This is a genomic window from Streptomyces sp. NPDC056452, assembly GCF_042796085.1.
Taxonomy (GTDB): Bacteria; Actinomycetota; Actinomycetes; order Streptomycetales; family Streptomycetaceae; genus Streptomyces.
The window spans coordinates 1-56285 of record NZ_JBHTRI010000043.1 but is presented as its reverse complement, the minus strand read 5'-3'; the positions used below and the strand labels follow the sequence as shown (position 1 = coordinate 56285).

The following is a 56285-nucleotide window of genomic DNA, read 5'->3' as shown; positions in this document are numbered from 1 at the left end:
GGGCGAGCTTGGCGTAGTCGTCCCAGATCGCGCCGATGAACACGCCCGCGGCGCTGTCACGCAGGTTCGAGGGCAGGATCCCCGCGTTCTCGAGGGACTCCCAGGCCAGCTCCAGCACCAGGCGCTGCTGCGGGTCCATCGCGGCGGCCTCGCGCGGGGAGATGCCGAAGAACTCCGGGTCGAACGTGTCGATCCGGCCGAGGAACCCGGCCGGCTTCACGTCGCCGGCGGCCGGCAGTCCCGGACGCCCCTGGGGAACGGGACCCACGGCGCTCTCACCGTTCGACAGCAGGTTCCAGAACGCGTCGGGGTCGGGCGCGCCGGGGAAGCGGCAGGAAAGTCCGACGACGGCGATGGAATCGTCCGGCGCATATCCTTCCGGAACACCGGACCCGGGACGGATAGCCATGTTCTTTGCTCTCCCTATCGGCGAAGCCGCGTGCGGGCATGACGGTGCCCCGCATGCGGTGAAAGGTGATCTGAGGTACGAGTGCGGGGGAGCGGTCGTGGCGCTCCCGCAGGGCTACGTGTAGGTGTAGAAACCGCGGCCGGACTTCTTGCCCAGCAGCCCGCCCTCGACCATGCGCAGCAGCAGCGCGGGCGGCGCGTACAGGGGCTCCTTGAACTCCTCGTACATCGCTTCGGCGATCGAGACCGTGGTGTCCAGGCCGATCAGATCGGCGAGCTGGAGCGGGCCGAGGGGGTGCGAGCAGCCCAGGGTCATGCCCTGGTCGATGACTTCGGCGGTGGCCAGGCCGGAGTCGACCATGCGGATGGCGGACAGCAAGTACGGGAACAGCAGCGCGTTCACCACGAAGCCGGCCCGGTCGGGAGACCTGATCACCGACTTGCCGAGTGTGCCTCCCACGAAATCGACGGCCGTGGACCCGGTCAGAGGGCTCGTCAGGACGGAGTCGACCACCTCGACGAGCGGGAGGACCGGCACGGGGTTGAAGAAGTGGATCCCCACGACCTGGGCCGGCCGGCTGGTGGCCCGGGCGAGTCGGGCGATCGAGAGGGACGAGGTGTTGGAGGCGAAGATCGCGTCGGGCGCCTCGACGATCTTGTCGAGGGACGCGAAGACGTCGAGCTTGAGCGCCTCGTCCTCCTTCACCGCCTCGATGACCAGCTGCCGGTCGTGCAGGTCACCCAGATCGCGGGTGAAGGTGACCCGGCCGAGTGCGTCGTCGCGCAGCTCCTGCGTGATCTTCCCCTTGCTCAGGGCCCGGTCGAGCGAACGCGTCACTCGTGCCGGCCCGGCGTCCATCGAGCGTTCCGAGGAGACCGCGACCAGGACGTCCAGGCCGGCCTTCGCGCACAGTTCCGCGATGCCGGCGCCCATGATGCCGCTGCCGACGACTCCGATCCTGCTGATGTCCGTCACGGTGGCGGTGTCCCTCGTGCTCACGCGGCCACCCCCCAGCGCAGGAGCGACGCACCGATGGACATGCCACCGCCGAAGCCGGCGAGCAGGACCAGGTCGCCCGGAGCGAGGGCGCCTGACCGGTTCGCCTCGTCGAGCGCGACCGGCACGGACGCACTGCCCACGTTGCCGTACTTCTGCAGCGTGCGGTGCGTTGTCGCGTGGGTCAGCCCCGCCCGCTCGACCACCTCGCTGAGCATCACCCCGTTGGCCTGGTGCGGGACGAAGTGGTCCACCTGGTCCAGGCTGAGACCCGAACGTTCCGCGAGCGCGACGAGGGCCGGCGGTACGTGCTCGGCGACGAAGTCCCGCACCCCGCGGCCGTTCATCCTGAAGTAGTGGCCGCCCTCGGCGACGCTGCGGGCCGAGGCCGGGTTCCGGCTGCCTCCCGCCTCGACGCGGATGAGGTGGTGGGCGTCGCCGCGGCTCACGAGGTCGATGCCGACGATTCCGTACGGCTCGGAGACCGGGCCGACAACGGCAGCGCCCGCACCGTCGGCGAACAGCACGGCGGTCCTGTGGTCGCCGAAGTCCAGGATCCGGGAGTAGAGATCCGCACCGATCACCAGGACATGGCAGTCGGGACGCTGTCCGGCGAGGCTGCGGGCCAGTTCCAGCGCGTATACGAAACCGCTGCACACGACGTTGATGTCGAAGCACGCGGCGCCGTAGGCCCCGAGGGCGTCCTGCACCAGATAGGAGGTGGGCGGCTGCGGGAAGTCGCCGGTCGAGGTGGACACGATCAGGTAGTCGATGCGGTCGGCGGTCAGTCCCGCCTGCTCCAGTGCCTGCTCCGCGGCACGCACCGCCAGATCGGACGTGGCCTCATCGGGCGCCGCATAGCGGCGCGACTCTATCTGCGTCTTGCGTTCGATCCACTCGGCGGTGACACCTGCCCGCGCCGCGACTTCCTCGTTGCCCACCTCGTCCTTCGGCAGGTAGGAGCCGGTGGAAATGATTCCGATGCGTGTACCCGTCATGTCAGGCAGCCCTTTCCTGGGACTTCGCACTCTCGGAAGGAATGGCCGCGCCCATGGAACGGAGCGGATTCAACCGCTCGGCACCGATAGACGCGCGCCTCTCGGGGTCGGTGACACCCAGGCCCTCCTGCGGGGCCTGACAGAGCACGCCGACCTTTCCGATGTGCTTGTTCTGCTGGACGAGCCTGGCGGCCTCGGCAGTCTCGGCCAGCGGATATACATCCGAGAGAACGGGGTGCAGACTGCCCAGTCGGAACAGCCTGTTGCATTCCCACTGCTCCTGGAGATTCGCGGCGTGGCTTCCCACGATGCGCTTGAGGTTCATCCAGAGATAGCGGTTGTCGAACTGGTGCTGGTAACCGGTGCTCGAACCGCAGGTGACGACGACCCCGCCGCGCCGTACGACGAACACGGAAATTCCGAAAGTGGCCTGGCCGATGAAGTCGAAGACCACGTGGGGGTCTTCGCCGACCGCGGCCCTGATGGCCCGGCCGAGTCTCTTACCCATGTCCACGGTGAGTTCGGGCGTCGGTGCGTCATCGCCGCCGAGTCCTATCTCGTTGCGGTTGATCACCACGTCGCAGCCGAGCGCGCGCAGAATCTCCGCCTTGCGCTCCGAACTGACCACGCCGACCGCGATGCCACCGGCGTTCTTGACCATCTGCACGGCGTACGCGCCGAGGCCACCTGTCGCGCCCCAGATCAGTACGACATCGCCCTGCTTGATGCGGGCTCCCTTGTCGCCGACGAGCATGCGGTAGGAGGTGGCCGCCGTCAGCAGCACCGACGCCGACTCCTCCCAGGTCAGATGGGCGGGCTTGGCCAGCAGCTGGCTGGCCCGCACGACGCTGTAGTGCGCCAGCCCGCCGAAGTTGGTCTCGTAACCCCAGATCCGCTGACCGGAGCCGAGCATCCCGTCGGCGTGGGTCGCCGGCTCCTGGTCGTCCACCTGGACGCAACTGACCACGACGTGATCCCCCGGCCGCCAACGGCGCACACCGGCACCCACACGCACGACGACACCCGAGGCATCCGAACCCAGCACGTGGTAGGGCAGGTTGTGGCGCGAGGCGTACCCGCCCTCCCGGGCGAATCGGTTCAGGAAATCGAAGGTCGGCACCGGCTCGAATGTCGCGGACCACACCGTGTTGTAGTTGATGGAGCTGGCCATCACGGCCACCACCACCTCGTCCGGCGCTATTTCGGGCATCGGGACGTTGCCGACATGGAGGGATTTACGTACGTCCTTGTCGGAGACCCCGTCGAACATGCCGAGATCCTCGGCGCGGAGGTGCGCCGCCAGATACTCCCCCGGGAGCTCCGTATTCTCGATTTCCTCCGGGCCTGCCCCTCGCAAGATGGCCTCGGTCATTGCATCCATTCCAGCCTCTCCTCTTCGATATGGCCAAGTCGTTCAAGGAAGTGGTACGGAGCTCGGCGCATCCATCGACGTTGAAAAGGCTATGCAATTACTGCGGTACGCCATACCCTTAGGGGCCCCCTACAAGAACCCCAGGAGGGGGGATACCCCACCCCGACGGCAGTGAGCACACCCCTTATGGGCCCGGGGTTCCGTACCCCTGGACGCACGGCGCTCCCAAGGCCCCAGGGACCGCCCGCGCACAGCCGGTCAGCGACATGGCCGAGTCGGGCAACGCCCGCCCGCCGCGCCAACCCGCTCTTCGGGCCGGGCCGTGCAGGCTGCCGGCGCGCGCCTCGCTTGCGGTCGGCGGGTCGGGGCGGCAGGGTTCCTGGGTGTGGCCACTCTGCTGATCGTGCATCACACGCCCTCGCCCAACTGCCAGGCGCTGTTCGAAGCCGTCGTCTCCGGTGCGACGACGGAGGAGATCGAAGGAGTCAGGGTCGAACGGCGCGCGGCGCTCACCGCCACCGCTTCCGACGTGCTCGCCGCCGATGGCTATCTCCTGGGGACCCCGGCGAACCTCGGCTACATGTCCGGCGCCCTCAAGCACTTCTTCGACCAGGTCTACTACCCGTGCCTGGACTCCACGCGCGGCCGCCCCTTCGGCTACTACGTGCACGGCGGCAGCGACGTCACCGGCGCGCTGCGGGCCATGGAGTCGATCACGACCGGCCTGGGCTGGCGCCGTACGGCCGACGCCGTGACGGTGACGGGCGAGCCGGCCAAGGCCGACATCGAGGCGTGCTGGGAACTGGGAGCGACGGTCGCCGCCGGGCTGATGGGCTGAGGCGGCGCGCCCTCCAGGGCGCTGCTCGGCCCGGCTGCGAGCTCCGGATCACGCCATGCCGGGCCGGGCCTACCGTCCGCCGCTCAGTGCGGCCGCCAGGTGAGCTTGCCGCCGCCCACCCATCGCACCGTGGCGGGGTCGTCGAGGTCATGGACGGTGATTCCGGCCGCGGTGGCGATGAAGAGCACGTCCGTCATCGCCGTCGCCCTGCCGACGATCTCTCCGTTGATCTCCACGATGCGGAACGGCGGATCTCCCGGCTGAACGGCCAGGACGGTGATCGGCGGGTTCGAGGGGCGAGGGCTCGCGCTTTCGGTCATGCGTGGATCGGTTCCACACGGACGGCTGCGGTATGCCCAGGAGCGGCATCAATGAGCTGTATGCCTGATTTGGTCGTTTTTAGGGATTAATCCCGTCATTCATAAGGCCCATATCGTGCGGCCCGTGATCTTTCGCCACAGCGCAAATCGCCCTTAACGGACTCCGTGACCAGCGTCACCTGTCGCGCCGACGACGTCGTGAGCCGCCGGCCGGTTCCCTTGTGCGCCAAGAAAGTTGGCTTCGCGGTGTGGGCTCGATTACATGAATTTCCATCATTCGATCTTGCGAATGAATTGTGATCACCAATTCAGGGCTTGTTCCTTTCGCTATTTCTCGCCTACGGTCACCCTCACTCCGGATGGAACGCCGAATCCTGCCGCCGTCCGGTAACCCGACCACTCACGTACGGCAGGAGCGGGGGACCCAGGTAAGCGCCGATCCGGTTTCCGGAGCGGCTCGGGGTGAAGTCGCATTCGCGTGCGACCGGGCATCTCCAGCCCGAACCCGACAGCTCACTTCGCAGGCGACGGAGAGGAATTCACCATGCCCGCAAAGGGTAAGCACCGTCGTTCCAGGACCAGTTCGCTGACCCGCGGCATCATCGCCGTGAGCACGGGCGGAGCCGCTCTGGCCCTCCCCGTGATCGGTGCGACCGGCGCCTTCGCAGCACCGGCCCAGCCGGTCGCCATCGAAAAGGCGTCGACGTCGACTGCCGTTTCCGCAAAGGGAATTGCGGCCAAGAAGTCCGCGCCCGTCACCTATTCCGTGATCTTGGGCGACTCCCTCGCCAAGATCGCACGCGGACATTCCGTGAGCGGTGGCTGGCAGGAGCTGTACAAGGACAATCGCGCGGCTGTCGGCGACAACCCCGACCTGATTCGCCCCGGTCTGAAGCTGACCATCGGCGCCAAGGCCGAGAACAAGGCCGCGAAGGCGGGCAAGGCCGAATCCAAGGCCTCCGACGCTGCGGACCGCGCCGAGAAGAGCGCCGACCGCGCCGACCGTTCCGAGCGCACGAGCACGAAGCTCGCCGCCCAGGGCGCGCCTGCCGCCGCTCCCGCGGCCCAGCCGGCCGCGTACACGAACGACCTCGACGGCTGGATCAAGGAGTCGCTGGCGGTCATGGCCGAGCACGGCATCCCCGGCAGCTACGACGGCATCCACCGCAACATCATGCGTGAGTCCTCGGGCAACCCGCTCGCCATCAACAACTGGGACTCGAACGCCGCCGCGGGCATCCCGTCCAAGGGTCTCCTGCAGGTCATCGACCCGACCTTCGAGGCCTACCACGTGCCCGGTACGTCGACCGACAGCTACGACCCGGTCGCCAACATCACCGCCGCGTGCAACTACGCCGCAGACCGGTACGGCTCGATCGACAACGTCTTCGGAGCCTACTGACACACGGCCGTGTGACGGCTGAGCACGATCGACGGGTGGTGCGGGTTCGGACGAACCCGCACCACCCGTCCGCGTGTCCCGGCCTCCTGCGCCGGTCCTACGACTTCAGGTAGTGCAGCACCGCGAGGACCCGGCGGCTGTACTCCGTGGTGCTCGGCAGCTCCAGCTTGTCGAAGACGGAGCCGAGGTGCTTCTCGACCGAGCTCAGCGACAGGTGCAGCCGCTGCGCGATGGCGGCGTTGGTGCGGCCCTGCGCCAGTTCCTGGAGGACCGTGCGTTCCCGGGGCGTCAGCCCGGCCAGCGGATCGCTGTGGGTACTGCGGAGCACCAGCTGCCGTACGACCTCCGGGTCGAGCACCACACCTCCCGCCCGGATCCGCTCCAGCGCGTCGAGGAACTCGTCGACCTGCGCGACCCGGTCCTTCAGGAGGTACCCCACTCGCTCGGCGCCCCCCGACAGCAACCGGGCCGCATAGGCGCGCTCGACATGCTGGGACAGCACCAGCACGCCGACCGCCGGCCACCGCTCGCGGATGTCCAGGGCGGCCCGCAGCCCCTCGTCGGTATGGGTGGGAGGCATCCGGATGTCGACGACGACGAGGTCAGGTGTCCGAGCCTCGGCTTCCCGGATGAGGGATGTTCCGTCGCCCACCGCGGCGAGGACGTCGTGCCCCTCCTCCGCCAGCAGCCGGACGAGGCCCTCCCGGAGCAGCGTCGAGTCCTCGGCGAGCATTACGCGCACAGCAGCTCCGCGGTGATGGTGGTCGGTCCCTTCGGGGGGCTCTCGATGTGCAGCAGGCCGTCGAGCGCGTCGACCCGGCTCCGCAGCCCGGTCAGCCCGCTGCCGGCGGGATCCGCACCACCGGTGCCGTTGTCCCGGACCCGCACCGAGACCCGGTTCCCGTCGCCCCGGACGGTGACGGAGATATGCGTGGCACCGGAGTGCTTGGCAGCGTTGGTGACGGCCTCCGAGACCACGAAGTACGCGGCGGTCTCCACCGGCCTGGGCAGCGGCACCGCGAGATCGAACTCCATGCGCAGCGGAATCACGCACCGCTCGGCCACGCCGCCGAGCGCCTCCTCGAGACCCAGGCTGTCCAGCGCCGACGGATAGACGCGCCAGGCCACCTCCCGCAGCTCCGTGAGGACGTCCCTCGACTCCTTGTGCGCCTGCCGCAGCAGCGCTTCGGCCTGTTCCGGCGTCCGGTTGCGGCGGGCGCGGCCCAGGAGCATGGCCAGGGCGACGAGCCGCTGCTGTACGCCGTCGTGCAGATCGCGTTCGATGCGCCGGCGCTCCGTGTCGACCGCTTCGAGGACCCCGGCACGACTGGCGGCGAGTTCATCGATCCGCTGTTCCAGCAACTCCCGCGCGGAGGGGCCGAAGTGCTCACGCGCCAGCCGGGCGTCGAGGGCGTCCAGGGAGACGAGCCCCTGCAGGTCGAGGAAGAGCAGGACACCGCCGAGGGCGGCCTGGGGCAGCAACTCCTGCCAGCTCGTGGTCGACCGGACCACCCCGGCCGCCAGGAGAGCGGCCAGTACGGCCCCGAACACGAGCAGCCCGGTCACGAAGGCGAACAGGAGGCCGGTCCAGGTGCGCGCGGCCACGTAACGCAGGACGGCCCGCCCGGAAGCACGGTGTACGGGGAACACGTCACCGAAGAAGACACCGCGGCGCCACCGCTCCAGTTCCGCGAGCCTGCGGGCCCCACCGGTGAGCAGGGCCAGGGCGCGGCGGTGCGTACGGGGCCACAGGAGGAACGGTCCCAGCGCCGCGCCCGGAACCGCGAAGTACAGCAGGCCCAGGAGCGCGGTGCAGCAGCCGAGCAGAGCGCCGGCGGCCCGGTGGGGGAGCGGGAACGGCTGCGCCGCGGGGGCGATCCCGGCGCCCACGGAATCCCGGAGCGGGCGTGCCGCGTCGTCCATGACGTCCTCCTGCAGGGATACCGGGACAGGCGCGGGCCACACGATACCGGCGGAACATGATCGTCCCGCGGGCGGCCGGAGGCTCACGGGGTACGGCGGTGCTGCCCCCGGTCGCGGGAGCGCAGCCGCACCCCCACGTACCCGGCGACGGCCACGAGGACGAGCACGACGACGGCCTTGGACAGCACCCCGACGTAGGCCTCCACGGTGTCCCACCGGTCGCCGAGCCAGTAACCGGACATCACCAGAACCGAGTTCCACATCAGGCTCCCCAGGGCCGTCAGGACGACGAAGAGGGCGAACGGCATGCGCTCCACTCCGGCCGGTACGGAGATGAGGCTCCGGAACACCGGCACCATGCGGCCGAGCAGCACCGCCTTGGTGCCGTGCCGGGCGAACCACCGCTCCGTACGCTCGAGATCGGCGGGCTGGACCAGCGGCAGCCTCGCCCAGACCGCGTGGACCCGCTCGCGGCCGAAGAGCATCCCGATTCCGTACAGGACCACCGCGCCCACGACCGAACCGAGCGTCGTCCAGAACAGGGCGGACGTCAGGCTGATGACGCCCTGCCCGGCCGCGAATCCGGTCAGCGGGAGGATGACCTCGCTCGGCAGCGGCGGGAAGAGGTTCTCCAGGGCGACGGCGAGGCCTGCCCCGGGAGCACCCAGGGCGTCCACGAGATCGGCCGCCCAGCCGGCGATACCGTCCGCGGGTTCCTGCGGAAGGGCAAGCGGTGCGTGGTCCATGAGCGGTCTCCTGGTCGGCGGCACGAGACGCGCGGGGTCCGCCACGCCTCTCCAGGAACGCTAGGGAGCGCGGCGCGGCGCCGGTACGAGGTTCGCCGTCAGGGCCGTTGGGGTTCGCCGCACGGGGCACCCTGCGGGTTCCCGCAGGGTGGCGGACGAGAGCCGGGCAGCGGATCGGCCCCGGCATCGGGCAGGTCCTCGGCGTGCGCCCCGTTGCTCCGCCGACCGGGACGGGCGCCTTCCGGCAGGGCCGTCCGCGCCGTCCGGACCGCTGTGACTGGTCTCGTACAGGTTCGTCGTCCATACTGCCCGCCGTGGAGCAGCGCATAGATTCGAACACCAAGCCCGAGTTCGCCGCGGGAACAGACCCGGCGTACATCCCCGGCCTGACGGCCCCTGCCCCCGCGCGGACGGAGGGGGATGCGGAGAAGGCGCCGGAGGAGTCCGACGTGCTCGAGGAGGGCGCCGGCGAGGACGATTCGACGGCTGTCGCCGACGGGACAAAGACGCCGCAGGACGCGAAGTCGAAGCCTGACGACCCGGAAGCGGAGGAGCCCGCGGAGTCCTCGGACAAGGCGGAGTCCTCGGACAAGGCGGATTCGTCCGACGAGGCGGAGTCGTCCGACGAGGCGGACGGTCCGGTCTTCGAGGTCAGCGACCGGCGCGGATCCATCAGGGTGGCCCGCGAAGGTGTCCGGTTCCGGCTGGACGACCAGGAGGCGGAGTTCGACTGGGCGGAGATCGGCGCGGTCGAGGTCAAGACCGGCCGCTTCGGGCGCCGGTTCACCGTCACGGTCCACCTGTCCAGCCGCCGGTGGTTCAACGCCGAGGTCGAGGCCGGAGCGAGGAGCAGCCTCAAGGAGTGGACGGCGGAACTCGACGCCGCCCTGGACGCCTACTTCGAAGAGGCCTGACCGCGTCCTCCGGCCGTGCGCCGGACCCGTGCGCCGGGTGGAACACCCGCCCGACGCACGGTCCGTCGGCGTGCCCGTCAGGCCCCGGCGGCCGCGTCGAGGACCACCGACCGGGTCAGGTGGCGGGGAAGGTCGGGGTCGAGGCCGCCGGCCACCGCGCGGGCGATCGCCAGGCGCTGGACACGGACGAGCTCGGCCAGCGGGTCCAGGCCGCTCTCGATCCAGCGGGCGCCGGTGGCCAGCACCTGCTCCGCAAGGCCCTCGGGCGCGGAGCCGAACATCCAGGTCGCCGTCCCGGTGGTGGCGATGCTGATGGGACCGTGGCGGTACTCCATCGCCGGATAGGACTCGGTCCAGGACAGCGATGCTTCCTTCATCTTGAGCGCCGCCTCGTTGGCGAGACCGACCGTCCAGCCCCGGCCCAGGAAGCTGAACTGGGTGCAGTCCAGCAGTCCTTCGGGCAACGGTTCGGCCAGGGCGGTCTCCGCGTCCCGCACCGCCTCATCGGTGTGCAGCCCGAGGTGGGCACGGAACAGGGTGAGCGCGGTGGTGGCGAAGCGCGTCTGCACGACGGACTTCTCGTCGGCGAAGTCGAGCACGACCACCTCGTCCGCGGCCGTCATCACGGGGGTGTGCGGATCGGCGGTCACGGCGACGGTGGGAGTGGCGCCGCTCAGCCGGGTCAGCAGGTCGAGCACCTCGGTCGTGGTCCCCGAACGGGTCAGGGCGACGACCCGGTCGTAGCTGCGGCCCGTGGGGAACTCCGAGGCGGCGAAGGCGTCGGACTCGCCCTGGCCGGATTCCTCGCGGAGCGCGGCGTAGGCCTGCGCCATGTAGAACGACGTTCCGCAGCCGACGACGGCGATGCGCTCACCGGTGGCGGGCAGGACCGCCGCACGGTCGGCTGCGACCTCCGCGGCGCGACGCCAGCACTCCGGCTGGCCGGCTGTCTCGGTCTCGACATGGGACACGTCTGGGCTCCGCTTCCGCTTCCGCTGTTCGCTCGTGCCTGGGCCGCCCCGGACCGGTCCGGCCCAGGGTGCAAGAAATCTTCGCGTGCATGTTCAATTTTGCATATTACATGGGGCAATCGAGCAAGAACAAGCATGAGGGAGATGGATCAAGGGCCAATGGTCCAGCTGTTTTCAGCCATGCTCAGCGGGTAGTCGGCTCAATCCGGTTCCGTCGCAACAGGCTGGGTATCTGCCGCGTGCTACGAGGCTCAAGGGTGAAATTCCGGGGAAAGAGCGGAAAGTCCGCCACGTCTCAGGGGATGGGTGACCCCGGACGGTCACCGAGGCGCGACATGCTGCCGGGCCAAGGGGCGGTTTTGCGTCATTGAGCTCTCCAGTTGGCCGAGTTCGAACACGCGCCCGGATGGCTGTCGGCATAATCGCCCCATGTCGATCACGGGTGGAGACGTCGCTGACCTCGGCAGGGGCCTGTATGCCTGGCTGCCGCCGAAGCGGGGCTGGGGGCTGGCCAACTGCGGTCTTCTCGTGTCACCGCGCGGGGCGCTCTGGATCGACACCCCGTACGACCCCGTGCTGGGCGGACAGTTCCTGGCGGAGAGCGAGAAGCGGCTGCCCGACGGGGTGACCATCGACCGCGTGATCGTCACGCACGCCAACGGGGACCACTTCTGGGGCGCCGGCGTGCTCCCGGACGCCGAGATCATCGCGACGCGCGAGGCGCGGGAGCACATCCACTACGAGCCCACCCCGAAGCAGCAGCACGCACTCGTGTCCGGCAGCGATCCGGCCACGCCCCTCGGCGCGTACCTCGGCCGCCACTTCGGCGACTTCGACTGGTCGGCCACCGAACCGGTGCAGCCGACCACGTACTTCACCGGGGAGCTCGAACTGACCCTGGGGGAGTACGCGGTCCAGCTGTCAGCCCTTCCGCCCGCCCACACCACGGGCGACCTGATCGTCCATCTGCCCGCGCAACGCGCCGTGTTCAGCGGCGACATCATCTTCTCCTCCACCGCGGAGCAGCCGGGCGACCACCCGATCCACTGGGCCGGCCCCCTGAGCAATGTGATCGCGGCCTGCGAACAGGTACTGGCCACGGGCGCCGAGGTGATCGTGCCCGGCCACGGACCGGTGCTCGATCCGGCCGGCGTACGGGAGCACATCGGCTACCTCTCCTACGTACGCGAACGCGCCCACGCCCTCCACGCGTCCGGAGCGCCCGCGATCGAGGCCGCACGCCGGGTGATCGGCGAAGGCCGCTACCCCGCACTCGGTCTGGCCGAGCGGCTGGTGGTGACCATCGGAAGCGAGTACCGGCACCTGGACGGCTCCGAACTGCCCGGCGTGCTGCAGGTGATGTCCGATGTGGCGGCGCTCGCGCACGAGACCGAGCGGGGACCGTCCGGCGGCGAGCCGGAGTGACCGCGGGCCGGAGCGACAGCCTGGAGTCCCGAGGCCCCACGGGGTGCGGCCTCCGTCCGACAAGAGAGACACGGTGACGCTGTGGTGGCATGGATCGTGGCGCTGATCGCCGTCATCACGGCGTTGGCGGCCGTCGTACGGGCCCATCAGGCCCGCCTCGACGCATACGGGGCCTCCGCGCGCGCCGAACTGACCGACCGTCAGGCAAGGGCTGCCGAGGCCCGCACGCTGGCCCTCACCGAGGAGATACGTCAGCTGGCCGAGAAGCGGATACCCGCCGCGGCGACCGCCCTCTCCCACCCGACCGCACCGGTTCCCGGACTGCGGGAGGCCGCCGGGATCGAGGGCGACGCCGCGCGGCTGCTCACCGAGGCCGTACAGGCCGCGCGCAACGCGGTCATGGAGGAGCGGGGGCGTGTCGACGCCGCGGCCCGGTCGGCCATGCGCGGTACGTCCGCCAAGATCCAGTCACTGCTCAACCAGTCGCAGCACCTGCTGCAGGAGCTCCAGCACGAGTACGACGATCCGCGGATCCTGCAGCTCGACTTCCGGAACGAACTGGCGCTGCGCCGCACGCAGGCCACCGCGGTGCTCTGCGATGCCTGGCCGGGGCTCGCCCGGGAGAACTCCTCGCTCGTGGAAGTCGTGCTCGGCGCCCAGTCCCGGGTCCCGGGATACGAGCGGATCAAGGTCGCCAACCATCTGCGCCAGGAGCGGCTCGCACTGGTCGCCCGGGCCGCCGAGCCCTTCGCGATCGCCCTCGCCGAACTGCTGGCCAATGCGACGGCGTACTCGCACCCGGACACCGAAGTACCCGTGACGGTCCAGCAGACGGCGGGGCGCGGCGCCCTGGTCCTCGTCGACGACGCCGGGATCGGCATGGACGAGGACGCACTGAAACGGGCCCGCGCGCTGCTGGCCGGGCCCTCGGAGGTACTGCTGACCGAGCTGGGGGATCCGCCGCAGACCGGGTTCGCCGTGGTGGGGCGGCTCGTCGCACGCTACGGCTTCAGCTGCCACATCGAGTCGTCGCCCTACGGGGGCATGCGCACGATGCTGCGCATTCCCGCCCATCTGCTGACCGTGATCGACGACGACCGCACCCTGTCCGTGCTCGCGCCGAAGCCGGTGCTGACGCGTGGGATCGCCGCCGGTGCGGGTGCGGGTGCCGGCAGTGCGGATCCGGGCCCCGTCGGCGAGGAGGCCGGCGCGGAGGACGGTTCCGCCGCCCCCGCCACCCCCGTCGTCCCTGCGGCCTCTCCGGACGAGCGCCCCTCCGCGCTGCCCAGCCGGCGCCGCAGGAACCGCCGGACGGCCGCCCCGGACGCCGCAACGGCAGCACCGGCCGCGGAGGTGGACGAGCCCGTTCTCCGTACGCCCGAACAGGCAGGAGCCTCCTGGACCGCGCTCCAGCAGGGCACGGTCAGCGGCAGGAACGCTCCGGCCGCCGCCGCGGAGCCGCCCGCGGACCCGGAGCCCTCAGCGGGTCCGGCAGCATCCGCAGACCCGGTGCCCTCGGCCGCCCCGGCCGCCACAGCACTCTCAGCATCCTCATCGGACGACCAAGGAGACGACGAGACGTGAGCACCACTCCCACCACCGGTGATCTCGCCTGGGTGCTGACCCCGCTGCTGGAACTGCCCGGTGTGCAGCACGCCGTGGTCGCCACCGGCGACGGGCTCGTCGAGGGCGCGTCGCCCGGCCTGGACCGCGCGTCCGCCGAGCGGGTCGCCGCGATGACCGCCACCCTGCACGCCGCGGCCCGTGCCTTCACCACCGCCTTCACGGAGGCGGAGTCCCCCCGGCTTGCACAGACGGTCGTGGAGTCCGAACTGGGCTTCGCCATCGTCGTACCCGCGGGCAGGAACACCACCCTCGCGCTGTTCGCGGCCCCCGACGCGCACCTGGGCAACATCGCGTACCAGATGCAGGTCCAGGTAACCGCGCTGACCCGGGCGATGCACGCCCCCACCCGCCTGCCGGACGCTGCCACCCGGCCATGACCCCCGGCCCAGGACGCCGCCTGATTCCCGCATATCTGGTCACCGGTGGCCGCTCCGCGCCCACCGGCCCCGCGCTCGACCGGCTCGCCGTGCTCGTCCGTACGGACGAGGAGCTGCCGCCGGGCTCCGGTTCCGAGCAGCGCAGGCTGTGTGAACTCCTGGAGCCGGGAGCCCTCACCGTCGTCGAGTGCGCCGCACACCTGGAACTTCCGGTCAGCGCCACGGTCTTCCTGGCCACGGATCTCGTGGCCGCCGGACATCTGCACGCTCGACCACCGATCCCCAGTGCCGGTGAGATCGACCGGTCGCTCGTCGAGAGGCTGCTCGTTGGACTCCGTTCCCTCCACTGACCGGGGCGGCATCGGCTATCTGCCGAGTGCCGCCGAGACCCTGATGAAGCTCGTCGTCACGGGTCCCTTCGGCGTGGGCAAGACGACCCTGATCCGTACCCTGTCGGAGATTCCGACCCTGCACACGGAAGAGGTGATGACGCAGTCCAGCACCGGACTCGACGACACCGCCGGGCTTCCGGACAAGACCACGACCACCGTCGCCATCGACTTCGGCCGGCTGACCGTCCAGGACGATCTGGTGCTCTACATGTTCGGCACCCCGGGCCAGGAGCGCTTCTTCCCGCTCTGGGAGGACATCGCGCGCGGCGCCCTCGGCGCCCTCGTGATGGTCGACACCCGCCGTCTCAAGGACTCCTTCGCCGTCATGGACATGGTGGAGGAGCAGGGGCTGCCGTACGCCGTGGCCGTGAACCGCTTCCCCGACGCCCCCGCCCACACCGACGAAGTCCTGCGCAAGCATCTCGACCTCGCCCCGGGCACCCCGCTCGTCCAGTGCGACGCCCGTGAACGACGCGGCAGCATCAACGCCCTGATCGCCCTCGCCGAGCATGCGCTGACGTGCCTGCCCAAGTCCCAGGACCCGTCATGACCGCGCACACCCCGGGCACCGTGCCCGCAGCCCGCACCTCTCCCTACGAGCCGCTCGAGCTGTACGGACCGGGTTTCGCGGCCGATCCGCACGGCCACTACCGTGAACTGCGCGCCCAGGGGCCGCTGGCCCGGGTCCGTATCGCTCCCGGTATCGACGCGCTGCTGGTCACGGACTACCAGGCCGCCGTCGACCTGCTGCGCGACACCGACACCTTCACCAAGGATCCGCGCACCTGGCAGGCGGGCGTGCCGGCCGACTCGCCGGTCCTGCCCGTGCTCGGCTACCGGCCCACCGCGCTCTTCACCGACGGCGCCGTCCACGCCCGGTACCGCGACGCCATCAACGACACCCTCGCGCTGATCGAGCCGCATCTGCTCCGGACGGAGGTGGCCCGGGTCGCGCAGCAGCTCATCGGCGCCTTCTCGGCCACCGGCAGCGGTGATCTCATCGCCCAGTACGCCAGGCTCCTCCCCCTGCACGTCTTCACCGCGGCCTTCGGAGTGCCGCCGCAGGACAGCGAGCGGATCGTCCGCGGCATAGCCGGAATGATGAACTCCGCCGAGGGCGCGGCAGCTGCGTACGCCGATCTGGTCGGCGTCGTGACCGACCTCGTCGCCGACCGGCGTGCGCGGCCGGGGCGCGATCTGACCACGTATCTGCTCGCGCATCCGGCGGCACTGGACGACGACGAGGCCGTGCGGCAGATCACATTGATCATGAGCGCCGGGCATGACCCGACGACCAATCTGATCGGCAACGCGCTGCTCCACATGCTCAGCGGCACCGGGCACACCGGATCCCTGCACGGCGGTGCGACGACCGCGCACGAAGCGATCGACGAAGTGCTGTGGCGGGATCCGCCGATGGCCAACCTCGGAGCCCACTACCCCCGGCACGACACGGAGTTCCACGGCGTCCCGCTCCGAGCGGGGCAACTGCTCCTGGTCTCCTTCGCTGCCGCCAACACGCAGTCCCTGCCCGGCCTTTCGGACCCCGCGGTGCGTTCCGGGACGGGTGCCCATCTCGCCTGGTCGGCGGGTCCGCACCGGTGCCCGGCGAAGCAGCCCGCGCTGCTGATGGCGATGACCGCGATCGAGCAGCTCACGAGTCAGCTCTGCGACCTCGAACTGGCCGTCGACGCCACGGAGCTGATCTGGCGACCGGGCCCCTTCCACCGCGCACCGGCTCGTCTTCCGGTCCGTTTCACCCCCCTCGACACCCTCCCCGCAGCGGACACCCGTTCGACCCAGGACGGTGTCGATCACGCCGCGACCCGTGTCGGTGGTACGCCGAACGGGTGAGGGGCGAGAGAATTGCCCGATGAACAGCGAGCGCAGCCGGCGCACAGCCAACCGGCTTACGGACGGGGTGGTTCTGTGAGCAGGTACGACAGGTACGACAGATACGACGCCACCGACGAACAGTGGGAGGGGCTCGCCCAGGTCGTACCGCTGAGGGGGCGCAACGAATGGCCCTCCCGCGTCGATCACCGCACGGTCCCCGACGAACGCGATTCGGCCGAACAGCGCCGGCTGGTCGTGCTGAGGGTCCAGGTGTTCGCGGACGCGCGCGAGGTGGCCGAATACCTGGTGGCACAGATTCCGGTGCTGCTCGATCTGACGGGCGCCGAGACCGACGTGGCCAAGCGGATCCTGGACTTCAGCAGCGGCGTGGTCTTCGGACTGGGCAGCGGGATGCACCGCGTCGACCGCAATGTCTTTCTGCTCGCGCCGGTCGGCATGGAGGTCGAGGGGGTCACCGCGGCGGGCGTACCCCAATCGTAGGAAGGTCCTGCGGGCGGAACGGTTCGGCGGTCGGCGGCGTGCGTACGGTCCGCTCATGACTGTGATCACCACGAGGACCGCCCCGACGCGCACCGGTGTCCCGGCCCGTCCCGCCCGCCCCTTCGTCAGCGAACTGAGGCTTTCCGCCTTCGCCTCGTACCGCCGTGCGGCGATTCCCCTCGGCCCGTTCACCCTCCTGACCGGGGCGAGCGGCAGCGGGAAGACCACCGCCCTTCGCGCGTACGAGGCGCTGGCGCGGCTCGCTTCCGGCGATCCGCTGGAGGAGGTCTTCCCGGATCCCGGGGCCTGGGTGCCCGAACGGACCGGGGCCGATGCGCAGGGGCGGCGGGGATTCAGGCTCGGCTGCACCGTGGAGGGCCCCGTCGGTCCGGTGGGACTGGATCTCGCCGTCCAGGCAGAGCCCACCCTCCGCATCGTCGGCGAACGGCTCGTGGACGGCGGCGAGACGCTGCTGACCACGGCTCTGCGGGATCCGAGGCGCTCCGCCGTCCAGGCGGCCTGGCACACTGCGGGAGCGGTCCCGGTGACACGGGCCCCCTTCCCCGACGACCGGCTCGGTACGGCGCTGTTGCCGCTGCGGGTCGCGGGAACCACCCAGGGGCAGTTACGGGTGCTGGCCGCCGCCGAGCAGGTGGTGGTGGCGTTGCGGTCGGCCTTCGCCTGCGATCCGCAGCCGCGGCGGATGCGTGCACCGGTTCCGGTCGGGGAAGGGCGGCTGAGGCCCGCGTGCGACAACCTCGCCGACGTACTCCGCCGCACACACACCCGGTGCCCCCAACGGCACGCCCGGCTGGTCGCCACCGCGGACGCCGGGTGCGCCGGACCCGTGACGGGACTGACCGTCGAACACCTCGCCGGCGGGGCCGTGCAGGCCGGAGCGGGGCGCGGGGCCGGGCACAGCACGCCCTTGAGCCGTCTCGGAGACGGTGAGCTCAGGTACCTGGCGTTCGCCCTCGTGCTGCTGACCGGGCCTCATGTCCTCGTGGTGGACCCGGCCGCGGAGGTGCCGTCGGCGATGCAGGCGCTCACGGTGCTGGCCGACGGGCTCGACCGGAGCCTGGACGCGCGGCAGACACGTGAGCTGCTGGCGCTGGCGGCCTCGATCTGCGCGGACGGCCACATCCGGCTGCTGGGCACGGTCACCGAGGCGACCGCGGCTGCTGCCCGCGGGACGGCGGGAGTGACAGTGGTAGACCTGGCACCGTGACGGATTTCGATGTAGCTGAACTGCAGCGGCGGCTGGCCGACTTCGCGGCGGCACGGGACTGGGAGCAGTACCACACCCCGAAGAACCTGGCGGTCGCGCTGAGCGTCGAGGCCTCCGAACTCCTGGAGATCTTCCAGTGGCTGACACCGGAGCAGTCGGCCAGGGTGATGGAGGATCCCGGTACGGCGCACCGGGTCGCGGACGAGGTGGCCGACGTTCTGGCCTATCTGCTGCAGTTCTGCGAAGTGCTCGATGTCGACGTGCTGGCGGCGCTGGCGGCCAAGATCGACCGGAACGAGGTGCGCTTCCCGGTTCCGAAACCCACTGAACTCGACGGTCGTCACTCTTCGGAGTGATCGACTTCTCCACAGTCGACTTCCTGTCCACAGATTTCCGATTTCCTCTGGCTTTCCGGTGCCGCTCACCTCACTGTGGGTAATGGAAGAGGTGAGCGGGTTTTCGCAGCGACGGGGGAATCACATGGAAGCGGAGCGGCTTATCGAGGCCGGACGGCGAGCCCTTGCGGCCAGCCGGGGGGCCCCGGCCATCATGGCGGAGGCCTGGCAGGCGCAGGCGCTCGCCAGGACGGTCGGCGGGCAGCTGGTGCGCTGCGGACCGGCGGAGTTACGGACCGACGCGCGCGGGCTCAGCGAGATCGGTGGACGGGGTGCCGCCGTGCTCGACCACCCGATGGTGCCGGCCGGTGCTGCGCGGGCCGCACAGCTCTCCGAAGTCGCCGATGTGCCACGAACGTTGGGTGCCCTCGGGCTGCTCCTCGGCGATGTGGGCATCGCGCTGGTCGGCGTCGCCTGCGACACGGAGGAGGACGGGCTCTACTGGCAGTGCATCGAAGCGATAGATGCCGTCGACGAGTCGATCGACAGGGTGTACGGGATGCTCAGACGGCTCGCCGAACAGGAACAGGAGCGCGAACAGGCGCAGGGCCGGGAGCGTGACGGCCCGTACGGGGTGATCCGCGGGCCGGCCGGCTTCGTGGCCGGGCAGCCGTGAGCCAGGCCCGAAGGTGCAGGATGGAGGCATGGATCTTCGAATCTTCACCGAGCCCCAGCAAGGGGCCGACTACGACACGCTGCTCACTGTCGCCAAGGCCGCCGAGGATCTCGGCTTCGATGCCTTCTACCGTTCGGACCACTATCTCCGCATGGGCTCCGGGGACGGGCTGCCCGGACCGACCGACGCGTGGATCACCCTGGCCGGTCTGGCCCGCGAAACCAAGCGGATCCGGCTCGGCACGCTGATGACGGCAGGCACCTTCCGGCTGCCCGGAGTGCTGGCCATCCAGGTGGCGCAGGTCGACCGGATGTCCGGCGGCCGGGTCGAGCTTGGCCTGGGCGCGGGCTGGTTCGAGGCCGAGCACAAGGCCTACGGCATTCCGTTCCCGAAGGAGAAGTTCGGCCGCCTGGAGGAGCAGCTGGCGATCATCACGGGTCTGTGGGAGACCGAGGTCGGCAAGACCTTCACCTACGACGGCACGTACTACCAGCTCACCGACTCACCCGCGCTTCCCAAGCCGGCCCAGGCCAAGGTGCCTGTCCTGATCGGCGGGCACGGTGCGGTCCGCACTCCGCGGCTGGCAGCGCAGTACGCGGACGAGTTCAACATCCCCTTCGCGTCGCTCGAGGACAGTGAGAAGCAGTTCGGCCGTGTCAGGGAGGCGGCGAAGGCGGCGGGCCGTGCCCCGGACGACCTGGTGTACTCCAACGCCCTGGTGGTCTGCGCCGGGAAGAACGACGCGGAGGTGGCCCGGCGGGCTGCCGCTGTCGGCAGGGACGTCGAGGACCTCAAGGCGAACGGCCTGGCGGGCTCGCCAGACGAGGTGGTCGACAAGATCGGCCAGTACGCGGCGATCGGAGCGTCCCGGATCTATCTGCAGATCCTCGACCTGCACGACCTGGAACACCTGGAGCTGATCTCGTCGCAGGTCCAGGCCCAGCTGAGCTGACGGGAAGTAGCAGCTGTGCAATCTGCTCGGACTCCGCACGGGCCGACCGGCCGTACCCTCGGCGACGCGCTCGCCGAAGGCACCGTTCTGCTGGACGGAGGTCTCTCCAACCAGCTGGGGGCGCAGGGGTGCGACCTGTCCGACGCGCTGTGGTCGGCCCGGCTCCTGGCCGACGCGCCCCAGCAGATCGAGGCGGCCCACGCGGCCTATGCGCGGGCGGGCGCGCAGGTGCTCATCACCGCCAGCTACCAGGCGACGTTCGAAGGGTTCGGGCGGCGCGGGATCGGGCGGGACCGGGCCGCCGAGCTGATGGCCGGCAGCGTGGAACTGGCACGCAGGGCCGGGGCGGGGACCGGGCGGGAGCTCTGGGTCGCAGCATCCGTCGGACCGTACGGGGCGATGCTCGCGGACGGCAGCGAGTACCGCGGCCGCTACGGGCTGAGCGTCCGCGAGCTGGAGCGCTTCCACCGCCCCAGGGTGGAGACACTGGCTGCGGCGGGCCCCGATGTGCTGGCCCTGGAGACGGTGCCGGACCTCGACGAGGCCGAGGCGCTGCTGCGGGCGGTCCAGGACTGCGCCGTCCCGGTCTGGCTCTCGTACAGCGTGACGGGTGACCGGACCAGGGCGGGCCAGCCGCTCGAGGAGGCCTTCGGGATCGCCGCGGGCAACGACCAGGTGATGGCCGTAGGGGTCAACTGCTGCGACCCGGCGGACGCGGAGCATGCGGTGGAGGTGGCGGCGGCCACGACCGGCAAGCCCGTCGTCGTCTACCCGAACAGCGGCGAGGTGTGGGATGCCGTGGGCCGGAGGTGGACCGGGAAAGGCACCTTCGACCCGGGGCGGGTGCGGGACTGGCAGCGGGCCGGCGCCCGGCTCATCGGGGGATGCTGCCGGGTCGGCCCGTCCGAGATCGCCGAGCTGGCGGCTCTGCCGGGACGGACCGGACCCGAAAATGCCTGGTAGGGGGTGGGGTGCAGGGCCATACTCGGACGGGTGTTCCTGACTATCAGCACGACCGGCACCCCGGAGCGTCCCGCCACCGATCTCGGCTTTCTGCTGCACAAGCATCCCGAGAAGGCGCAGACGTTCTCCACCTCGCACGGCACCGCGCATGTCTTCTACCCCGAGGCATCCGTGGAGCGCTGCACGGCCTCGCTCCTGCTGGAGGTGGATCCGGTGGCGCTGGTGCGGCGCGGCAAGGGCAAGGGCCGGGGCGGCGCCCCCGATGCGGCGCTCGCGCAGTACGTCAACGACCGGCCGTACGCCGCCTCGTCCCTCCTCTCGGTCGCGATGACGACGGTCTTCAAGTCCGCGCTGAACGGGGTGTGCCGCGCCATGCCCGAGCGGGTCCAGGAGCCCCTCCCGCTGCGCATCGAAGTGCCCGCACTGCCGGCCCGCGGCGGCGTCGAACTGGTGGAGAAGCTCTTCGGGCCGCTCGGCTGGAGGAGCGTGGACGCCGTAGCCGTACCGCTGGACGAGAAGTTCCCCGAGTGGGGCGACTCGCGCTACGTACGGCTCGTGCTGGAGGGGGAGTTGCGTCTCGCCGACGCGCTGCGCCAGCTCTATGTGCTGTTGCCGGTGCTCGACGACGCCAAGCACTACTGGGTCGCGCCCGACGAGGTGGACAAGCTGCTGCGGGCGGGCGAGGGCTGGCTGGCCGAGCACCCCGAGCAGCGGCTGATCACCAGCCGCTATCTGTCCCGCCGTTGGGGTCTGACCCGGCAGGCGATGGAACGGCTCGAACTGGTGAGGCTCGCCGAGTCCGACGACCTGGAGGTGGAAAGCGTCGACAACGCCGTGGACGAGACCACCGACACCGAGGAGAAGCCGGTGCCGCTCGCCGAGCAGCGCCGTGCGGCGATCCTGGAGGCACTGCGCGCCGCCGGGGCGAGCCGGGTGCTCGACCTGGGCTGTGGACAGGGCCAGTTGGTGCAGGCGCTGCTCAAGGACGTGCGGTTCACGGAGATCGTCGGGGTCGACGTGTCGATGCGGGCCCTGACGATCGCCTCGCGCAGACTGAAGCTGGACCGGATGGGGGAGCGGCAGGCCGGCCGGGTCACGCTTCGGCAGGGCGCACTCACGTACACCGACAAGCAGCTCAAGGGGTACGACGCCGCGGTGCTCAGTGAGGTGATCGAGCACCTCGACCTGCCACGGCTGCCCGCGCTGGAGTACGCGGTGTTCGGTTCGGCGAGGCCGCGGACCGTGCTGGTGACCACGCCGAACGTCGAGTACAACGTCCGCTGGGAGACGCTCCCGGCCGGACACGTGCGTCACGGCGACCACCGTTTCGAGTGGACCAGGGAGGAATTCCGGTCCTGGGCCCGGCAGGTGTCCGAGCGTCACGGCTACGGCGTCGCGTTCGTACCCGTGGGGCCGGACGACCCCGAGGTGGGGCCGCCCACACAGATGGCCGTGTTCACGATGTCCGAGGAGAAGGACGCGACCGGCGAAGAGTCCGGTGCGCAGTCCGTGAGAACCGGCGAGAAGGCCGGTGCGGAGACCGACCGGCCGACCGACGAGAAGACGAAGGAGGCGAAGGCCGCATGACCAGTACCTCTCGCACGCTGCCGGTGACCGACCTCTCCCTCGTCGTGCTCATCGGCGCCAGCGGATCGGGCAAGTCCACCTTCGCCCGCAAGCACTTCAAGCCCACCGAGATCGTTTCCTCGGACTTCTGCCGCGGCCTCGTCGCCGACGACGAGAACGACCAGAGCGCGAGCCGTGACGCCTTCGACGTCCTGCACTACATCGCGGGCAAGCGCCTCGCCGCCGGACGGCTCACCGTCGTCGACGCCACCAACGTGCAGGCGGAGAGCCGCAAGCAGCTCGTGCAGCTGGCCAGGGAGCACGACGTGCTGCCCATCGCCGTCGTGCTCGACCTGCCCGAGGAGGTCTGCCTCGCGCGCAACGCGAAGCGGCCCGACCGCGCGGACATGCCCCGCCACGTCGTCCAGCGCCACCGGCGCGAACTGCGCCGTTCGCTGCGCGGACTGGAGCGCGAGGGCTTCCGCAAGGTGCACGTCCTGCGCACCGAGGAGGAGGCCGACAGCGCCGAAGTCGTCCTGGAGCGCCGTTACAACGACCTCCGCCACCTCACCGGCCCCTTCGACATCATCGGTGACATCCACGGCTGCAGCTCCGAGCTGGAGTCCCTGCTCGGCAAGCTCGGATACACCGACGGCGCGCACCCCGACGGGCGCACCGCCGTGTTCGTCGGCGACCTCGTCGACCGCGGTCCCGACAGCCCCGGTGTGCTGCGCCGCGTCATGTCCATGGTGTCGGCCGGCAATGCCCTGTGCGTCCCGGGCAACCACGAGAACAAGCTCGGCCGGTACCTCAAGGGGCGGCAGGTCCAGGTCAGATACGGCCTCGCCGAGACCATCGAGCAGCTGGAGCGGGAGGACGCGAAGGACCCGGAGTTCCGGGAGCGGGTGAAGGAGTTCATCGACGGGCTGGTCAGCCACTACGTCCTGGACGGCGGCAAGCTGGTCGTCTGCCACGCGGGCCTGCCCGAGAAGTACCACGGGCGCACCTCGGGGCGGGTCCGTTCGCACGCGCTGTACGGGGACACGACCGGCGAGACCGACGAGTTCGGCCTGCCCGTGCGCTACCCGTGGGCGGAGGACTACCGCGGCGGCGCGGCCGTGGTCTACGGCCACACCCCGGTGCCCACCACCTCCTGGGTCAACAACACCCTGTGCCTGGACACCGGAGCGGTCTTCGGCGGGAAGATGACCGCGCTGCGCTGGCCGGAGCGCGAGATCGTCGACGTACCTGCCGAGCAGGTCTGGTACGAGCCCGTGAAGCCGCTGACGACCGAGGCTCCCGGGGGCCGTGAGGGGCGTCCGCTCGACCTCGCCGACGTGCAGGGCCGCCGCATCGTGGAGACCCGGCACATGGGCCGGATCGCGGTGCGCGAGGAGAACGCGGCGGCGGCTCTCGAGGTGATGAGCCGCTTCGCCGTCGACCCGAGGCTGCTGGCCTACCTCCCGCCGACCATGGCCCCGACCGCGACGTCCCACGAGGAGGGTTTCCTGGAGCATCCGGCCGAGGCCTTCGCCCAGTACCGGGCGGACGGCGTCACCAAGGTCGTCTGCGAGGAGAAGCACATGGGCTCGCGTGCGGTGGCCCTGGTCTGCCGCGACGCGGACACGGCCCGTGAGCGCTTCGGTGCCGACGGCCCCACCGGGGCTCTGCACACCCGCACGGGCCGGCCGTTCCTGGACGACGTGGCGCTCACCGAAGTGATCCTCGGCAGGCTCCGCACAGCCGTCACCGCCGCCGGACTCTGGGAGGAGTGGGACACGGACTGGGTGCTGCTGGACGCCGAGCTGATGCCCTGGTCCCTCAAGGCGGCCGGGCTGCTGCGCTCGCAGTACGCGGCGGTGGGCGCCGCGTCGGGTGCGGTCCTTCCCGTGGCGGGCGAGGCCCTCGCCGCGGCGGCCGCCCGCGGTGTTGACGTCGGCGCCCTCGCCGGACGTCAGCAGGAGCGTGCCGCGGACGCGGCGGCCTTCACCGAGGCCTACCGCCGCTACTGCTGGAGTACCGAGGGGCTCGACGGTGTCCGCCTCGCGCCGTTCCAGATCCTTGCCGTGCAGGGCCGCTCACTCGCCTCCGTACCGCACGACGAGCAGCTGGCCTGGCTGGACCGCCTGGTCGAGCACGATCCGACCGGACTGCTCCAGGTCACCCGGCGCCTGGTCGTCGACACCGGGGACGAGGAGTCGGTGCGCTCCGGCGTCGACTGGTGGCTGGAGATGACCGGGCGCGGCGGCGAAGGCATGGTCGTCAAGCCGCTCGGAGCGCTCGTCAGGGACGCGAAGGGCAGGCTGGTCCAGCCGGGCATCAAGGTGCGCGGCAGGGAGTACCTGCGGATCATCTACGGCCCCGAGTACACGCGTCCGGAGAATCTGGACCGGCTGCGTTCGCGGTTCCTCGGCCACAAGCGGTCGCTGGCTCTGAGGGAGTACGCCCTCGGCCTGGAGGCCCTGGACCGGCTGGCCGACGGGGAGCCCCTGTGGAGGATCCACGAAGCGGTCTTCGCGGTACTGGCCCTGGAGTCCGAGCCGGTCGACCCCCGGCTGTAGCTCCCGGGCCCGTCCGGGAATCCGTTGGCCGTTCGCAGGGTGAACGGTGCTCCGCGCGGTGAGGATGGAGGCATGGGATTCCATGTCGATTCCGAGGCCGGGCGGCTGCGCCGCGTCATCCTGCACCGCCCCGATCTGGAGCTGAAGCGGCTCACCCCCAGCAACAAGGACGCGCTCCTGTTCGACGACGTGCTGTGGGTGCGCCGCGCAAGGGAGGAGCACGACGGCTTCGCCGATGTGCTGCGCGACCGCGGAGTGGAGGTCCACCTCTTCGGTGACCTGCTGCGTGAGTCCCTCGACATCCCGGTGGCGCGGCGGCTCGTCCTCGACCGGGTGTTCGAGGAGAAGGAGTACGGACCGCTCGCCACCGAGCATCTTCGTGCCGTCTTCGAGGAGCTGTCGGCCGCCGAGCTGACCGAGGCGCTGGTCGGCGGCATGACGAAGCGGGAGTTCCTGGAGCGGCACGCCGAGCCGACGTCCGTCCGCTTCCATGTCATGGACCTGGACGACTTCCTCCTCAACCCCCTGCCCAACCACCTCTTCACCCGCGACACCTCGGCATGGATCTACGACGGGGTGTCCATCAACGCGATGCGCTGGCCGGCCAGGCAGCGCGAGACCGTGCACTTCGAGGCCATCTACCGGCACCATCCCCTGTTCACCGGCCCGGAGGCGGGCGCCTTCCACCACTGGTCGGAGGGGCAGCACGACTACCCGTCCACCATCGAGGGCGGCGACGTCCTCGTGATCGGCCGGGGCGCCGTCCTCATCGGGATGAGCGAGCGCACCACCCCGCAGGCCGTGGAGATGCTCGCCAGGGGGCTCTTCGACGCCGGGTCGGCCCGGACGATCGTGGCGCTCGACATGCCCAAGCGCCGCGCGTTCATGCACCTCGACACGGTGATGACGATGATCGACGGCGACACGTTCACGCAGTACGCCGGGCTGGGGATGCTCCGGTCCTACACGATCGAGCCGGGCAGCGGCCCCCGGGAGCTGAAGGTCACCGACCATCCGCCCGAGCACATGCACCGTGCCATCGCCGCCGCGCTGGGCCTGGACACCATCCGGGTCCTCACCGCCACCCAGGACGTCCACGCGGCCGAGCGCGAGCAGTGGGACGACGGCTGCAACGTGCTGGCCGTGGAACCCGGGGTCGTCGTCGCGTACGAGCGCAATGCCACCACCAACACCTTTCTGCGCAAGGAGGGCATCGAGGTCATCGAGATCCGCGGCAGTGAGCTCGGGCGGGGCCGAGGCGGTCCGCGCTGCATGAGCTGCCCGGTGGTGCGCGACCCGGTGTGAGCGGGCCGCCCGCCCATTTGAGCTGCCCGGTGGCGCGCGCCACAGGCTCCCAGGGGCAACCGGGCACCCCACCACCTCTGTATATCAATGCGTAGTCTCGTATAGACTTCCAGGGTCACTGTATGCGTGTCCTCAGCCCGACCCAGGAGCAGTCACCATGGCCATAGACCTCGCAGGCCGCCACTTCATCAAGGAGCTGGATTTCACGGCCGAGGAGTTCCGCGGCCTGATCGCCCTGGCTGCCGAGCTCAAGGCCGCCAAGAGGGCGGGCGAGGAGGTGCAGCGACTGCGTGGGAAGAACATCGCGCTGATCTTCGAGAAGACCTCGACCCGCACCCGGTGCGCCTTCGAGGTGGCCGCCGCCGACCAGGGCGCCTCCACGACGTACCTCGATCCCTCCGGCTCCCAGATGGGACACAAGGAGTCGGTCATGGACACCGCTCGTGTACTCGGCCGGATGTTCGACGGCATCGAGTACCGCGGCGACAGCCAGGAGTCGGTCGAGCAGCTGGCGGCGTACAGCGGCGTCCCCGTCTTCAACGGCCTCACCGACGACTGGCACCCCACCCAGATGCTCGCCGACATCCTCACGATGACCGAGCACAGCGACAAGCCGCTGGACCAGCTGGGCTTCGCCTACCTCGGCGACGCCCGCTTCAACATGGGCAACTCCTACCTGATCACCGGTGCCCTGCTCGGTATGGACGTCCGGATCGTCGCGCCCGAGGCGTACTGGCCGGCCCTGGAGGTCGTGGCGCAGGCCCGCAAGCTCGCGGAGTCCAGCGGCGCGCGCATCACCCTCACCGAGGACATCACCGAGGGCGTCCGCGGCACCGACTTCGTCGCCACCGACGTCTGGGTCTCCATGGGGGAGCCCAAGGAGGTCTGGGACGAGCGGATCGCCGCGCTCGCGCCGTACGCCGTGACCATGGACGTCCTGCGGGCCACCGGCAACGACGGCGTCAAGTTTCTGCACTGCCTCCCCGCGTACCACGACCTCGGTACGAAGGTGGCCCGGGAGATCCACGAGCGCCACGGCCTCACCGAGCTGGAGGTCACCGACGAGGTCTTCGAGTCCGGGCACTCCGTCGTCTTCGACGAGGCCGAGAACCGGATGCACACGATCAAGGCCGTCCTCGTGGCCACCATGGCAGGCCAGGGGCAGTACGCATGAGCATGCACCCGATTGGGTGAACATGCGTGGTGGCGCCTACGATGGTGCCACTTGGTGGGGTTCGGGCTCGCACGCTCGAACCCCATTTCTGTGCGCTCGGGCCGAGTCCTCCCCACCGGCTCCTCGGTCCCGCCCGCAGGCCCAGGTCCTCCCGCGGCTTTCGGCGGGCCCACGCCCCATGCCCCACGCTCCACCAGAGAAGAGAACGTCCCCCCATGAGTTCCGTCCCCTCCCCCCGGACACCCGTGAGCCCGCCGGTGAGCCGGGCGCGCATCAAGAGCCCCGACCTGCTGGTCGCCGAGTCCGGTGCCGACCTGGAGGGCCACGGCCTCCGCCGCACCATGGGGCTGTTCCAGCTCGTCTGCTTCGGCGTCGGCGCGATCGTCGGCACCGGGATCTTCGTCGGCCTGTCCGACAGCGTCGCCGAAGCGGGCCCCGCGGTCGTGGTCTCCTTCGTCCTCGCCGCGGTCACCTGCATCTTCACGGCCTTCTCCTTCGCCGAGCTCGGCGGTGCCATCCCGGTCTCCGGCAGCTCGTACTCGTTCGCCTACGCCACGCTCGGCGAGCGCGTGGCGTTCCTCGTGGGCTGGTGTCTGCTGCTGGAGTACGGCGTCTCGGTCTCCGCGGTCGCGGTCGGCTGGAGCCAGTACGTCAACGAGCTGCTGAACAGCATCTTCGGCTGGGAGCTGCCGGCCGCCCTGTCCTCGGGACCCGCGGACGGGGGAGTGATCAACCTGCCCGCCGTCGTCGTGATCATGATGGCCGCCACTCTGCTGGTGCGCGGCATCCGGGAGAGCGCGGGGGCCACCGCGGCGATGGCGGTCCTCAAGATCGGCATCCTGATCGCGTTCTGCGTGATCGCCTTCACCGCGTTCGAGGACGGAAACCTCTCCCCGTTCGCTCCCGAGGGCGTGGCCGGGGTGACCGCCGGTGCGTCGCTGGCGTTCTTCTCGTACATCGGGTTCGACGCCATCACCACTGCGGGCGAAGAGGTCAAGAACCCCAGGCGGAACATCCCGATCGCGATCATGATCTGCATCGGCCTCGTCACGCTGCTCTACTGCGCGGTCGCCCTCGGAGCCATCGGCGCGCTGGGCGCGGACGCCGTGTCCGACAAGCCGGCCGCGCTCTCGCTGGTCGTCGACCAGGTCACCGACTCCGAGGTCGGCGGCGGGATCATCGCCTTCGGCGCGGTCGTCGCGATCGCGTCCGTCGTGCTCGCGGTGATGTACGGGCAGACCCGGATCCTGATGTCGATGTCACGCGACGGACTGATTCCCCGGGTCTTCGAGCGCGTCTCGCCCCGGACGCACACGCCGGTGGCCAACACCTGGATCGTGGCGCTCCTCTTCGCGATCCCGGCGGCCTTCTCGTCGCTCGACGTCGTGGTGAACCTGACGACCATCGGCACCCTCGCGATCATGGCGGTGGTGAACATCGCGGTGATCGCGCTGCGCCGCCGCAATCCGGAGCTGAAGCGGTCCTTCCGGGTGCCGCTCTACCCGCTCAGCCCGGTCCTGGGCGTCGCCTTCTGCCTGTACCTGATGTACGGGACGGGCTGGTCGACCTGGGTGCAGTTCGTGGTCTTCCTGGCGGTCGGTGCCCTCGTGTACGCCGGCTACGGCCGCAGCCGGTCCCGGCTGGTCAGCCCCGAGGGCCGGGCGGCGGCACCGACGGAAGGGTGAACCAGACGGCCTTGCCGTGCTCGGTGGCGCGATGACCGCAGGCGGAGCTGAGGGTGCGGATCAGGACCAGTCCGCGGCCGTGCTCCTGCCAGGGGTCCGGCTCGCTGCCGGGCCGGGGGCGTGACAGGTCTCCGGGCGGACCGGGGTCGTGATCGTGCACCTCGACCTGGCATCCGGTCGCCATGAGCTCCACGACCAGTTCGATGGGCCCCGCGCCGTCGGTGTGCTCCACCGCGTTGGCGACCAGTTCGGCCGTGAGGAGCTCGGCCGTGTCGCTGTCCGCCGGTGCGTCGATGTCCGCCAGCGCCGTACGGATGAGGGCGCGGGCGATCGGCACGGCGGCCGTGGAGTGCGGCAGTGCGACGCGCCAGGAGGTGGGCACGGGGGCGGGGGCGTCGGGCGGCAAGGCGGTTTCCGTTCGGGAGCGGGACATCCTGCACCGGGCTTCCCTGCCGAGCTGTACCGGAGGGTCGTACCGGACGTCTGTACGGAGAGTTCCGTACGGAGATTTCAGTACCGAAGGTTCTGTACCGATGTTCCGTACGGAGGCTCTGTACCGAAGTTCTGCACCGAAAGTTCTGTACCAGGACTTCCTGGGTCCAACCTTACGAAGTGCACCGCCTCAGACATAGGGGCGGTCGACCGGTACAAACGGGACCTTCGCCACATCGGCGCGACGGATCAGTTATTGCGCGCTCATGACGGAAGTCACGTATGAGTGATAACTTCGAAGCGGATCACAGCAGCCCGACGGCTGAAGGGGACCCCTTCCATGAGCCCGTTCACCGGCTCCGTCCCGCATACGGAGCGATGGGAACATCTGCGCCTGACGAGGCACGACGGGGTGGCGACCGTCACCCTCGCCCGGCCCGAGAAGCTCAACGCACTGACCTTCGGCGCCTACGCCGACCTGCGCGACCTCCTCGCCGAGCTCTCCCGTGAACGCTCCGTGCGCGCGCTCGTGCTCGCGGGTGAGGGGCGCGGATTCTGTTCCGGCGGCGATGTCGACGAGATCATCGGCGCCACGCTCGCCATGGACACCGCGCAGCTGCTCGACTTCAACCGGATGACCGGACAGGTCGTACGGGCCCTGCGGGAGTGTCCCTTCCCCGTCATCGCCGCCGTGCACGGGGTCGCCGCCGGGGCCGGGGCGGTCATCGCGCTCGCCGCCGACTTCCGCGTCGCCGACCCCTCCGCCCGCTTCGCCTTCCTCTTCACCAAGGTGGGTCTCTCCGGCGGCGACATGGGGGCCGCCTACCTCCTGCCGCGCGTCGTCGGCCTCGGTCACGCCACCCGGCTCCTGATGCTCGGCGAACCCGTCCGCGCCCCCGAGGCCGAGCGCATCGGAATGATCAGCGAGATGGCCGAGGAGGGCAGGGCCGACACACGGGCCGCGGAGCTCGCCCGCCGGCTGGCCGACGGCCCCGCACTCGCCCTCGCGCAGACCAAGGCACTGCTCACCGCCGAGCTCGACATGCCGCTCGCGGCCTCCGTCGAACTGGACGCCGCCACCCAGGCCCTCCTCATGAACGGCGAGGACTACGCCGAGTTCCACGCCGCCTTCACCGAGAAGCGGCCGCCGAAGTGGCAGGGCCGGTAGCGCGATGCCCTCCTCCGCTCCAGGCACCCCGCGCACCGGACGGATCGCGGTCATCGGCGGCGGGCCCGGCGGGCTCTACGCCGCGGCTCTCCTCAAGCGGCTCGACCCCCGGCGCGAGATCACCGTCTGGGAGCGCAACGCACCCGACGACACGTTCGGCTTCGGTGTGGTCCTCTCCGACGAGACGCTCGGCGGCATCGAGCACGCCGATCCCGTCGTGTACGCGGCACTGAGGGACGAGTTCGTCCGGTGGGACACCATCGACGTCGTCCACCGGGGCACCACCCATACCTCGGACGGCCACGGCTTCGCCGCGCTGGGCCGCCGCCGGCTCCTGCAGATCCTGCACGAGCGCTGCGCGTCCCTGGGCGTACGCCTCCGCTTCGGGGCCGAGGCCCCGCCGGCCGCCGAGCTCGCCGCCCGCCACGACCTGGTGATCGCTGCCGACGGCGTGCACAGCGCCACCCGCGAGGAGCGTGCCGCCCACTTCGGCCCGCGGATCTCCACCCACCGCAACCGCTACATCTGGCTCGCCGCCGACTTCGCGTTCGACGCCTTCCGCTTCGAGATCGCCGAGACCGAGTACGGCGTGATGCAGCTGCACGCCTACCCCTTCTCGCCCGACGCCTCCACCGTCATCGTCGAGATGCGCGAAGAGGTCTGGCGGGCGGCCGGCCTCGACACCTGTGATGCCACCGAGTCGACCGAACGCTGCGCCAAGGTCTTCGCCGAGGCACTCGGCGGCCGGCCGCTGCGCTCGAACAACTCCTCCTGGCTGACCTTCGCCACCGTCACCAACACCCACTGGGCCCACGGAAACACGGTCCTCATCGGCGATGCCGCCCACACCGCCCACTTCTCCATCGGCTCGGGCACCAAACTCGCCGTCGAGGACGCCCTCGCGCTGGCCGCCTGCATCGAGGAGCAGCCCGACCTGCCCACCGCCCTCGCCGCGTACGAGGCCGAGCGGCGCCCGGTCGTCCTGTCCACGCAGCGCGCCGCGGCGGCGAGCCTGCGCTGGTTCGAGGAGCTCCCGCTGTACGTGGACCAGCCGCCCCGGCGGTTCGCCTTCAACCTCCTCACCCGCAGCCGCCGCGTCACCCACGGCAATCTGCGGCTGCGCGACTCCGACTTCACCGGAGCCGTCGAGGCGGAGTTCGGCTGCCCGCAGGGAACCCCGCCGATGTTCACCCCGCTCCGGCTGCGCGGCCTTGAACTCCGCAACCGCGTCGTCGTCTCGCCCATGGACATGTACTCCGCCGTCGACGGGATGCCCGGCGACTTCCACCTCGTCCACCTGGGCGCCCGCGCACTCGGCGGCGCCGGACTCACCATGACCGAGATGGTGTGCGTGAGCCCCGAAGGCCGCATCACCCCCGGCTGCACGGGCCTGTGGACCGACGAACAGGCCACCGCCTGGGGCAGGATCACCCGCTTCGTCCACGACTCGGCCCCCGGCGCAGCGATCGGCGTCCAGCTCGGCCACTCCGGCCGCAAGGGCTCCACGAAACTGATGTGGGACGGCATCGACCAGCCGCTGGACGAAGGCAACTGGCCGCTGAGCGCCGCCTCCCCGATCCCGTACGCACCGGGCGTCAGCCGGCTCCCGCACGCCCTGGACCGGGCCGGGCTCGACACCGTCCGTGCCCAGTTCACCGACGCCGCCCGGCGGGCCGCCCGCTGCGGATTCGACCTCCTCGAACTGCACTGCGCGCACGGCTATCTGCTCTCCGGTTTCCTCTCCCCGCTCACCAACCGGCGCACCGACGCCTACGGCGGGCGGCTGGAGAACCGCCTCCGCTTCCCCCTGGAGGTCTTCGACGCGGTCCGCGAGGTGTGGCCCGAGGACCGGCCCATGACCGTCCGGATCTCCGCCACCGACTGGGCCGAGGGCGGTACGAGCCCCGAGGACGCCCTCGGGATCGCCCGCGCCTTCGCCGCACACGGCGCCGACGCCATCGACGTCTCCACCGGCCAGGTCGTCCCGGACGAACGCCCCGAGTACGGCCGCTCCTACCAGACGCCGTACGCCGACCGGATCCGCAACACCCTGGACGTTCCCGTCATCGCGGTCGGCGCCATCTCCTCCTGGGACGACGTCAACTCGCTGCTCCTCGCCGGCCGCGCCGACCTCTGCGCCCTGGCCCGCCCGCATCTGTACGACCCGCACTGGACCCTGCACGCCGCGGCCGAGCAGGGCTACGAGGGTCCGGGCGCCCCGTGGCCCCTCCCGTACCGTGCGGGCAGCCGCACCCCGCCGACGGGCCGCACCGACGCACCCAAGCCCCGGCTCACCCTGGGCTGAGCGTCAGACACTCGTGGCAGCGGCAGGGCAGGGGATGAGGCGAGCCCCACGAGGTGGTGCGGTACTCGGCGGCCAGCCGTCCGAGCAGGGCGGCCAGTTCCTCGGCGTCCTGTCGGCTCGGCCGGCAGCCGCCCGCGCCGGCCTCCTCGCGCAGCCGCAGCACGGTCGGGCTGTGGACCGGAACGGCGCGGAAGGTGTGCAGGTTGCGCGTCGCCATGTCGATGGTGATGTACGTGCCCGTGTGGCGCCCGCGTCCGATCGTGGTCAGCTGCTCGTGGGCCGTACCCGGATAGGTCGAGATCACATGCACCTTCGAGCCGCCCCGGTAGGACTTGGTGCCCGGTCGGAGCTCCTGCCCGCCGTCCCCGTACCGCCGCCAGCGCACCACGTTCGCGGCGACCAGCCAGGCCTGCTCCGGCGGCGTCTCCCGGTCCCCGTCCGTCACTTCGGCTCCGCGGTGATCAGCAGCCGGTCGGAGACGGCCTCGTAGCCGATGCGCCGGTACACACCGTTGCTCGTCGGATTCGCGAGGTCGGTGAAGAGCAGCACCTCCTCGGCGCCCGCCTCCCGTGCCGCCCGGCTGACCTCCGCCGTCACCGCCGCCGCGTACCCCCGGCCGCGGTGCTCCGGCGGCGTGTAGACCGTCGCCACCCGCACCGTGCCCGCGATCCTGCGCGAGACGCCCGCCATCGACACCGGGACACCGTCGTCCTCCCAGAGGGTCAGCCCGCCGTGCGACGTCCGGTCGTCCACGATCCGTTCGGCCCGGTCGCCCGACTGGCCGGTCTGTTCACCGAAGGCCCGGAACCAGTCGATGAGCAGCGTGCGGTCGGTACCCGTCGCGGTGCGCGGCCGTCCGGCGGGCGCGGGGGACGGCGGAACCAACTCGCCAAGCCGGTACAGCCGGTGCTCCTCGTCGACGCGGTGGCCGGGCCAGTGGGCGGCCAGCGCCTCGGCGGTGGCGCGGTCCGCGTTGATGCCCGGCAGGGGGAGCGCCTCGGTCAGCGGACCGATCGCGTCCGGAGCCACCGTGCCCAGGATCGGCACGAACGGCGGCGTCCGCACGAGCGTCCCGGCGACCTGCCCGTCAGCCCCGCGCCACCACCCCAGCAGCGGGGTGCCCTCGCCGTAGGCGTGCGGACCGCTGTGCCGCAGGGTCGCGGTGACGGTCAGCACCAGGGTGTTCTCCGCGGGCCGGGCGGCCAGCGACGCGCCGGCCGCGTCCAGGAAGACGCCGACGTCATCAGTGAAGGTCCAGGTCATGCCTCATCCTGCCGGGTCAGCAGCCTTCGGGGCACCCCGATTTCATCCGTCGTCGGCCTTCGTGCCCACGAACTCCGCCCCCGCGTCCCGCAGTTGTCCGTGCAGCCGCCCGAAGACCTCCGCCGATCGGCCGCCGGGCCAGTCCTTGGGCAGCAGCTCCTCGGGCAGCCCGGGATCCGCGTACGGCAGCCGCCGCCAGGAATCCAGGGCGAGGAGGTAGTCCCGGTAGGCGCCCTCCGGGTCCGGCGCACTCCCGACGGACCGGGCCTCCCAGCCCCGCAGCACGGGCTCCTGCTGCTCCAGGAAGTCCAGATGGAGCCGGGCGATCGCGTCCAGGTCCCACCAGCGGGCCACCGACTCCTTCGTCGCGGCGAAACCGAGGTGTTCCCCGCGGAACAGCTCCACGTACGGAGCGAGTTCCAGCCGCTCCAGGGTGTGCCGCGTCTCCTCGTAGAGTCCGGCGGGCGCGATCCACACCCCGGGCGCGGCCGCGCCGAAGCCGAGGTTGCCGAGGCGGGAGCGCAGCAGGTGACGCTTGTGGCGCTCCGCTTCCGGTACGGAGAAGACGGCGAGCACCCAGCCCTCCCGGAGCCCGGGCGCCGGATGCCGGTAGATCCGCCGGTCGCCGTCGTCGAGCAGCTGACGGGCGTCGGCCGACAGGGCGTATCCGGCGGCGCCGTCCGCCGTCCGGGCGGGTACGAGCAGCTCGCGGCGCTTGAGCCGTGAGACGGAGGAGCGTACGGAGGGAGCGTCGACGCCGACCGCGTGCAGCAGGCGGATCAGCTCGGACACCGCCAGCGGGGCGTTGTCCGGGGAGCGACCGTACGCGCCGTAGAGGGTGACGATCAGGGAACGGGGAGAGTGCTCGGCCACGTGATCACTCTAGAGCGACTCGGCCGTGCGGGTCCGGGGAGGTGCGCAGGAGGAAGCGCTGGAGTTTGCCGGTCGCGGTCCGCGGGAGCGAGGGCAGGAACTCGATGGCACGAGGGCACTTGTGCGGCGCGAGTTCCGACTTCATATGGGCGCGCAGGGAGGCGGCCGACTGCTCGGCACCCTCGCGGAGCACCACGTACGCGGCCACGATCTGACCGCGCAGCTCGTCCGCCCGGCCCACCACCGCCGCCTCCACGACGTCGGGGTGGCGCAGGAGGGCTTCCTCGACCTCGGGACCGGCGATGTTGTAGCCGGAGGAGATGATCATGTCGTCGGCACGGGCGACGTAGCGGAAGTAGCCGTCCGGCTCGCGGACATAGGTGTCGCCGGTGATGTTCCAGCCGTGGCGGACGTACTGGCTCTGGCGCTCGTCGGCGAGGTAGCGGCAGCCGACCGGTCCGCGCACCGCCAGCAGGCCGGGTTCGCCGTCGGGCAGTTCCTCGCCGTCGCCGTCGACCACCCGCGCCTGCCAGCCGGGAACGGGTGTGCCCGTGGTGCCGGGGCGGATCGCCTCGTCGGCCGCGGAGATGAAGATGTGCAGCAGTTCGGTGGCCCCGATGCCGTTGATGATGCGCAGACCCGTCCGCTCGTGCCAGGACTGCCAGGTGGCCGCGGGCAGGTTCTCCCCGGCCGAGACGCAGCGCCGCAGCGCGGAGAGGTCATGGCCGTCGAGTTCGTCGAGCATGAGGCGGTACGCGGTCGGCGCGGTGAACAGCACCGAGACCCGGTGGGCGGCGAGCGCGGGCAGGAGCTGCTTGGGGCCGGCCTGCTCCAGCAGGAGGGACGAGGCCCCGGCCCGCAGCGGGAAGATCACCAGACCGCCGAGCCCGAAGGTGAAGCCGAGAGGGGGGCTGCCGGTGAACACGTCGTCCGGGCCGGGCCGCAGGACGTGGTGGGCGAAGGTGTCGGCGATGGCCAGCACATCGCGGTGGACGTGCATGCAGCCCTTGGGCCGTCCGGTGGTCCCCGACGTGAACGCGATGAGGGCGACGTCGTCGGCGGCGGTGTCCACCGCCCGGTAGGGCCCCGGCCGGGCCGCCGACAGCCGCGTCAGGTCGTCGGGGGCACCTCCGCCGAACGCCGTGACCCGCAGCCCCGGTACCTGTGCCTTCATCAGGTCGTCGACCGACCTGATGTCGCACAGGGCATGACCGACCCGGGCGAGGTGACAGATCGTGGCGAGCTCCGTCGGCCGCTGCTGGGCCAGTACGGTCACGGCGACCGCGCCCGCCTTCATCACGGCGAGCCAGCAGGCGGCGAGCCACGGGGTGGTGGGGCCGCGCAGCAGCACCCGGTTGCCGGGGACGACGCCCAGGTCGTCGGTCAGTACATGGGCGATCCGGTCCACCCGGTCCCGCAGTTCCCCGTAGCTCCAGACTCCGCCGTCCGGGCTGCGGAAGGCGGGGCGGTCGTCCCCGAAGCGCTCCGCCGTCCGGTCGAGCAGCTCGTACCCGCAGTTCAGCCGGTCGGGGTAGAGCAGCTCCGGCAGGTCGAAGACCAGCTCGGGCCACTGTCCGGCGGGCGGGAGATGGTCGCGCGCGAACGTGTCGGAGTGAGCACTTGCGGTACCTGACGGCTTCATGAAGCATCGCCCCCTTGTCGCCCTTGGAGCGTATCGTTTGAGTGACGGCAGTCAACAGTCCGCGATAGGTCCGCGAAGAGTCGTGACAAGAGAGGCGCCGGTATGACGGCATTCTCCCTCGATCCCGGTCAAACCGCATGGTGCGACGAGCTGTACACCCTCTCGGGGGAACAGCTGCGCCCACTCGCGGAGAAGGGCACCCCCGGCCGAGTCAACCGCCCGCTGGTCGCCGCACTCGGCGAGCTGGGGCTCCTCGGCCGGATGCTGGGATCCGGCGCGCTGGATCTCTGCCTGCTGCGCGAGTCCCTGGCCCGCGGCTGTACCGAGGCGGAGACCGCGCTGGCGCTCCAGGGCCTCGGCACGTATCCCGTCGTCCAGGCGGGTACCCCGCTCCAGCGCGAGCGCTGGCTCCCCGAGGTGAGTGCCGGCCGCGCCGTGGCCGCTTTCGCGCTCAGCGAGCCGGGCGCCGGATCCGACGCGGCGGCACTCGCCCTCGAGGCCCGGCGCTCCGCGGACGGCTGGCGGCTGGCGGGGGAGAAGTGCTGGATCTCCAACGCCCCGGAGGCAGACTTCTACACCGTCTTCGCCCGTACGGCGGAGGGTGAAGGGGCCCGCGGCGTCACCGCGTTCCTCGTACCCGCCGACCGCCCCGGACTCACCGGGACGGCCCTGGACATGCTCTCCCCGCACCCCATCGGCACCCTCGACTTCGACGGCGTACCCGTCACGGACGACGATGTCCTCGGCGAACCCGGCCGGGGCTTCCGGGTCGCCATGAACACCCTGAACCTCTTCAGGCCGAGCGTCGGCGCGTTCGCCGTCGGCATGGCGCGCGCCGCGCTGGACGCCACCCTGGAACACACGGCGCACCGCACCGCGTTCGGCGGACCGCTCAAGGACCTCCAGGCCGTCTCCCACCAGGTCGCCGAAATGGCCACCCGCACCGAGGCCGCCCGGCTCCTGGTGTACGCGGCCGCCGCGGCGTACGACGCGGGTGAACCCGGAGTCCCCGGACGCGCCGCCATGGCGAAGCTGTACGCCACCGAGACCGCGCAGTTCGTCGTCGACGCGGCCGTCCAGCTGCACGGCGCACGCGCGCTGCGCCGCGGCCATCTGCTCGAACATCTCTACCGGGAGGTCCGCGCGCCCCGGATCTACGAGGGCGCCACCGAGGTACAGCGCACCATCATCGCCAAGGAGCTGTACGCGACACAGGAGACGCCCGCATGAACCCGCTCACCCGGATCAACCCCACCGAGCTCGCCCCGGCCACCGGTTTCTCGCACGCCGTCGCGGTCAGCGGCGGCCGGCTGGTCTTCCTGGCCGGCCAGACCGCCCTCGACGGAGACGGAAAGGTCCTCGGGGCCACCCTCCCCGAGCAGTTCGAGACGGCGCTCGGCAATCTGCTCACCGCTCTGCGCGCGGCGGGCGGCTCCCCGGCCGCCCTGGCCCGGGTCACCGTGTACGCCACCGATGTCGCCGACTACCGCTCCCACGCCCACGAACTCGGCAGGATCTGGCGCAGGCTGGCCGGGCGCGAGTACCCGGCCATGGCGGTCATCGGGGTGGTCAGGCTCTGGGACGAGCAGGCGCTGGTCGAGCTGGACGGCATCGCGGTGCTGGACTGAGACACCGGCACCGCGACAGGGTCCTGCCTGTGTCCGTCGAAGTCTCGGGATGCCGCCACCGGCCGGGTAGCGGAGCGCCTGCTCCGGGGTGACGCTGGAGTAGTCGGTATTCCGTATACAGCCCGACGCACGCGACGGGAAGGCCAGCGGTGACCAGCGAACCGCCTCCGCACCCTGCGGCCAGGTCGTACGACGGTGAAGGCATCACCGTGAGCTACGACGCGCACCGCTGCCTGCACGCCGCCGAATGTGTGCACGGGCTGCCCGACGTCTTCCAGGCCGGGCGCAGGCCGTGGATCATGCCCGACGGCGCGCCGGCCGACGAGGTGGCGGACGTCATCGGGCGCTGCCCCAGCGGAGCCCTGCAGTACCACCGCACCGACGGGCTGCCGGACGAGGTCCCCGACGTGCCGACGCATGTCTCCCTGCACGGCGACGGGGTGCTCCATGTGCGAGGGGACCTGGAGGTGGCCACACCGGAGGGCCCCAGGCAGGAGACCCGGGTGATGCTGTGTGGCTGCGGGCGGACCGGGAACACGCCGTTCTGTGACCACAGCGGAGTGTGCGCCGACCACGTCTGAGCGCGGCCGGGAGCGGGACCGAGCCCGTGCGGCGCGCCGGACGGGTGAATGCGGCCGAGGGATATATCTGTATTTGGTGCCCTTTGCTCCGGACCCCACCCTGTGATCGCGCTCATCGTCTGCCACTTCGTGCTGGCTGCCTGCGCGGGGCCGCTGGTGCGCCGTCTCGGCAGGCGCGCGTTCGTGGTGCTCGCGCTGCCTCCCGCCGCCGCCACGGTCTGGGCGGCCACCGAGTGGGACACCGCGGCGGCCGGACGGACGGTCGACCGGTCCTGGGAGTGGATCCCCGCCTACGGCGTCTCCGTCGATCTGCGCCTGGACGCACTCGCCGAGCTGATGGTGCTGCTCGCCGCCGGAGTGGGCACGCTCGTCCTGCTGTACTGCGCCTCCTACTTCACCGACGACACCCCGCAACTGGCCGCCTTCGCGGGGAACCTGCTGGCCTTCGCCGGCGCCATGCTCGCCCTCGTCCTCGCCGACGACCTGATCACCCTCTACGTGTTCTGGGAACTGACCACGGTCTTCTCCTACCTGCTGATCGGCCACAGCAGCGAGCGCAAACAGAACCGCCGCTCGGCACTCCAGGCACTCACCGTCACCACGCTCGGCGGCCTCGCCATGCTGGTCGGCTTCCTGATCCTCGGTCAGGCGGCCGGCACGTACCGGATCTCCGCGATCGTCGCCGATCCACCGGAGACGACCCTCGCCGTCTCGGTGGCCGTCGTCCTGGTCCTGTGCGGGGCGCTGTCGAAGTCCGCGATCTGGCCCTTCAGCCTGTGGCTGCCGAACGCCATGGCCGCCCCCACCCCCGTCAGCGCCTACCTGCACGCGGCGGCCATGGTCAAGGCCGGTGTCTACCTGGTGGCGCGGCTCGCCCCCGCCTTCGCCGACGTCCCCGTCTGGCGGCCCGTCGTCCTCGTACTCGGCGCCGCGACCATGCTGCTCGGCGGCTGGCGCGCACTGCGCCTCAACGACCTGAAGCTCGTCCTCGCCTACGGCACCGTCAGCCAGCTCGGCTTCCTGACCGTCCTCGCCGGAGCAGGCAACTGGGACGCCGCACTCGCCGCCGTCGCGATGATCCTGGGCCACGCCCTGTTCAAGGCCGCGCTGTTCCTCGTCATCGGCGTCGTCGACCGTGCGACGGGCACCCGTGATCTGCGCAGACTCTCCGGGGTCGGCCGCTCGCTCCCGTACGTCTGCACGGTCGCCGTGCTGGCCGCCGCCTCCATGGCCGCCCTGCCGCCGTTCCTCGGCTTCGCCGCCAAGGAGGCCGCCTTCTCCGCGCTGTTGCACGGCGACACCGCGGACCGCTGGGTACTGGCCGCCACCGTCGTCGGGTCGGTGCTGACCGTCGCGTACACCCTCCGCTTCGTGTGGGGCGCGTTCTGGCGCAAGCCCGGCGTCGCGGACACCCCCGTACGCCACGTCGGCGCCGCCTTCCTGGCCCCGCCCGCGCTGCTCGCCGTGGCCGGTCTGGTCCTCGGCCCCGGCGTCGGGTGGACGGACCGGCTGTTCGCCGCGTACGCCGACGCCTTCCCGGTCCCCGCCCACCCCTACCACCTCGCGCTCTGGCACGGCTTCGGGACGGTCCTGTACCTGTCCGCCCTCACCTGGGCGGGCGGCGCCGTGCTCTTCGCGGGGCGCACCGCCGTCACCCGGATCTCCCGGCGGATCGCCTGGCCGACCGCCGACAGCGTCTTCGGTCACATGCTCCTCGGGCTGGAACGTCTCGCCCTGCAGATCACGGGCTTCGTCCAGCGCGGCTCGCTCTCCGTCTACCTGGCCACCACCCTGCTCGTGATGCTGGCCGGGCAGCTCGCGGTCCTGTTCACCGACCGCCCCTGGCGGGGAGCCGTGGCCCCCAGGCTGTGGGACACGCCGCTCCAGGGCGCCCTGGCGGTGCTGACCTGCGCGGCCGCCCTGTTCTGCCTGACCGTCAGCCGCCGGATGAAGGCCGTGGTGCTGGCGGGGCTGACCGGGTACGGAGCCGCTCTGCTCTTCGTCGTCCAGGGCGCCCCCGATCTGGCGCTCACCCAGTTCTGCGTCGAGACCGTGTCGATGATCGTGTTCGTGCTGGTGCTGCGCCGGATGCCGGTGCACTTCCAGGAGTCGGTCAGCACCTGGCGGCGGGCCGTGCGCATTCCCGTGGCGCTGGGCGCGGCGGCGACTCTCGGCGTGGTCGTGTGGGTGTCCGGCGCCGCACGCGTCGCCGAGCCGGCGGGCGCCGCGATGGTCGAGGAGGTCGCCCACCACGGGCTCAAGGACGTCGTGGCCACCATCCTGGTCGATCTGCGGGCCTGGGACACGATGGGGGAGTCCGCCGTACTGGCAGCGGCTGCGATCGGGGTGACCAGCCTCATCTATCTGCACCGCCGCAGCGAAGCACCCCCCACCAGACAGGAGTTGCAGGGCAGGACGGCCTGGTCGCTGAACGCGCCACGGCTGACCGGGATGCCCCAGGGCGACGACACGGCACCCGAACGCAGCTGGCTGGCCGCCGGTTCGACGCTGGCCCCGGAACACCGTTCCGTCGTCTTCGAGGTGGTGGCGCGGCTGCTCTTCCACCCGATCCTGGTGCTCTCGCTGTACCTGCTGTTCTGCGCGGAGAACATGCCGGGCGGCGGATTCGTCGCCGGACTCGTCGCGGGACTCGCCTTCATCACCCGCTACCTGGCCGGCGGCAGGTTCGAACTCGCCGAGGCCGCGCCCCTGCAGCCCGGCCTCTTCACCGGCCTCGGCCTGTTCCTCTCCACCGGGGTCGGCCTGTTCGGCCTCGCGGAGGGCACCGTGCTGCACGCCTGGACGTACCACGGGCATCTGCCCGTGATCGGCGACTATCACCTGGGCACACCCGTCGCCTTCGACTTCGGGGTGTACCTCCTGGTCCTGGGCGTGGTCCTGGACATCGTGCGGGCACTGGGGGCGAAGGTCGACCGGCAGATCGAACGGGCGGCGGGCGCACTCGCCCCCGTACCGGATACCGGGACGGAGGGCCGGGGATGACGGTCAGTGTCTCGCTCCTCGCCACCGCCGTGGTGCTCTGCGCGGTCGGCGGCATCCTCATGCTGACCCGGCCCCTAACCCGCATCCTGCTCGGCGCGGTCATCGCCGGCAACGGCATCAACCTCCTCGTCCTCTCCGCGACCGGTTCGGCGGGCGAGGCTCCACTGCTCTACGGCGTACCGCTGCGACAGGTCACCGACCCGCTGCCCCAGGCCATCGCACTCACCGCCATCGTCATCACTCTCGCCACGACGGCGTTCCTGCTGGCCATGGCGTACCGCAGCTTTCAGCTGACCGGCACGGACGAGGTCCACGACGACCTGGAGGACCGGCGCATCGTGCTGCGTGCCGAGGTACTGGGGGAGTGGGCCGAGCTGCGCGAGGAGTACCGGGCGGAGGCCGGCCGTACGCCGGAGGAACGTGACCGCTACCGCGAGGAACGCCACCGGCTGCGCTCCCGGCTGCGCGCGGACCGCGCGCTGCAGGCCCGGGGCAGGGACGCCACCGGCGATCTGTGGCACGACGTGCTGGGAGCCGATCCGGAGGACTACGTGAGCACCGACCCCGAACCCGCCGGCCCCGATTCCGGGGGTCCCGATTCCGGCGGTCCCGCTTCGGGAGGGCCCGATTCCGGGGGTCCCGGTCCCGACGCCGGTCCCGGGTCCGCCGGCCCCGACCGAGGAGCCGCCGGATGAACGCGCTCGTTCCGCTGCCCGTGCTGCTGCCGCTCTGCGCCACCGGACTGAGCCTCGCCTTCGGCACCCGGCTCGCCCACTTCCAGCGCTTCATCAGCGTCGCCGTGCTCACCTCCGTCCTCGGCCTCTCCGTCGCCCTGATGATCGCGGCCGACCGCCACGGACCTCTCTCCGTCCACCTCGGCGACTTCGCTCCGCCGCTCGGCGTCACCCTGGTCGCCGACCGGCTGTCCGGGCTGATGCTGACCGTCTCCTCGGCCGTCACCCTGGCCGTCCTCGTCTACTCGCTCGGCCAGGGCATGGCCGACCGGGACAAGGAGACTCCGGTCGCCGTCTTCCACCCCGCCTACCTCATCCTCGTGGCGGGGGTGTCGTGCACCTTCCTGGCGGGCGACCTCGTCAACCTCTACGTCGGCTTCGAGATCATGCTGGTCGCCAGCTTCGTGCTGCTCACCCTCGGCGGCACCGGGCCGCGGATCAGGGCGGGTTCCACGTACGTGATCATCTCGCTGTTCTCCTCGATGCTGTTCCTGACCGCCATCGCCATGGCGTACGCGGCGGCCGGCACCGCCAACTTCGCCCAACTGGCGCTCCGGCTGCCCGAACTGCCGCTCGGCGTCCAGACGCTGCTCCAGGCGATGCTCCTCACCGTCTTCGCCATCAAGGCCGCGGTGTTCCCCCTCGCCGCCTGGCTCCCCGACTCCTACCCGACCGCGCCCGCGCCCGTCACCGCCGTCTTCGCCGGCCTGCTGACCAAGGTCGGCATCTACTGCATGCTGCGCACGGAGACGCTGCTCTTCCCCGGGAACCGGCTCGGCGACCTCCTGATGGCCGCCGCGCTCGCCTCCATGGCCGTGGGCATCCTCGGGGCGGTCGCCCAGACCGACCTGAAGCGCCTGCTCTCCTTCACCCTCATCAGCCACATCGGCTACATGGTCTTCGGGATCGGCCTCGCCACCCGCGATTCCTACGGCGGTGCGATCTTCTACGTCGTCCACCACATCACCGTCCAGACCACGCTCTTCCTCGTCGCGGGGCTCATCGAACGCCGGGGCGGCACGAACGAACTCACCCGGCTCGGCGGAATGGCCAGGGCGGCGCCGTTGCTCGCCGTCCTCTTCTTCGTGCCGGCCATGAACCTCGCCGGGATCCCCCCGCTGTCCGGCTTCATCGGCAAGCTCGGACTGATGCGCGCCGGTGTCGCCGAAGGCAGTGTCTGGGCCTGGATCCTGGTCGCCGGGTCGACGGTGACCAGCCTGCTCACGCTGTATGTGATGGCCAAGGTCTGGAACCTGGCCTTCTGGCGCAAGGAACCGCCGGGTCAGACCGCCTACGGCACCGTTCTCGAGTCCGCCGACGAAACCGACGACGACGATGTCGACCCGGGACCCGACCGGATCCCCGGCACCGGCGACGAACCGGTCGGGGGCACTCCGCGGCCGGCGGGGCAAGCCGTTGCCGCGAGTCTGCAGGGACGGGCCGTCATCACGACGACCCGGCCGCCCGCAGCGATGACCGCCGCGACCGCGGGGGCGGTCGCACTCGGTCTCGCCTTCACCGTGCTGGCCGGTCCGCTCACCGCCTACACCGACCGCTCGGCCGACGAACTCGTCGAACGGACCCCCTACGTCGAGGAGGTGCTCGGCCCGTGAAGCGCCTGATCACCCTGTCCTACCGGAACCCCGAACTCCCGCCCTTCAGCTGCGAGTTCGCCGGCCGTCGCCGACGTGTCCTCGATCTGCCGCTGGTCGCCTGGCTCACCCTCATCTGGGTGCTGCTGTGGTCCACCCTGACCTGGGCCAACGTCGTCACCGGAGTGATCGTCGCGGTGGTCGTCTGCCTGGCGTTCCCCCTGCCGAGGGTCGACCTGGGTCTGCGGCTGCACCCCTGGGGGATCCTTCTGCTCGCCGGATACCTGCTCTACGACATGTACACCTCGGGCGTGAAGGTCACCCGGCAGATCTTCGCCGGCCGTCCGCACCGGCCCGCCGTCATCGCCGTACCGCTGCGCTGCCGCAGCGACCTGATGCTCGCCGCCACCGCGGTCGCCATGTCCAACGTGCCGGGCGGATCGATCGTCGAGGTGCGCAGGGACACCGCCACGGTCTTCCTGCATGTGCTCGACGCCGACCTGCCCGCGGCGCTGGACGCGGCAAGGCGCTCCGTCTGGCGTCTGGAGGAGCTGACGGTACGGGCCTTCGGCACCCGCGACGAGATCGCGAGGGTCGCGCAGCCGCCGCCCGCAACCACACAGCCCGACGGCGGGAGGGACGGGTCATGAACGAAGTCGAGACCGTCGACCGCGTGCTGCTGACCGCCTCCGTGGTGGTCCTCGTCGTCGCGGGGGCGCTGCTGCTCGTACGGATCCGGCGCGGCCCGTCCATGCTGGACCGGGCGATCGCCCTCGACGTCTGCGCGGCCCTGATCATCGCGGGCCTCGGCGCCAAGTCGGCGCTGGCCCGGGACCCGTTCTACTTCCCGATCATGCTGGTGCTCGCGTTCCTCGGCTTCACCGGATCCGTGGGCATCGCCCGCTTCATCGCCGTGCGCGACCGGCCGCTGTCCCGCCGGACGCCCCCGGGCAAGGAGGAGCAGGAATGAGCATCTGGCTGCAGATCACCGACACGGCCGGTGCGGCCCTGGTGTTCATCGGCGCGGTGATCTGCCTGCTCGGTGTGATCGGCATGCTGAGGCTGCCCGACGTGCTGTCGCGCAGTCACGCCGCGACCAAGCCGCAGGCCCTCGGGCTGCTGCTGGTGCTGGCCGGGGTCGCCCTGCGGCTGCGCAGCGGCATGGACCTGGCGACGCTCGCCCTCATCGCCTTCTTCCAGCTGATGACCGGACCGGTGGCGGCGCACCTGGTGGCTCGTTCCGCGTACCGGACCGGGCAGATCGAGCTCGGTGAGCTGCTCTTCGACGAACTGGACGAGCAGCTCACCGAGCGGGATCCGGGCGCCGGGCCGGGAGCCGGAAAGGGGTGACTCCTTCTCACGCCCCGGGAAGCCGGTCCAGGAAGCCGCTGACCGAGCTGATCCTGCCGTCCTGGGCCAAGGTGATCACATCGAAGCCGGCGGCGGGCGCCGAGCCGTCGGCCCGGGAGACCAGGTCCCAGGTGAAGCGGACCAGGCCGTGGTGGGCGTCCGGCGTCCCGGTGGGTACGAAGTCGAAGCCCGGGAACTGTGTCTGTGCGCCACTGATCGCCGCGGTCAGCCCGTCGTGGCCGCGCACGTCGGCCAGCGGGTCGGTGTAGGTGGCGTCCTCGGTGAAGGCGGCGGACACCGCCTTCTCGAGCTCCTCGGCGCTGCCGGCGTTCCAGGCGGCGAAGTAGCGCCGGACGGCGTCCTCGTGAACGGTCACGGTGAGTCCCTTCCCAGGTGCTGAGGCTGCCGATCCGTGGTCCGGAGCGGCAGGAGCAGCTTGTCCCGGGGCGGCCGGGGGAGTCGATTACCTGCCAGGTCATGCCGCCGGTACGAATCCCGGGCAGCCGGGGTTCCTGCGTGCCATGATGCAGCGGGGAACAGGCCGGACGCTGGGGGGCGTATGGAAAGCACGGGTACGGTGCTGCGCGAATTGCGCGGCGCACAGAAGTCGTCCAAGGGTGTCTCGCTCTACTCGCGGTACGTGAACCGGCCGGCCGGACGCCTGCTGGCGGCAGGTGCGTACCGAGCGGGACTGACACCCAATCAAGTCACCCTGATTAGCGCGGCCTTCACGTTCACCGCCCTTGCGGCGGTGGCGCTCGCCGAGCCGTCGTGGTGGCTCGGGATCGCCGTGTACGCGGGCCTGGCCGTCGGATTCGCCTTCGACTCGGCCGACGGGCAGCTCGCCCGGCTGACCGGCCGGGGCGGCCCGGACGGGGAGTGGCTCGACCATGTCGTGGACTGCGCGAAGATGATCCTCCTCCACGCCGCCGTACTGATCTCGTTCTACCGCTTCGCCGAACTGCCCTCGGACGCCTGGCTCCTGCTGCCGCTCGGCTTCCTGTTCGTCGCCGTGCTGACCTTCTGCGCGGGTCTCCTGCGGGAACAGCTGGGCAAGGCGGCCGCCCGCACCGTACCGGCGGCCGCGGGCGCCACGGCTCCGGTGTCCCGGGTGCGGGCCGTGGCGCTGCTTCCCGCGGACTACGGGGTGTTCGCCCTGGTGTTCCTGCTGCTCGGCGCACCCGTGGTCTTCCGGGCCGGTTACGCCGTACTCGCCGCCGTGCACGCGCTGTTCCTGGTGGCGTTCCTGGTCAAGTGGTTCAGGGAGCTGAAAGCGCTCCGGGCCGGCTGACGAGGACGTCGAGGGCGCGGCGCAGCTGGGTGCTGGACGTGTGCACGGTGTACGGGAAGTAGACGACCTCCACTCCGACTTCGGCGAAGTCGCGCTCCAGGCGCTTCCCCTTCTCCGTGCCGCGCCAGTCGTCGCCCTTGAAGATGACGTCGAACCGGACCTGCTGCCAGGTCTCGACCTTGTCCGGAACGGTCTCCACGAACGCCGCGTCCACGTAACGCACGCTGCGGACGATCTCCAGCCGCTCGGTCAGCGGGATCACCGGCTTGTGGCCCTTGGCGAGTGCGGCCATCTCGTCCGAGACGACCCCGGCGACCAGGTAGTCGCACTGACTGCGGGCATGCCGCAGGATGTTGAGGTGACCGACGTGGAACAGGTCGTACACCCCCGGCGCATAGCCGACTCTGTGCTGCACCATCCGTTCTCTCCCCCCACGGTGGAACTGGTTCAACGACCTTACTGTGAAGAACACTTGTGCATCCCGTGAACGGATAAGCTCAAGGGGAGGCTGTTCCGGGGGGAAGGCGATCGTCCGATGTCCGCTGATGAGCACCACAGACCGTTCGAAAACCGCAGGCTACTGGTGGTCTCCACCAACTACGCGCCGGAGCTGACGGGTATCGGCCCGTACGCCACCCAGCTCGCCGAACACTGGGCGGCGTCCGGTGCCCGCACCGATGTCCTGACCGGGATGCCGCACTACCCCGCGTGGCGCGTCGACGAGCAGTACCGCGGCAGGTGGCGGGGGCAGGAGAGCCGGGAGGGCGTGACGGTCCACCGGAGACGGCACTATGTGCCGCCGCGTCAGAGTGCCCTGCGCAGAGCGTGGTTCGAGGCGTCCGTGCTCCTCCACGGGACCCTCGCGCCGCCGCCGGGACGCCCCGACGCGGTGATCTCCCAGATGCCGAGCCTCGCGGGCGGCGTCATAGGGGCGCGTATCGCGCGCCGCCACGGCGTCCCCCACATACCCGTCGTCCAGGACCTGATGGGCGCCGCCGCGGCGCAGAGCGGCATTCGCGGCGGCGGCAGGGCGGCCGCCGTCGCCGGGGCGGCCGAGCGCTACGCGCTGCGGGACGCCGCCGTCGTCGGTGTCATCCACGAGAGCTTCGTACCCGGGGTCTCCGCCCTCGGAGTCGACCCGGCGCGTATCCGGGTGGTGCCCAACTGGACTCATGTGGAGCGCCCTTCGGCCGACAGGACCGCCACCAGGGCCCGCCTCGGCTGGCGCGAGGGGACCCAGGTGCTGCTGCACTCCGGGAACATGGGCCTCAAACAGGGCCTCGACGTCCTGATCGAACTGGCCCGGCTGGCCCCGGACATCCGTGTCGTGCTCATGGGTGACGGGAATCAGCGCGAGGGACTGCGCGAACGCGCCGGAGGCCTGCCGAACATCGACTTCCTGCCGCCGGCCGGAGCGGACGACTTCACCGATGTGCTCGCCGCCGCCGACGTCCTCGCGGTGACCCAGCGTGCGTCCGTGCTCGACATGAGCGTGCCGTCCAAACTCACCTCGTACTTCGTCTCGGGGCGGCCCGTCGTCGCCTCCGTGGCCGACGAGGGCGGCACCGCCGACGAGGTGCGCCGCTCGGGCGCCGGGGTGCTCGTGGCACCCGAGGACCCGGCCGCCCTCCTCGACGCCGTACGCAAGCTCGCCGGCGACCCGGAGGCCGCGGAAGCGCTCGGCGCGCACGGTCCGCACTACGTCGCACAGCACCTGAGCAGGGAAGCGGGCCTCGCACGCTTCGACGCGCTGCTCACCGAGGTCCTCGGGGACGCACCAAGGAGGCCAAGCCGATGACGCATCCGATCCGCGCCCTGGAGGACCAGGACGAACCGGCGCTGCTGCGCGACCAGTTCCGCCAGCTCCTGCGCTACCGGGTCCTGCTCGCCGGCGGTGTCGTCGTCGGGCTCCTGGGCGGCGGGTTCCTCGCGCTCAGCGGCGAGGACACGTACACAGCCGCGGGGGAGGTGCAGGTGCGCTCCGCGACAGCCGACCCCTTTGCCACAGGTGCGTCGGCGGACAAGGGCATCAACATCGGTTCCGAGCGGCAGACCGCGGTCAGCGACACGGTGGGCGAGCTGGCCGCCGGCACCCTGCTGAAGAAGGGGGACGACGTCACGGCCAGGAAGCTGCTCACCGGCCTCCAGGTCACCAACCCGCCCAACACGCTCACCCTCCGCTTCTCCTACACCGGGGCCACTCCCGAGCAGGCCCGCTCCCGCGCCGAAGCCCTGGGCAATGCCTACCTGGCGCACCGCAAGGCGCGTACCCAGGAGAGCATCGACAACATGGCGAACGGCTACCGCGCCCAGCTCGAACCACTGGAGGAGAAGCGCGACCTCCTGGAGGAGCGGACCGGGGCCGACGCCGACGACGTCAGCAGCGCCCGCGCCAACATCATCGTCTCCATCTCCGAGCTGAGCCGGAAGATCTCCGAACTCAAGGCGCTCGACACCACCCCCGGCTACCTCAACAAGAAGCCCGTCGCCCCCACCGAGCCGGCCGGAGCGGGTCTGCCGCTGCTCCTGGGGCTCGGCGCTGTCGTCGGTCTCGCCCTCGGGCTGCTGCTGTCCTGGGTGCGGCTCGTCTTCGACCCCGCCGTACGCTCCCCGCGCGAGCTCGTGCGCTCCCTCGGGGCCCCGCTGCTCGGCACCCTGCCCAGGGAGCGCGCCGCCGCGGGCACCCTGCTCGCGATCGGGCGCAGCGGTTCGCGGCTGGCCGAGGAGTACCGCGCGGTCGCCTTCCGGCTCGCCTACGACCCGTCCTTCGCGGAGCGGCGCCGGCTCCTGGTCACCGCGCCGCGCGGGGACAACGCCGCGGCCGCCGCCGCTGCGGTCAACCTGGCCGCCGCCTTCGCCGAGATGGGCCGTGACGTCCTGCTCGTCGAGGCCGATCTGCGCACCCCGTCGCTGGCCCGGGACCTGGGACCGGCGGCCCACGAGGTGCGGCCGCCGCGCTGGGTCGCCGACGAGGGGGACCGCAGCTGGCCCGCGGGCGGCAGGTCCAACGTGGACGTCCCCGGCTCCGGCGCCTTCGCCCTGGTGGCCGGGGCCACCGCGGACAACGTGCCGCGCGCCCTGACCTCCGCGTCCGTCGGGCGCATCGTCGCCGAGGCCGACCGCCCCGGCGCCGTCGTCATCGTCCTGGCCCCGCCGGTGCTCTCCTACGCCGACGCCGTCGCTCTCGTGGACCGGGTCGAGGGCGTCATGATCGTCTGCGACCCGCGTGAGGTGCACCGCAGCGACCTGGAGCGCATCCGCGAGATCATCGGGGCCTCCGGCGGCCAGGTGCTCGGGGCCCTGCTCCACCCCGGCCGCGGCCGGCTGCGCCGCGCGGAACGCCGGCCCAAGTCGGCCCGGCGCCACAGCGGCGGGGGGCCCGAGGGCCCGGCCGTCGACGAGGACGCTCCGGAGGTCACCGGGGACCCCGCCGAGACGATGGGCCTGCGCTCCTTCACCCTGCCGGGGGCGCGCCGGTGAGAGCCCGTACCGCGATCCTCTGCTCGGTCGCGGACCAGGGCGTGGCCGCGCTCACCAACATCCTGGTGCTCGTGGCCGCCGCCCGGCTCTCCACCGTGGCCGACTTCGCGCGCTTCTCCGCGGTCTACCTCGTCTTCACGGTGCTGCTGGGCGTCTCCGGGGCGTACAGCGGACAGCCCCTGGTCCTGCGGCGCGGCGACGGCGAGGAGACCCGGGGGGCCTGCCGCTCGGCTGTCGCGTTCACCGTGGCCGCCTCCGCCGCACTGGGGGCGCCGCTGGCCGCCGTCTGCCTGCTCGTCCCGGGGGACACCGCACGCGCCCTGACGATGCTCGGCCTCGTCCTGCCGGTCGTGCTCGGCCAGGACGCCCTGCGGTACGCCTTCTCCGCTCTTCAGCAGCCCCATCTCGCCCTGAGCGCGGACGTGGTGAGGCTGGCCTGTGCGCTGGGCGCCCTGTCCGCCCAGGAGTACGGGGCGAGCCCCGCCCGGCTGATCGTGGTCTGGGGGACGTCCGCCCTGCCGGCCCTCCTGCTGTCCGCCGTGCTGCTGCACCGCGGGACCGCCGGGGCCGTGACGCGGTTGCGTCCGATGCTCGGGCGCGGCCACCTCGGGAAGCGCTTCGTCGTCGAGTTCGGTGTCGGCAACGCGACCAGCCAGCTCTCCGTCCTCGGTCTCGGTGCCGTCGGCAACCCGCTGCTGGTCGGCGCGCTGCGCGGGGCGACGACCCTGTTCGGGCCGCTCAACGTGCTGTTCACCTCCGCCACCTCCTTCGGCCCCCCGCTGCTCGGCCGCGTCGGCGACGAGAGGCGCCGGGTGCGGGCCACCGCGGGACTCGCGGCCGTCCTCGCCGCCACCGCCGCCCTCTGGGCCACCGCCCTGGCCCTGCTCCCCGACGAGGCGGGGCGTGAGCTGCTCGGCGACACCTGGCCGACGGCCGCCGCCCTCCTCCCGGCGACCGGCAGCCAGTACGCGGCGATGGCCGTGGGCACCTGCGGACTGCTCGCCCTGCGCATGCTCGACCCGCGTACGACGCTGAGCATCCAGGTGGTCTTCTCGCTCACCGCCGTGGCGTTCATGGCGGGGGGCTACGCCTTCGGGGGCGTCCCGGGGGCCGCCTGGGGGCTGTGCCTCGGGTCGCTCTGCAAGGCCGCCGCCACCTGGATCCGGGTGGCCCGGATCCGACGCAGGAAGCCGGCGCCCGACGTGGCCGTCACCGCCGGCGCCCTGCCCTCTGCTCCTTGAACGTGCTGATCAGCAGCAGACACAGCGCGGCGATGGCCAGCTTCCCCGCCGCCTGCAGGAGCGGGCCGCGCAGCAGGATGAAGGTGTATCCGGCGATCAGGGGCGCGGCGATGGCCAGCACACTCCCGGGGCCCGGTCCCGCCCGGGTGACGGCCAGCGCGTACCGGCGGTCGGTGCGCGCCACCGCGTAGCCGATCAGCGCGAGACCGCCGATCACCCCGGACGCGCCGAAGTCGACCCAGAACTCGGTCCACAGCGGGGCCGAGAGGTTGGTCATCCGCAGACCCATCCACTGCCCGACCCGGACCCCGGTGTCCTCCGGCTTCCCGCTCCACACCGCGCGCGGCACGAAGAACAGGGCGGAGCCCGTCAGTTGGCGGCCGTAGGTGTGGCCCCGGGTGTCGACCCACGAGATGCTGTTGGCGAACATCACCATCTGGTCGTAGTCCTTGGTCACCAGCGGCTCGAAGACCGAGGCCGACTGCGCGGGCCGCTGCCCTTCGTCGTCGTACCGGAACTTGTCGGCGTACGGGAACACCACCAGTGCCCCCACCACCCCCGTCGCCAGCACGATGCGGTAGATCGCCGCGCTGCTCGGGAAGGCGGTGAACACGAAGGCCATCAGCACTGTCAGGAACCAGTAACGGGCGTTGGAGACCGGGTTGTTCACCACGAGGTTCAGCGCCACCAGCGCCACCCACACCAGCACCGTCGACGGGGTGCGCCGGGCCCGGTAGGAGGTTGCCAGACGGCGGGTGTAGAAGAGCAGCGCCAGCAGCGCCGGGACCTGGCCGAAGCCCTTGACGAACGCCGAGCCGACATTGGACCCTTCCGAGACCACCCCGCTCGCCGCGACGGTCTCGTTGATCTCCTGCCGGCTGGAGAAGAAGACCGAGGGCCCGCCCAGCTTCAGCACGTAGAACGCGCTCGCCGCGAACGCCAGCAGCACCAGCAGTCGCAGTCGCAGCGGATGCGCCACGGCCGGTCCTCCGCCCGGGCTCCGCGTGGAGGGCGTACGGCGCCGCAGCGGGCGCCGCGAGGCCAGCAGCGCACCCAGGTCGAAGGCGGCACATCCCACCAGGACCATCGCGATGGCCGTGACCAGGTCCTGGCGCGGTCCCACCATCGGCGTCGGTGTCTGCCCGATCACCACCTGGGCGAACGGCGCCACGCCCATCGCGATGTACACGAACATCCAGAAGACGCCCTGGAGCAGCCGCCGCCGGGTGGAGAGGATCATCGTCGCCAGCCGGGCCCCCGCATAGCAGGTCAGCACCAACTGGAGCCAGTACGCGGTGTCCCGGACACCGCTGCCGGGCTGGGCTGCGATCACCGCGGGCAGGAAGCACACCAGGCCGAGGATGAGCGGCACGGACAGGGCCCGCGACAGCATCGACCAGGCGATCGGCTGCTCGGGCGGCTCCGGGACGCCGCCCCGGCCCCGCGCCCACTCCGGACGTGCGACCCCGCGGCCGACCTGATCCTGCGTCGATGTGTGCACCGACGTCATGCGCCCCCCCGGGATCAGTGAACCGCTGAACACTCTAACGAATCAGCCCACGTGTGGGGACGCGATGACTAGTCTGTGAAGTATTGGCCGCAGTTGAGGGGAACTCTGGTGAAAATCCTGCACGTTGTCACGCTCCACACTCCGGACCATGCCTTCGGCGGACCGACCCGGGTGGCGTTCAACCTCTCCAAGGTCCAGCGGGCGAACGGCGACGACGCACGCGTCATGGCCCTCGGCGACGGCTTCCCCGACGGTGAACTGCCCAGCCACGTGGAAGGAGTTCCCGTCCACCTCTTCCAGGCACGGCACCTGCTCCCGATGTTCGAGGTCAGTGGCATCACCTCCGCCGCGCTGCTGCGCACCGCACGCCGCATGATGCGCGGCGCCGACCTCGTCCACGTCCATCTGATGCGGGACCTGGTGACCCTGCCGGCGGCCCTCCTCGCGCTCGCGACCCGCACACCCCTGGTCGTCCAGACCCACGGCATGATCGACCCCACCGAGAAGAAGGTCGCCCAGCTCACCGACGTCCTGGGCGTCCGCAAGGTGCTGCGCGAGGCCGACGCGGTCCTGCACCTCACCGAGATGGAGCGGGTCGACGTGAACGCCGTCGCAGCTCCCGTACCGCTCACCCGTACCGTACGGCTGGTCAACGGTGTCCGCCCGCAGGAGCGCAAGCCCGCCCGCGAACCCGGCCGCCCGCCGACCGTGCTGTACCTCGCCCGCATCCAGGAGCGCAAGCGGCCCGAGGACTTCATCGCCGCGATGCCGCACGTCCTCGCCCACCACCCGGACGCCCGCTTCGTGCTGGCGGGCCCGGACACCGGCGCGCTGGCCGGCACCCTCGCCCTCGCCCGGAAGCTGGGCGTCACGGACTCCCTCGACCATGTGGGCCCGCTGGAGCACGACGCGGTCCTCGCCGCCGGGCGCGAGGCCGATGTGTATGTGCTGCCGGCGATCGAGGAGCCGTTCCCGGTCTCGGTCCTGGAGGCGATGTCGGTCGGCACCCCGGTCGTCATCACCCGCACCTGCGGGCAGGGCCCCGATGTGTCGGGGGCCGGTGCGGGCCGGGTCATCGACAGCCGGGTCGGAGAGGACGCGGCCAACGCCCGTAAGGTCGCCGACGCGATCCTGGAGCTGCTGGAGCCGGAGGCCGCCGAGCAGGCGGGCAAGGCCGCCTGGCAGCTGGTCAACGACCAGTTCACCATCGAGGCCGTCACCGCCACCCTCCGGCAGACCTACGAGGACGTGGTCCGCCGGAGGCGAGGGTGAGGGCTCGGCCCGTCAACGTACAGGTGCCTCGCGGGACTTGAGAGCGATCTGCCAGCGGTAGAAACTCATGGCCAGGGCGAAGTCCAGCCCGGCCCGCCCGTCCAGGAACCCCCGCCGGTAGACGTACATGTAGGCGAAGGAGACCAGCGGCTTGAACGGCGCCTTGTGGAAGAGCTGGCCCTGACGGGACTTCACCTTCCGTACCTGTTCCTTGACATCGGGGTGGTGCTCCAGCCACGCCTCCCAGTCCGAGTAGCGGTTGTGCCGCTCGAACCACGCGGTGACGGGGTCCAGGTCCTGGTGCTCGATGGGATGGCGCAGCGAACCCGCGGTCTCCGCGACCGGCTGGTAGTGGCCCTCGACCTCCCCGATCCCCGGCGCGTCCAGGTCTCCGACCTCCGGGTAGTGGCAGCGGGTGCGGTCGGTCAGCGATCGCTTGCGGATCGTGTAGCCGTGGCGCAGCCGTTTCCCGGAGAACCAGTACCCCAGCGGTATGTCGTACGCGGCCGGCTTCGGAGCGTCGGGGTCGGCGAATATCTGCCGCAGCTCCGCCAGCAGACCGGGGCTGAGCCGTTCGTCGCCGTCCAGCACCAGGATCCAGTCCAGATCGGTGCGGACGTTGTCCAGACACCACTGCTTCTTGCGCGGATGGCCCCCGTCCCAGGTGTACGCGACCACCTCGGCCCCGCACTCCTCGGCTATCTTCGCCGTGTCGTCCGTGCTGTGGGAGTCCACGACGACGACCGCCTCGAAGTGGCCGAGCACCGACTTCACCGCCTCGGCGATGTTCAGGCCCTCGTTCTTCGTGGGGATCGCCACGGCGATGGGCAGCTTGCTCAACTCTTGTCTCCTTCGGGCAGCCAGGCATAGCAGCCTGTGGAGGTGAACGTGCGGGCAGCCGCCGGGACGGTGATCTCCACCCGCCCGCCGGTGTCCGAGGAACCGGAGCCCAGCACCTTGCCGTTCGCCCCGGTCAGCTGCCAGCTGCAGTCCTTGGTGGGTGAGGCGGCCAGGTAGCGGCCGGGCCGGAGCTTCGCGCCCTTGTGCGTGCCGTCGGCGTAGCCGAGCGCCGCCTCGTCGACCAGGTCCTGGTGCTGCGGGCACAGATGGGCGACGGCAGGCTTCGCGTCGGTGACCTCGCCGGTGACGATCGCGCCGACGGCGATGTCCCGGTCGGCCTTGACCAGGTAGCGGAGCCTGTCGCAGGTCTCCTGACCGGTCTGGAGCACCGCGGCCGGGTCCATCCCCTTGGGGACACGGTCGGTCAGGTACTCCTTCTGCTTCTTGGTGAACGAGCCGGTGGCCGGGGTGATCCCTTCGGCGGGCACCTTCGGCGGTTCGCTCGTCCGGGCGGCCCCCGGCCCGGCCGGGGAGGCGGACGGCCCGGCCACGGAGGGCGCGGGCGGGGCCGCCGCGGGCGGCGTGCTGC

At 71.1% G+C, this 56285-nt stretch carries 55 protein-coding genes and 1 riboswitch (1 of these 56 running past the window's edge); of the genes, 36 read left to right on the top strand and 19 right to left on the bottom strand.

The window, feature by feature from the left end; genetic code table 11:
• From ACFQ6X_RS31830 to ccrA, 4 genes are all read right to left on the bottom strand, one after another.
• Positions 1-409, bottom strand: part of the annotated coding region (locus ACFQ6X_RS31830; RefSeq protein ID WP_383186618.1) for an SDR family NAD(P)-dependent oxidoreductase (this coding region is incomplete at its 3' end). Its footprint begins 5326 nt before the window's first position; 409 of its 5735 annotated nt are in view.
• Positions 410-523: 114 nt separating this feature from the next.
• Entirely contained in the window at positions 524-1408 is an 885-nt protein-coding gene (locus ACFQ6X_RS31825) for a 3-hydroxybutyryl-CoA dehydrogenase (protein ID WP_383186616.1), read from the bottom strand.
• On the bottom strand, positions 1405-2403 hold the full coding sequence (locus ACFQ6X_RS31820; protein WP_383186614.1) for a 3-oxoacyl-ACP synthase III family protein: 999 nt from the start codon (positions 2401-2403) through the stop codon (positions 1405-1407). Before ACFQ6X_RS31820 ends, ACFQ6X_RS31825 begins: the two co-directional genes overlap by 4 nt.
• Position 2404: 1 nt before the next feature.
• A complete protein-coding gene (ccrA, locus tag ACFQ6X_RS31815; RefSeq protein ID WP_383186612.1) occupies positions 2405-3784 on the bottom strand; it encodes a crotonyl-CoA carboxylase/reductase in 1380 nt (459 codons plus the stop codon).
• A gap of 376 nt (positions 3785-4160) precedes the next feature.
• On the opposite strand from ccrA, the gene ACFQ6X_RS31810 reads away from it, so the two are divergent.
• Entirely contained in the window at positions 4161-4613 is a 453-nt protein-coding gene (locus tag ACFQ6X_RS31810) for a flavodoxin family protein (protein WP_383186610.1), read from the top strand.
• Between the two features lie 83 nt (positions 4614-4696).
• On the opposite strand, the gene ACFQ6X_RS31805 is transcribed toward ACFQ6X_RS31810, so the two are convergent.
• Positions 4697-4933: a hypothetical protein gene (locus ACFQ6X_RS31805; protein ID WP_383186608.1), complete on the bottom strand. Its 237-nt coding sequence runs from the start codon at positions 4931-4933 to the stop codon at positions 4697-4699.
• A gap of 355 nt (positions 4934-5288) precedes the next feature.
• Positions 5289-5473, top strand: a riboswitch (cyclic di-AMP (ydaO/yuaA leader).
• A 4-nt stretch (positions 5474-5477) separates the two neighbouring features.
• Here ACFQ6X_RS31805 and ACFQ6X_RS31800 point away from each other — a divergent pair.
• A complete protein-coding gene (locus ACFQ6X_RS31800) occupies positions 5478-6335 on the top strand; it encodes a transglycosylase SLT domain-containing protein (RefSeq protein WP_383186606.1) in 858 nt (285 codons plus the stop codon).
• Positions 6336-6432: 97 nt separating this feature from the next.
• Here ACFQ6X_RS31800 and ACFQ6X_RS31795 read toward each other — a convergent pair whose 3' ends face one another.
• From ACFQ6X_RS31795 to ACFQ6X_RS31785, 3 genes are all read right to left on the bottom strand, one after another.
• Positions 6433-7068: a response regulator transcription factor gene (locus ACFQ6X_RS31795; protein WP_351182215.1), complete on the bottom strand. Its 636-nt coding sequence runs from the start codon at positions 7066-7068 to the stop codon at positions 6433-6435.
• Positions 7068-8258: a sensor histidine kinase gene (locus ACFQ6X_RS31790; protein WP_383186605.1), complete on the bottom strand. Its 1191-nt coding sequence runs from the start codon at positions 8256-8258 to the stop codon at positions 7068-7070. Before ACFQ6X_RS31790 ends, ACFQ6X_RS31795 begins: the two co-directional genes overlap by 1 nt.
• 83 nt (positions 8259-8341) lie before the next feature.
• Entirely contained in the window at positions 8342-9004 is a 663-nt protein-coding gene (locus ACFQ6X_RS31785; protein ID WP_383186603.1) for a DedA family protein, read from the bottom strand.
• A gap of 314 nt (positions 9005-9318) precedes the next feature.
• Between ACFQ6X_RS31785 and ACFQ6X_RS31780 the strand changes: the two genes are divergently transcribed.
• Positions 9319-9918: a hypothetical protein gene (locus tag ACFQ6X_RS31780; RefSeq protein WP_383186601.1), complete on the top strand. Its 600-nt coding sequence runs from the start codon at positions 9319-9321 to the stop codon at positions 9916-9918.
• A gap of 77 nt (positions 9919-9995) precedes the next feature.
• Here ACFQ6X_RS31780 and ACFQ6X_RS31775 read toward each other — a convergent pair whose 3' ends face one another.
• Entirely contained in the window at positions 9996-10889 is an 894-nt protein-coding gene (locus ACFQ6X_RS31775; RefSeq protein WP_383186599.1) for an SIS domain-containing protein, read from the bottom strand.
• Positions 10890-11318: 429 nt separating this feature from the next.
• Here ACFQ6X_RS31775 and ACFQ6X_RS31770 point away from each other — a divergent pair, with 429 nt between their 5' ends.
• From ACFQ6X_RS31770 to ACFQ6X_RS31690, 17 genes are all read left to right on the top strand, one after another.
• A complete protein-coding gene (locus tag ACFQ6X_RS31770) occupies positions 11319-12314 on the top strand; it encodes an MBL fold metallo-hydrolase (RefSeq protein ID WP_383186598.1) in 996 nt (331 codons plus the stop codon).
• 81 nt (positions 12315-12395) lie between these two features.
• Positions 12396-13898: an ATP-binding protein gene (locus tag ACFQ6X_RS31765; protein WP_383186596.1), complete on the top strand. Its 1503-nt coding sequence runs from the start codon at positions 12396-12398 to the stop codon at positions 13896-13898.
• The gene (locus ACFQ6X_RS31760; protein ID WP_383186594.1) at positions 13895-14317 is read left to right on the top strand and encodes a roadblock/LC7 domain-containing protein; all 423 of its coding nucleotides are present in this window, start codon (positions 13895-13897) and stop codon (positions 14315-14317) included. Before ACFQ6X_RS31765 ends, ACFQ6X_RS31760 begins: the two co-directional genes overlap by 4 nt.
• Complete coding sequence (locus tag ACFQ6X_RS31755) at positions 14314-14667, top strand: DUF742 domain-containing protein (RefSeq protein WP_383186592.1); 354 nt, start codon at positions 14314-14316, stop codon at positions 14665-14667. Before ACFQ6X_RS31760 ends, ACFQ6X_RS31755 begins: the two co-directional genes overlap by 4 nt.
• Positions 14645-15259 (top strand): ATP/GTP-binding protein, encoded by a 615-nt coding sequence (locus ACFQ6X_RS31750; RefSeq protein ID WP_383186590.1) that lies wholly within the window; start codon positions 14645-14647, stop codon positions 15257-15259. The genes ACFQ6X_RS31755 and ACFQ6X_RS31750 overlap by 23 nt, the downstream gene beginning before the upstream one ends.
• Positions 15256-16563: a cytochrome P450 gene (locus ACFQ6X_RS31745; protein ID WP_383186588.1), complete on the top strand. Its 1308-nt coding sequence runs from the start codon at positions 15256-15258 to the stop codon at positions 16561-16563. The genes ACFQ6X_RS31750 and ACFQ6X_RS31745 overlap by 4 nt, the downstream gene beginning before the upstream one ends.
• Positions 16564-16638: 75 nt before the next feature.
• The gene (locus tag ACFQ6X_RS31740; protein WP_351167616.1) at positions 16639-17046 is read left to right on the top strand and encodes a cell division protein SepF; all 408 of its coding nucleotides are present in this window, start codon (positions 16639-16641) and stop codon (positions 17044-17046) included.
• Positions 17047-17053: 7 nt separating this feature from the next.
• A complete protein-coding gene (locus tag ACFQ6X_RS31735) occupies positions 17054-18274 on the top strand; it encodes an ATP-binding protein (protein WP_383186620.1) in 1221 nt (406 codons plus the stop codon).
• Positions 18271-18630, top strand: coding sequence for a nucleotide pyrophosphohydrolase (locus tag ACFQ6X_RS31730; protein ID WP_383186586.1), 360 nt, complete (start codon positions 18271-18273; stop codon positions 18628-18630). The genes ACFQ6X_RS31735 and ACFQ6X_RS31730 overlap by 4 nt, the downstream gene beginning before the upstream one ends.
• 124 nt (positions 18631-18754) lie before the next feature.
• Positions 18755-19285, top strand: coding sequence for a DUF6099 family protein (locus ACFQ6X_RS31725; RefSeq protein WP_383186584.1), 531 nt, complete (start codon positions 18755-18757; stop codon positions 19283-19285).
• A 28-nt stretch (positions 19286-19313) separates the two neighbouring features.
• Positions 19314-20237, top strand: coding sequence for an LLM class F420-dependent oxidoreductase (locus ACFQ6X_RS31720; protein WP_383186582.1), 924 nt, complete (start codon positions 19314-19316; stop codon positions 20235-20237).
• Positions 20238-20252: 15 nt separating this feature from the next.
• Positions 20253-21200, top strand: a complete 948-nt coding sequence (gene mmuM, locus ACFQ6X_RS31715; RefSeq protein ID WP_383186580.1) for a homocysteine S-methyltransferase — start codon at positions 20253-20255, stop codon at positions 21198-21200.
• A gap of 30 nt (positions 21201-21230) precedes the next feature.
• Positions 21231-22787, top strand: a complete 1557-nt coding sequence (locus tag ACFQ6X_RS31710; RefSeq protein ID WP_383186578.1) for a 3' terminal RNA ribose 2'-O-methyltransferase Hen1 — start codon at positions 21231-21233, stop codon at positions 22785-22787.
• The gene (locus ACFQ6X_RS31705; protein WP_383186576.1) at positions 22784-25327 is read left to right on the top strand and encodes a polynucleotide kinase-phosphatase; all 2544 of its coding nucleotides are present in this window, start codon (positions 22784-22786) and stop codon (positions 25325-25327) included. Before ACFQ6X_RS31710 ends, ACFQ6X_RS31705 begins: the two co-directional genes overlap by 4 nt.
• Positions 25328-25399: 72 nt before the next feature.
• Positions 25400-26632, top strand: a complete 1233-nt coding sequence (locus ACFQ6X_RS31700) for an arginine deiminase (protein WP_383186574.1) — start codon at positions 25400-25402, stop codon at positions 26630-26632.
• A gap of 157 nt (positions 26633-26789) precedes the next feature.
• A complete protein-coding gene (argF, locus tag ACFQ6X_RS31695) occupies positions 26790-27806 on the top strand; it encodes an ornithine carbamoyltransferase (RefSeq protein ID WP_383186572.1) in 1017 nt (338 codons plus the stop codon).
• Between the two features lie 215 nt (positions 27807-28021).
• Positions 28022-29491, top strand: coding sequence for an amino acid permease (locus ACFQ6X_RS31690; RefSeq protein ID WP_383186570.1), 1470 nt, complete (start codon positions 28022-28024; stop codon positions 29489-29491).
• On the opposite strand, the gene ACFQ6X_RS31685 is transcribed toward ACFQ6X_RS31690, so the two are convergent.
• Positions 29451-29897: an ATP-binding protein gene (locus tag ACFQ6X_RS31685; protein WP_383186568.1), complete on the bottom strand. Its 447-nt coding sequence runs from the start codon at positions 29895-29897 to the stop codon at positions 29451-29453. The genes ACFQ6X_RS31690 and ACFQ6X_RS31685 overlap by 41 nt on opposite strands.
• A gap of 366 nt (positions 29898-30263) precedes the next feature.
• Between ACFQ6X_RS31685 and ACFQ6X_RS31680 the strand changes: the two genes are divergently transcribed.
• Positions 30264-31091, top strand: coding sequence for an enoyl-CoA hydratase family protein (locus ACFQ6X_RS31680; protein ID WP_383186566.1), 828 nt, complete (start codon positions 30264-30266; stop codon positions 31089-31091).
• Between the two features lie 4 nt (positions 31092-31095).
• A complete protein-coding gene (locus ACFQ6X_RS31675; RefSeq protein WP_383186564.1) occupies positions 31096-33396 on the top strand; it encodes a bifunctional salicylyl-CoA 5-hydroxylase/oxidoreductase in 2301 nt (766 codons plus the stop codon).
• Here the strand turns inward: ACFQ6X_RS31675 and ACFQ6X_RS31670 are convergent.
• The 4 genes from ACFQ6X_RS31670 to ACFQ6X_RS31655 are packed head-to-tail and all read right to left on the bottom strand — an operon-like array spanning position 33383 to position 37174.
• Entirely contained in the window at positions 33383-33841 is a 459-nt protein-coding gene (locus ACFQ6X_RS31670; protein WP_383186562.1) for a hypothetical protein, read from the bottom strand. The genes ACFQ6X_RS31675 and ACFQ6X_RS31670 overlap by 14 nt on opposite strands.
• Positions 33838-34659 carry a GNAT family N-acetyltransferase gene (locus tag ACFQ6X_RS31665; protein ID WP_383186560.1) on the bottom strand — a complete coding sequence of 274 codons (822 nt, stop codon included), beginning with the start codon at positions 34657-34659 and terminating at the stop codon, positions 33838-33840. The genes ACFQ6X_RS31670 and ACFQ6X_RS31665 overlap by 4 nt, the downstream gene beginning before the upstream one ends.
• 42 nt (positions 34660-34701) lie before the next feature.
• Positions 34702-35532, bottom strand: coding sequence for a PaaX family transcriptional regulator C-terminal domain-containing protein (locus ACFQ6X_RS31660; RefSeq protein ID WP_383186558.1), 831 nt, complete (start codon positions 35530-35532; stop codon positions 34702-34704).
• Between the two features lie 4 nt (positions 35533-35536).
• Positions 35537-37174, bottom strand: a complete 1638-nt coding sequence (locus tag ACFQ6X_RS31655) for an AMP-binding protein (protein WP_383186557.1) — start codon at positions 37172-37174, stop codon at positions 35537-35539.
• 102 nt (positions 37175-37276) lie between these two features.
• On the opposite strand from ACFQ6X_RS31655, the gene ACFQ6X_RS31650 reads away from it, so the two are divergent.
• From ACFQ6X_RS31650 to mnhG, 9 genes are all read left to right on the top strand, one after another.
• Entirely contained in the window at positions 37277-38404 is a 1128-nt protein-coding gene (locus ACFQ6X_RS31650; protein WP_383186555.1) for an acyl-CoA dehydrogenase family protein, read from the top strand.
• Positions 38401-38802, top strand: a complete 402-nt coding sequence (locus tag ACFQ6X_RS31645; protein ID WP_383186553.1) for a RidA family protein — start codon at positions 38401-38403, stop codon at positions 38800-38802. The genes ACFQ6X_RS31650 and ACFQ6X_RS31645 overlap by 4 nt, the downstream gene beginning before the upstream one ends.
• 149 nt (positions 38803-38951) lie before the next feature.
• Positions 38952-39383 carry a (4Fe-4S)-binding protein gene (locus ACFQ6X_RS31640; protein WP_383186551.1) on the top strand — a complete coding sequence of 144 codons (432 nt, stop codon included), beginning with the start codon at positions 38952-38954 and terminating at the stop codon, positions 39381-39383.
• Between the two features lie 102 nt (positions 39384-39485).
• Positions 39486-42386 (top strand): Na+/H+ antiporter subunit A, encoded by a 2901-nt coding sequence (locus ACFQ6X_RS31635; protein WP_383186549.1) that lies wholly within the window; start codon positions 39486-39488, stop codon positions 42384-42386.
• Complete coding sequence (locus tag ACFQ6X_RS31630; protein ID WP_383186547.1) at positions 42383-43081, top strand: Na(+)/H(+) antiporter subunit C; 699 nt, start codon at positions 42383-42385, stop codon at positions 43079-43081. The genes ACFQ6X_RS31635 and ACFQ6X_RS31630 overlap by 4 nt, the downstream gene beginning before the upstream one ends.
• Entirely contained in the window at positions 43078-44733 is a 1656-nt protein-coding gene (locus ACFQ6X_RS31625) for a Na+/H+ antiporter subunit D (protein WP_383186545.1), read from the top strand. The genes ACFQ6X_RS31630 and ACFQ6X_RS31625 overlap by 4 nt, the downstream gene beginning before the upstream one ends.
• Complete coding sequence (locus tag ACFQ6X_RS31620; protein ID WP_383186543.1) at positions 44730-45362, top strand: Na+/H+ antiporter subunit E; 633 nt, start codon at positions 44730-44732, stop codon at positions 45360-45362. Before ACFQ6X_RS31625 ends, ACFQ6X_RS31620 begins: the two co-directional genes overlap by 4 nt.
• On the top strand, positions 45359-45682 hold the full coding sequence (locus ACFQ6X_RS31615) for a monovalent cation/H+ antiporter complex subunit F (protein WP_383186541.1): 324 nt from the start codon (positions 45359-45361) through the stop codon (positions 45680-45682). Before ACFQ6X_RS31620 ends, ACFQ6X_RS31615 begins: the two co-directional genes overlap by 4 nt.
• The gene (mnhG, locus tag ACFQ6X_RS31610; protein ID WP_383186539.1) at positions 45679-46062 is read left to right on the top strand and encodes a monovalent cation/H(+) antiporter subunit G; all 384 of its coding nucleotides are present in this window, start codon (positions 45679-45681) and stop codon (positions 46060-46062) included. Before ACFQ6X_RS31615 ends, mnhG begins: the two co-directional genes overlap by 4 nt.
• Before the next feature lie 7 nt (positions 46063-46069).
• Here mnhG and ACFQ6X_RS31605 read toward each other — a convergent pair whose 3' ends face one another.
• Positions 46070-46438, bottom strand: a complete 369-nt coding sequence (locus tag ACFQ6X_RS31605) for a nuclear transport factor 2 family protein (RefSeq protein WP_383186537.1) — start codon at positions 46436-46438, stop codon at positions 46070-46072.
• Positions 46439-46621: 183 nt separating this feature from the next.
• Between ACFQ6X_RS31605 and ACFQ6X_RS31600 the strand changes: the two genes are divergently transcribed.
• Positions 46622-47353, top strand: coding sequence for a CDP-alcohol phosphatidyltransferase family protein (locus tag ACFQ6X_RS31600; protein ID WP_383186536.1), 732 nt, complete (start codon positions 46622-46624; stop codon positions 47351-47353).
• On the opposite strand, the gene ACFQ6X_RS31595 is transcribed toward ACFQ6X_RS31600, so the two are convergent.
• Entirely contained in the window at positions 47322-47771 is a 450-nt protein-coding gene (locus ACFQ6X_RS31595; RefSeq protein WP_329206491.1) for an adenylyltransferase/cytidyltransferase family protein, read from the bottom strand. The two genes, ACFQ6X_RS31600 and ACFQ6X_RS31595, sit on opposite strands and share 32 nt — an antisense overlap.
• Before the next feature lie 117 nt (positions 47772-47888).
• On the opposite strand from ACFQ6X_RS31595, the gene ACFQ6X_RS31590 reads away from it, so the two are divergent.
• From ACFQ6X_RS31590 to ACFQ6X_RS31580, 3 genes are read left to right on the top strand one after another with little or no spacing between them, the layout of a single operon-like run.
• Positions 47889-49151, top strand: coding sequence for a glycosyltransferase (locus ACFQ6X_RS31590; protein ID WP_383186533.1), 1263 nt, complete (start codon positions 47889-47891; stop codon positions 49149-49151).
• Positions 49148-50833 carry a lipopolysaccharide biosynthesis protein gene (locus ACFQ6X_RS31585; protein WP_383186532.1) on the top strand — a complete coding sequence of 562 codons (1686 nt, stop codon included), beginning with the start codon at positions 49148-49150 and terminating at the stop codon, positions 50831-50833. Before ACFQ6X_RS31590 ends, ACFQ6X_RS31585 begins: the two co-directional genes overlap by 4 nt.
• The gene (locus tag ACFQ6X_RS31580) at positions 50830-52074 is read left to right on the top strand and encodes a hypothetical protein (RefSeq protein ID WP_383186530.1); all 1245 of its coding nucleotides are present in this window, start codon (positions 50830-50832) and stop codon (positions 52072-52074) included. Before ACFQ6X_RS31585 ends, ACFQ6X_RS31580 begins: the two co-directional genes overlap by 4 nt.
• On the opposite strand, the gene ACFQ6X_RS31575 is transcribed toward ACFQ6X_RS31580, so the two are convergent.
• Complete coding sequence (locus ACFQ6X_RS31575; RefSeq protein ID WP_383186528.1) at positions 52043-53584, bottom strand: hypothetical protein; 1542 nt, start codon at positions 53582-53584, stop codon at positions 52043-52045. The genes ACFQ6X_RS31580 and ACFQ6X_RS31575 overlap by 32 nt on opposite strands.
• 108 nt (positions 53585-53692) lie before the next feature.
• Here ACFQ6X_RS31575 and ACFQ6X_RS31570 point away from each other — a divergent pair, with 108 nt between their 5' ends.
• Positions 53693-54856, top strand: a complete 1164-nt coding sequence (locus tag ACFQ6X_RS31570) for a glycosyltransferase (protein ID WP_383186526.1) — start codon at positions 53693-53695, stop codon at positions 54854-54856.
• Between the two features lie 12 nt (positions 54857-54868).
• On the opposite strand, the gene ACFQ6X_RS31565 is transcribed toward ACFQ6X_RS31570, so the two are convergent.
• Together ACFQ6X_RS31565 and ACFQ6X_RS31560 are read right to left on the bottom strand one after the other, a co-directional pair.
• Complete coding sequence (locus tag ACFQ6X_RS31565) at positions 54869-55696, bottom strand: glycosyltransferase family 2 protein (protein WP_383186524.1); 828 nt, start codon at positions 55694-55696, stop codon at positions 54869-54871.
• The coding region (locus tag ACFQ6X_RS31560) for a hypothetical protein (protein WP_383186522.1) at positions 55693-56285 on the bottom strand (593 nt) is incomplete at its 5' end. The genes ACFQ6X_RS31565 and ACFQ6X_RS31560, both read right to left, overlap by 4 nt.

Excerpts from the sequence above, each read along its gene's own strand:
- ACFQ6X_RS31820 (WP_383186614.1), bottom strand. The coding sequence starts at position 2,403 with ATGACGGGTACACGCATCGGAATCATTTCCACCGGCTCCTACCTGCCG.
- ccrA (WP_383186612.1), bottom strand. The coding sequence starts at position 3,784 with ATGGATGCAATGACCGAGGCCATCTTGCGAGGGGCAGGCCCGGAGGAA.
- ACFQ6X_RS31805 (WP_383186608.1), bottom strand. The coding sequence starts at position 4,933 with ATGACCGAAAGCGCGAGCCCTCGCCCCTCGAACCCGCCGATCACCGTC.
- ACFQ6X_RS31800 (WP_383186606.1), top strand. The coding sequence starts at position 5,478 with ATGCCCGCAAAGGGTAAGCACCGTCGTTCCAGGACCAGTTCGCTGACC.
- ACFQ6X_RS31795 (WP_351182215.1), bottom strand. The coding sequence starts at position 7,068 with ATGCTCGCCGAGGACTCGACGCTGCTCCGGGAGGGCCTCGTCCGGCTG.
- ACFQ6X_RS31790 (WP_383186605.1), bottom strand. The coding sequence starts at position 8,258 with ATGGACGACGCGGCACGCCCGCTCCGGGATTCCGTGGGCGCCGGGATC.
- ACFQ6X_RS31785 (WP_383186603.1), bottom strand. The coding sequence starts at position 9,004 with ATGGACCACGCACCGCTTGCCCTTCCGCAGGAACCCGCGGACGGTATC.
- ACFQ6X_RS31770 (WP_383186598.1), top strand. The coding sequence starts at position 11,319 with ATGTCGATCACGGGTGGAGACGTCGCTGACCTCGGCAGGGGCCTGTAT.
- ACFQ6X_RS31755 (WP_383186592.1), top strand. The coding sequence starts at position 14,314 with ATGACCCCCGGCCCAGGACGCCGCCTGATTCCCGCATATCTGGTCACC.
- ACFQ6X_RS31745 (WP_383186588.1), top strand. The coding sequence starts at position 15,256 with ATGACCGCGCACACCCCGGGCACCGTGCCCGCAGCCCGCACCTCTCCC.
- ACFQ6X_RS31725 (WP_383186584.1), top strand. The coding sequence starts at position 18,755 with ATGGAAGCGGAGCGGCTTATCGAGGCCGGACGGCGAGCCCTTGCGGCC.
- ACFQ6X_RS31720 (WP_383186582.1), top strand. The coding sequence starts at position 19,314 with ATGGATCTTCGAATCTTCACCGAGCCCCAGCAAGGGGCCGACTACGAC.
- ACFQ6X_RS31705 (WP_383186576.1), top strand. The coding sequence starts at position 22,784 with ATGACCAGTACCTCTCGCACGCTGCCGGTGACCGACCTCTCCCTCGTC.
- ACFQ6X_RS31700 (WP_383186574.1), top strand. The coding sequence starts at position 25,400 with ATGGGATTCCATGTCGATTCCGAGGCCGGGCGGCTGCGCCGCGTCATC.
- argF (WP_383186572.1), top strand. The coding sequence starts at position 26,790 with ATGGCCATAGACCTCGCAGGCCGCCACTTCATCAAGGAGCTGGATTTC.
- ACFQ6X_RS31690 (WP_383186570.1), top strand. The coding sequence starts at position 28,022 with ATGAGTTCCGTCCCCTCCCCCCGGACACCCGTGAGCCCGCCGGTGAGC.
- ACFQ6X_RS31680 (WP_383186566.1), top strand. The coding sequence starts at position 30,264 with ATGAGCCCGTTCACCGGCTCCGTCCCGCATACGGAGCGATGGGAACAT.
- ACFQ6X_RS31675 (WP_383186564.1), top strand. The coding sequence starts at position 31,096 with ATGCCCTCCTCCGCTCCAGGCACCCCGCGCACCGGACGGATCGCGGTC.
- ACFQ6X_RS31665 (WP_383186560.1), bottom strand. The coding sequence starts at position 34,659 with ATGACCTGGACCTTCACTGATGACGTCGGCGTCTTCCTGGACGCGGCC.
- ACFQ6X_RS31655 (WP_383186557.1), bottom strand. The coding sequence starts at position 37,174 with ATGAAGCCGTCAGGTACCGCAAGTGCTCACTCCGACACGTTCGCGCGC.
- ACFQ6X_RS31650 (WP_383186555.1), top strand. The coding sequence starts at position 37,277 with ATGACGGCATTCTCCCTCGATCCCGGTCAAACCGCATGGTGCGACGAG.
- ACFQ6X_RS31645 (WP_383186553.1), top strand. The coding sequence starts at position 38,401 with ATGAACCCGCTCACCCGGATCAACCCCACCGAGCTCGCCCCGGCCACC.
- ACFQ6X_RS31630 (WP_383186547.1), top strand. The coding sequence starts at position 42,383 with ATGACGGTCAGTGTCTCGCTCCTCGCCACCGCCGTGGTGCTCTGCGCG.
- ACFQ6X_RS31625 (WP_383186545.1), top strand. The coding sequence starts at position 43,078 with ATGAACGCGCTCGTTCCGCTGCCCGTGCTGCTGCCGCTCTGCGCCACC.
- ACFQ6X_RS31615 (WP_383186541.1), top strand. The coding sequence starts at position 45,359 with ATGAACGAAGTCGAGACCGTCGACCGCGTGCTGCTGACCGCCTCCGTG.
- mnhG (WP_383186539.1), top strand. The coding sequence starts at position 45,679 with ATGAGCATCTGGCTGCAGATCACCGACACGGCCGGTGCGGCCCTGGTG.
- ACFQ6X_RS31600 (WP_383186536.1), top strand. The coding sequence starts at position 46,622 with ATGGAAAGCACGGGTACGGTGCTGCGCGAATTGCGCGGCGCACAGAAG.
- ACFQ6X_RS31595 (WP_329206491.1), bottom strand. The coding sequence starts at position 47,771 with ATGGTGCAGCACAGAGTCGGCTATGCGCCGGGGGTGTACGACCTGTTC.
- ACFQ6X_RS31590 (WP_383186533.1), top strand. The coding sequence starts at position 47,889 with ATGTCCGCTGATGAGCACCACAGACCGTTCGAAAACCGCAGGCTACTG.
- ACFQ6X_RS31585 (WP_383186532.1), top strand. The coding sequence starts at position 49,148 with ATGACGCATCCGATCCGCGCCCTGGAGGACCAGGACGAACCGGCGCTG.
- ACFQ6X_RS31575 (WP_383186528.1), bottom strand. The coding sequence starts at position 53,584 with ATGACGTCGGTGCACACATCGACGCAGGATCAGGTCGGCCGCGGGGTC.